Raw genomic sequence first — 52,129 nt, 5'->3', positions numbered from 1 at the left:
CTCCAGTCTCACCGATCGTGCGCCGGAAAACGCCCTCGATTGCGCCTCCGCCACAGTTCGATTGCGCGCCGCTACACATAGACGAGGTTGTCACGGATGGTGCCGGGGAACAGGACCGGATCGCGGCCGGCGTAACCGATGCGCCGCGCTCGTGCGGCACGCCCGGCCGTTACAAGGTTGAGGGCGCCGATGGAGACCGCCCCGGCCACAGGTGATTGCAGCCCGGCAAGTGCGCGTGCGAACTGGTGCGCGAGGCCGGTCCCGGGCGAGTGAAGCCCGACTTGCGCCGGCAGGGCGATGTGCAGGTCCGCGATCGTCACCGACCGACCCTCCTTCGGGTCACGCAGGACGAGCCCATCCGACGTCACGGCGCGGGTTTGGTCCTGCGGCAGATCCGATCGAGTCGCATCGGCCAGCCGCAGGCGCTGTGCACCAAAATGTGCGGCGATCGCCTCGTACTTCACCTCAACGTCCAGGCGCTGCTGGTCCCAGTCGATCAGTCCCTTCAGGGGAGGAGGCAAATCGCGGTAAGCTGCCAAAACCGCGACCAGCTGGCCGATGCTGAGCTCGCCCTTAAGGGCGAGCAGGCCGCCGACGGCATAGAACAGGAACGGTGTCACCTGTGCGAGCAGGTTGTTGAGGTACTTGATCGCAAACTTGCGCCGATAGATCTGCAGGCGCAGGTCATAGAGCCCATGGAGCCGGCCGCTGATCTCGGCTCTCTCCCAGCGGACGCTGTCATTGACCGTCACGGCATCGAGCCCGTCCAGCACCTCCGCGACACGGCCGGCGAGGTTGCGAGACTCGATCTGACGCTGACGACTGAGGCGTAGGATCGCGTGCCTGAGCCGAGGAATGACGGCTATCTGCACGCCGGCTATCGCGCCGGCGGCCAGTCCGAGCCACACGTTCTGCATCAGAATGAAGGCCAGCGCAGTCGCGGCGTGCGTGCCGAGTTGGGCGGGCACCACGATCGCGTCGCCGATGAAGGAGCCGATCGGCTCGACCTCGTCGCGGATGATGGTCGCGGTCTCAGAGGATTTCACCTCGCGCTGGGTTTCAGGGGTAAAGCGCAACATCAGCGAGAACAGCTGGAAGCGTAGGCGGCGCAGCATCCGCTCACCCAAAACCCCCTTCTGCAGGTTGATCCGGAACTTGAAGGCACCGTTGATCAGGACGAGGATGAGGAACAGCCCGGACAACCAGAGCAACAGTCCCTGGCGGTCGGCGTGGAAGCCATTGAAAATCTCGGTCCAACCGCCACCGAGGAAGGCAGGCCACGCGATCTCGAAATTCAGGAACGGCGCGGTCGCCTCGCCGTGGGCGAACGCCTTGCCGATGATCGCGTCGTTGACGATGCGCTTGGGCAGGTCGAGGGAGGCGAAGTAGAACGGCACCGAGGCCAGGACGACCATGCAGATGGCAAGTTGGTCGCGCTTCGAGTGGCGCCAGATGTACGGGAACAGCCGCGGCTCCAGGCCTGGTGTCGGGGCGTCCCTGTCTCGGTCGGGGGACCACTCACCACCCGGCGGACGAGCATTCGTCTTCTCCTGTGCCACCGTAGCACCGCCGCGGCAATGCGGACGATCCTGTTCGGTGACCGGGGGCAAAAACGCGTCTTGGATCAAGGGGGGCTCCACTCTGGCGTTCTCCACCATCGTCGAGCTTGAAAGTTCGATCCAACGGAACCTCTCGATGTTTCCGTTCTGTAAAAACGATCGGTCTTCTGGGAGGCGCTTCCTCGTCGATGTCGCCCGTGAAAGTCGCCGTGCGGGGCGCTCTGAAGCATGGCACGATTACTGAACTGTCAAGTCTTAGCTGTAAGAACCGCCGTGGCCTTGCTGTCGAGCATAAGGAGGCTTCGCCGGGATGCACTCTGTATAAGACCCTGCGGCTAATGTCTCGCTGTGCTCGGCGGATCGACGAAGAACATTGTATTGACCGCGCGCACGGCGACAGCGGCACGGTTCAACTCGGGTTCCACGGCAGTGCAGAAGCCATCGGCCTTGGCGATCCTGCGTTGGTTCGACGAACGGAGCGCAGCTTCGCGAAGCCGCATCCCCTTGGCTTGGAGGCGTTCAATTTCGGCCGATACCGCGGTACTCCATGCCGCGACCTCCGCAGGCGTGCTGAGTGTCGCGGCAGCATCCGTAAGGCGCGCGAGGTGATGGGCGGGATTGGTGGAGGGCATCGTTAATCGGCCTGAGATCTACAAGTGCGTGCTCCCGGAAATCAAGACGCCAGCCTTTACGCTCCGGGGACACCGCACGCCAGCCAATGCCGGGCAAAGCACGAACAAATTCCACTCGCGAGAGATCCTTGCCGAGCGTACGACAGGGCCGCATCCCGGAATATATGCTCGAGCCAAACCGTGTGCCGGAACCATGTCCGCATCTCGACAAACAAGGAGCGGGTCGGGCGGAATTTGAAACAATGTCATTTCTTTCAGGAAAACTCGTAAGCGTTTCTATTCTTGAACAAACATCATCCTCGCACGGGTCTGACCGACTCACCGATGACATTCGGGGGCCCATATTCGTTTTGTCGATTTAAAAAGGCTCTCAGCGGATCATCTCGACGACAACATCGGCGGCCTCGGCGATCGTCGTCCAACGCCGTTCGGCGGTAAGGGCAGGCCGATCTTCCTGCTTGGCAAGGGCCAGACAATATCGGTCCCCGAGTGACAGACCACCCTCGACAGTGAGAGGGCGCAGCATGCCGGCCTCGTACGACAGCGCGGCATCGACGGTGACCCACCGGATCGGCAAGGGGCGTAACAACGCGTCGATCTCCGCGCGCGCCGCGCCGAGCTTGGCGTAGTGGCTGACGACTTCGGCCAGATTGACGGTCGTCATGACCGAGCCGTCGAGCGCGGCTTTCACCCGATCCGCTCCCGGCTCCCCTAGCAAGAGCGCGAGTAGTGCGGACGCGTCGAGGACGACGCCCGTCATTCGGCTTCAGCCTCACGAGCGCGATCCGCGAGGAAATCCGCCACGGTCGCGCCTGCCGTGTCACCGACCAGTCTACGGCTCAAGGCCTGCGCCCGGGCGACGACCTGATCGAGGGTCCGGAGCACGATGGCGTCGCCCATATCCTCGACGATGACCTCACCGCCACGAGCAAGACCATGCCGCTTGCGTAAATCGGCCGGCAAGCTCACGCGCCCGTCAGGCATCACCCTCGCTTTCATGGGACGTCTCCATCGTGTGCCATGGGCATAAGCATACGCCATAAGCCTCGATCCATGCCAGGACGAACTTTGAATGTCAGTTACGCAAGAAGCTGGCTCCCCTGAGCTGCATCGTGGTTCCCCCTTTGTGTCCGCAAGGGGATCGGTCAGCGGACGCTCGGGTGATCCACGCACAAAGGCTCGATATGCCTGCGCGGGCCGCGTCTCAATCGATTGGTACGATAAAAATTGCGGTGAGGGGACCTTATACGTTACAGCCCCACGCATGACGCACGTGCTGATCGGCTACGCTCGCTGCTCGACCGACAAGCAGGACCTCGCCGCCCAGCGCCACGCGCTGGTCCAGCTCGGGGTGGCGGCCGATCGCATCTACACCGACAAGGGCTTCACCGGGACGAACCGGGCCCGCCCGGGTCTCGACCAGGCGCTGGCTGCGGTCCGGAGTGGCGACACCCTGGTAGTGCCCAAGCTCGACCGGCTCGCCCGTTCCGTGCCAGACGCGCGCGCGATCGGCGACGCGCTCGCGGCACGGGGCGTGAAGCTGCAGCTCGGCGCCAGCGTGCACGATCCGCTCGATCCGATGGGCAAGCTGTTCTTCAACATCCTGGCCACCTTCGCCGAGTTCGAGGCCGACCTGATCCGGCTGCGCACGCGCGAGGGCATGGCGATGGCCCGCGCCAAGGGGAAGCTGCGGGGCAAGAAGCCCAAGCTCTCAGATCGCCAGCAGAAGGAGCTGCGCCGGATGTACGACACAGGCGACTACGCGATCAGCGACTTGGCCGAGCTGTTTTCGATCTCACGGCCAACCGTTTACCGTACCCTGGAGCGCCAATCTACCATGCCTGCTGTCGTGGCGACCTAAGTAGACGCGGCACGGCGCCCGGGACTAGGTTCACGTATCACCGGTTTCTCTCAATCCAGACCGATAGAGATCGCCAAGGATTAATGCAAAATAACAATCAAGATAACACCAGATGACTTCCCGATGGGTCCCGATTACATTTATGCGCTCGCAAATATCTTAACCATTGCAGGCATAGAGCTCTCTAAATATTGAATAATATGCAAGGCGAGAGGCGACGCGCATCTAAAGATTATATATTGATTAATATTTGGATCTCTTCAAAGATTATGTGAACTGAGTAAATCATATCAATTTTACCGATTTGCCCGCCGTTTCAGAAACACGATCCTTTTATTGCGACTGTCATCGTTCATGCAGATAGGGTGCAAGGATCGTTATGCCTCCCATGGACAAAGGCGCACTGCTGAGAGCGCTGTTCAAGGACTTACTTATCGTCAACACGGAGATCCACCCCGACGTGCGGCAGGCCGAGGTCCGCTGGGCGTCAGAACTTGGTCTCGTGCGCCAGAACTATAACGTGGTGTCGGCACGTCCCGGCCAGGATCTGAGCGGCTTTGGGGCCATCTGGACAGAGGCCGACGAAATGCTCTTTCGGACGCGGGGCGTGGTTGTGCTCAAGCCGCAGGTGCAGGGTCATGCCTGAACAGACAATGCCAGCAAAGACCGGGCGCGACATCATCCTCATCGACGACGCACGCCATCCTCAGTGGGTCGCTGCGGCGAACGCTTTCGCCCGGCGGATGGGCTCGACGACCTATATCATACTCCAGGTCCACCAGCCCGACACGCGCTGGTTCGAGAGCAACCGGCTCGCGATGCCGCAACCTGAGCAACTGGAGTCTTTCGCAAGAGACGGGATAGTGCTGCTGCCCACATGGCATCAGGTTCAGATGTTGGCCTACAATCCGAATTCTTTCGCCAGCATCGCAGTCACGACATGTATCAACGAGGCGGTGTCACGCTACGCGGGTCGTCAGGTCCGCCTCGCGAAGTTGGGAGGATCCGAGACGGATCTCATCGAGCAGCGCCTGTTGGCCACACGCGTGCTCCACGCATTCGACGCCCTTGATGCTGATGGTCTTGCTGCACTGTGCGAAGCGGCCTTTCTGAACGATCCGGAGGTCGCATCGATGCACCTAAGATTTGATGATCTCAGGACTCATCATCGTCCCTTGTGGCTAGAAAAACTCAATGCTGCTTGGCTGAAAGAAAAAATAAATCTCGAAAAATTAGCATCTCTAAATTATAGATAATCTATTCTAAGCGTTTTGCTTTGCAATGATATGCCGTTATCGATCCCAAAGGGCAAGATGTGCTTGTAACGATGCTGTCTACTTTTCTCGTGACTGACCCGCAATGCGCATAATCTTCTCAGCCTTTCTCGCGACCGTGCTCCTGGCCTACCCAGTCGCGGGTTTGATCCAGAACGGGCTCGACCCAGCGTATTGGCCCGCAGAGGTGACGCGCCCCGGGGCCTGGTTCGAGGCCCTATTCTCCGTGCGTGCCGGTGACGCGCTCGCGATGCCGTACCTCATGCTGATCGGTCGTGCGCCCGAATTCGCCAACAACGGCTGGTCGCTAGCCCCACTCCTCGCCTTCTTCCCCCTCTTGATCCTGTTCGGAGCCGAGCTGCTGCGGCGCGCCAAACCCAAACAGAAGCGGGACACCTCCGACTTGTTCGGCTCGGCCCGCTTCGCCACTGCAACCGAGCGCGGTCGGCTCCGCAACGGGCTCGAACTCGGCCGTGATCCGGAGACCGGCCGTGCCGTCCGCATCGCCGTGCAAGGCACGCTTGTCACCATCGCGCCGCCGCGCAAGGGCAAGACGTCGGGCTTGCTCATCCCCAATCTCGCTTTTCCCGAGCCGCAGGGTTGGGGTGGCCCCGCTGTCGTGTTCGATCCGAAGGGCGAGGTCTACCGCTCCGTGGCCGCACGACGCCGCTCGCTCGGGCGCCGCGTCGTCTGCCTCGATCCCATGGGCTTGGCCGGCGGCACCGACCACTGGAACCCGCTCCAGGGCCGCGACCCGGACGACGTCCTCTACCTCCAGAGTACCGCGCTGGCGCTCCTGCCCGAGGCCTCCGGTGACGGCGAGGCCTCCGCCTACTTCCGCAACCGGGCCGTCGATCTGATCACCGGTGCGCTGTTGGTCGCCCTGCGTCAGCCGCAGGCGTGCACGGTCGTGGAGGTTCAGGACTTGCTAACCGACGAGGCCCGCTTCCGCGGCCTCCTGCAGCAGTACGTCACGCACTGGCCCGAGCCCGCGGCCTACGCGGCGATCGAGATCCTAGAGGCCGATCCCAAGACCAAGGACCCGATCAAATCCACCGCCCTGCAGGCCTTCCAGTGGCTCGCCGACCGGCGCCTGCGCGACCTCGTCGGCGACTCGACCTTCCAGCTGTCCGAGCTGTCCACCGGCGCCGTCGACTTGTTCGTGGCGGTGCCGACCGAGTACAAGACTGTGCTCGCCCCGTTGCTGCGCTGGCTGTTGTCCGACCTGTTCGCCTCGGTGCGTCGCCACCGTCCGGCTGAGCGGTTGATGATCTTCGTCGACGAGGCCGCGGTACTCGGCCGGTTCGATGCGCTTCTCACCGCGGCGGGCGAGCTGCCGGGCTACGGCGCCAGCCTTTGGACGATGTGGCAGGACCGCGCCCAACTCGTCGGGCTCTACGGCGAGGCCGGAGCGGACGTGCTGCTTAACACCGCGGAGGTTGTCACCGTCTTCGACGTCCCGGCCGTCGATCCGGATGAGGCCGAGCGCTGGTCGCGGTCGATCGGCGACTACACCGCCTTCGTCGAGACCCGGACGGCCCCGACCGGCGATGCCAAGGGCACGCCGTCCACGGCCCGTGCGTCGCAGGGCGCGCGCCTGATGACCAAGGAGGCGCTGATCGCGATGCCGGGCGACGAACTCCTGGTGTTTCCCAACAGCGGCGGCCACGCGCGCCATCCGTTGCGCCTGAAGAAGACGGTCGCGCACACCGATCCGCGCTTCCGCAAGCTGATCACCTCCGTACCGCCGGTCGGCCGGACGCGGTGAACCGCATCGGATCGAGAGATCCGGACCTCAGCGTGATGGTCCGGAGCGGGTCCGCAGCCAATCCGAAGGCACGCGGGTCGTGGCATAGCCGTCGCTCGGGTGCCAGTCGCGCAGCTCAACCACGCCGTCGGCGTCCCGCATCAACGCATAGGCGCGCCCCGCCACGAGGCGGTCCCCGCCGGATCGCCCGTCCGGCATGACCCAGGCGGCGGTCACATCCCGGTCGCCCCGCACCTCGACCCAGGAGATCGGCGTGCGGCGGTAGGCCAGGACCAGCCCGAGCAAGAGGCAGAGCGCGAGCAAGGCGTCACGGGTGAGCCGGTGCATGTGGAACGGCAGGCGCCCGCGCCAGACCGCGATGCGGCTCGCGTGGCGCGGCGCGGACCGGACGCTAGGCTCCGCCTCGTCGGAGCGGTCGCGGATCGAGAGCAGGAGCTCGCGCCGATGTTCGGGCAGGAGCTGTGCTGCGCCCTCCTCCAAGGCCGCGAACCGCTCGTGGATCGGGCGCGTCTTCAGCCGGGTGAGCGCGGCGCGGCTGTCCCGCTCGAACCCGGCCGCGGCCTCACGCGCGGCGCGGTCGGCCCGCGCGAGGCGGGCTTTCACGTCCTCAGGCGTTGCGGGCACGCTTGGCTCCCCCTGCCGGCGTCCCGGCCCGACCTGCGACCGGCGCCTCCTCGACCAGCCACAGGGCCGCCGGCTTGACCGCCTCCATCACGGCGAGGCGGAACGCGGTGAGATCGCGCAGGATCCGCCCGGCCTTGGCCTGCGAGGTCTGCTTGACCAGGCCCGCCCGGTCGAGCCGTCCGACGCCGCGCAGCTGACCGGCCGCCAACACCCCGCGCGTCTCATCCTCCAGCTCGAAGGCGCGCAGGTGCGTGACCCCCGCGTCGCCGACCACGCGCTCCAGGATCGTCGGGTCGATCGCGCCGCGCACGCCGTTGGCCACGACGAACCGGGCACCGGTCCAGTCCCGCGCGGCCTGCAGCAGCTTGCCCGCATCCGCGAGCGAGCCGGCCTCGGCGGCCACCACCACCACGAGCCCGAGTTCGATCCCGGCCTTGCCCAGCTCCGGCGCCTCGTCCCTCAGCACCCCGAGCAGGCTCGCCGAGGTGTTGGCGCCGATGTCGACGAGGGTGGGGGCCGCGACCGCGTAGAGCGCGTTGATCACCTCGTCGAGCTCGGACCGCGCGGCCTTGCCGCCGCTGGCCTCGATCGCCTCGCGCGTGGCGCGCATCTCGAAGTAGCGCACGCCGCCGGGTTCGTTGGCGGCCGTCGCGGTCTTGAACTCGGTCAGGCGATGCACCGACTCGATCTCCAGGATCGGCGCGTCCGGCACGGCCTCCGCCAGGCCGCGGGTCACGGTCGACTTGCCGACGCCGCCGGTTTCCTGGGCGACGAGGAGGACGCGAGGCATGGGTGTCAGTCCTTCTTGAACAGGTGGCTGTGCTTCTCGGCCTGCAGGTGCTGGATCTCCGCCTCGGTGAGCGGCGCATCCGCGGCCGATGGGGTTGGCCTCTCGCGATCCGGACGGAGCTCCGGTGCGAGCCGTGACGCCCGGGGGGTCGAGCCGGTCGGGGGCGGTACGGGATGCGATGAGGTCGGCCGATCTGGCCGGGCCGCCCGCGCCTCCGCCCTGGCTGCGCGGGCGGCGGCCTGCCGCCGAACGCTGGAGATGATGCCGGTGAGATTGCGCCCGGTGATCGGCTGGCCGTCGGCGGTGGTGAACCCCTGCGCCGTGAGGCCGGCCGCGACCGCATCCCAGGTCAATCCGCCGGCCTGGAGGGCGACCAGGGCGTCGAGGTGGCCGCGCACGATGTCCATCAAGCCCGTGGCGGCCCGACCGCCCGGAGCACCGGCGGTGCGGCGGCTGCCGGGGGTCGCGGCGGCGTCCCGGGCGAGGCGGCGTAGGTCGAGGCGGGGGCGCTGGGCCATGGCAATGCCCTAGCAGAGCGGGGATTGCCAGGGCGTGCAGCCGATCGCTCGAATGCCGAGGGCGACGGCAAGCTCACGTTAGGATCCGGCCGAGGACGGCAGACTACGGCTGCAAACGGCAACCATACGGTAACGGTACGGTAACGTGTACGGCAAGGAGAAGGCTATCACACCACACGCACTGAAGTGACCCGGCGTTAACCGAGCGGGTTCACAAGCCTCGCCGATCGAGCCCGAGGGTGTCAGGCTGCCCAGCCCGAACCACCCCTATCAGGTGCGCCAATGGCCGACGAGGTCTCCTTCACCATTATCCTGGCGGCCCCCCTCGCCTCCCGCCTGACTGCCGCCGCGGCCGAGCATGGCTGGTCCAGCGAAAGCCTCGCGGCCGAGTGCGTGGCCCAACGCCTGGAGGTGGCGATCCGCCACCGCGTTCTGATCGAGCGCGCCGAACGGATCGACGCCGCCCTGCTCGATATGGCCCAGGCCGTGGGCGAACTCGGTGCGCCCTCCGGCGCCATCGACCTCACCAAGGTCTGTCGTTTTCGAGCCAAAGACGGTACCGGGGCCCCGGCGGCGTGACCGCCTCGCTGCACCGGCTCGGGGCCGGCTCGGCGGCCGGGCTGTATTACACCAACGACGGCCAGCGTGAGGCGCGCCCGGACCGACGCGACGACTATTATGCCAAGGATGGCGATGGCATGTGGTGGAGTTCTGGTGGGACGGTCGTGCGCCACGGCGCGCCGATCGCCGCCAGCTCGTTCCGCGACCTGTGTGCCGGATATCATCCCGGCACCGGCAAGCCGCTAGTGCGTGGCGCTGGCCCGGGCCACTGGGCCGGTCAGGACCTCACCCTAACCCCCGGGAAATCCGTTTCCGTGCTGTGGATGGCGGGCACGCCCGAGCAGCGCGCCGCGATCGAGGCGGCGCACCGCGCCGCGGTCGAGCGGGCGCTCACCTTTGTCGCGGCGGAGGTATTGGTCACCGTCCGGACCGGTGCGGGGGGCGTCGAACGACACCGGCCGAGCGATCTGATCGTCGGCCGCTTCGATCATTACACGACGCGTGAAGGTGATCCAAACATTCATACGCATTGTGTATTTATCAATGTTGCCGGTGCGCCGAAACATTCCGGATCCGGTCGATACAAATCTCAGACGCACCTGACCATCGAGGTCGAGCAACTCTACGCCTACCAGATCGCCGTCGGTGCCGCCTATCGTGCCGCCCTGGCGGAGAACCTGCGGGAGCGGTTCGGCCTGCGCTACCGCGAGGCCGGGCGCGGGCAATGGGAGGTCGCCGGGCCGCCTGAGGCGCTGCTGGCGGCCTTCTCCAAGCGCTCGGAGCAGATCCTCGACTATGCCGGCGCCGGGGCCACATCCGCCCAGCGCGAGGTCGCCGCGCTCGCCACCCGCCGGGGCAAGCACGAGCTGCCGACCGGTGCGGAGCTGGAGGCGCGCTGGCGCGAAGAACTCGCCGCCTGCGCGCTCGATCCGTGGGACGCCGCGCGCCATCCCGAGGACACGCGCGCGGCCGCGCGCGATGCGGAACGCGAACCCCCGTTCGACCCGCCCGAGATCCCCGGCGACGGCCCGGTCGCGCGCGCCGCCTCGGCCCTGTTCCGGCACGAGAGCGTCGTGACGCGCAAGGATCTGCTCCAGCGCGCCCTGGAACTCGCGGGGGTGCAGGGGCTCGGGGTCGAGGTGGTGGAGGCGGAACTCGCCGACTTGGAGCGGGACGGCACGCTGCTGCCGCTGGCGGCCGCCGAGATGGTGCCGGGGGCGAGCGCGTGCTGGACCAGCCCGGGCATCGCAACCTGCGAGGCAGCGATGCTGCGCGCCGCCGATCGCCCGTTGGACCGGCGCTGGATCGCCCCCGAGGCGGTGACGACGGCTCTGGCCCGGGACGGCCGCCTCAGCGCGGAACAGGCCGAAGCCGTGCGCCATGCCGCCGGCCCGGATGGGGTATCGCTGCTCCAGGCCGGTGCGGGCACCGGGAAAACGACGACGGCCGCGGTCCTGGTCGCGGCCGCGCACGACTCCGGGATGCGCGTGATCGGCCTGGCGCCCTCCTGGGTCGCGGCCGACGAACTCGGACGCTCGACCGGGATCCCCACACAGGCGATCGCCCGCTGGCGCCACGACCGCGCCCGGGCGACCCGCTCGGATGCCGAGTCCCAAACCAACCCCGCGGCGCTCGACCGCGACACCCTGGTCCTGGTCGACGAGGCCGGCATGGTGTCGAGCCGCGACCTGGAGGCGGTGCTGAGCGCGGCGCAGGCGGCCGGTGCGAAGGTCGTGCTGATCGGCGATCGACGGCAACTCGCCTCGGTCGGGGGCGCGAGTGCGCTGCGGGCGGTGGCCGAGGTGGTTGGGCGCTCCGCGGTGCTCGGCGAGGTCCGCCGTCAGACGGTGGCGTGGCAGCGCGCCGCCTCGGTGGTGATGGCGCGCGGCGATGCCGAGGCAGGTCTGCGCGCCTACGCGGCGGAGGGACAGGTCGAGCTGGTCGCGGGGGCCGAGGCGGCGCAGGCGCGCGTGATCGCGACTTGGACCGAGCAGCGCGTGAGCTACGGCGACGACGTGCTGATCGTCACCCGGCGCAACGCCGACGCGGCGACGCTGAACGCCCGGGCGCGGGCTGCGCTGCGGGCCGAGGGCCGGCTCGGGCCGGACCTGATCGCTCCGCCGGCGCGCGACCGCGAGGATCGGCTAGTGCCACTCGCGCTCGCGCTCGGCGATACTCTCCGGTTCGGCGAGAGCCTGCCGCACCTCGGCCTGCGCAACGGTACCCGCGCCCGGATCGAGGCGCTGGTCACGGACTCGGATGGCGGTGCGCGCCTGCATCTGGCGCTGGAGGACGGGCGGGTGATCGAGGCGGCGTGGGACGAGCTCCGGCGCGTCCCCCGGTTCGGCCGTCGGCCGGCCCATCCCAAGGTCGTCCACGCCTACGCCGGCACATCTTACGCGGCGCAGGGCCGGACCTGTTCCGCGGCGGTGGTGTACCTCGGGGCCGGCACCGACGCGCGCGAGGTCTATGTCGGCCTGACCCGGCACCGGCACGCGGCGCGGGTGGTGGTCGAGCGTGACCGGCTCGACGCCCTGTGTCGGCAACGCCAAGCGGATCCACGCATGCCGGCCAACGACACGATGGTCCTGGAGCGACTGTTCCGGGAAGCGCGTGGCTACCGCGAGAAGGCCAACGTGGTCGACTACGCCGCCGACCGGGTGGCGTTCGTGCGCGACGGGGTGCTCGGGCTGCCCGAGCGTGTCGCCCCGGTGATCGACGTCGGCCGGGCGGTACGCGCGGCCCGGGCGCTGCGCGAGGCGGCAGCGTGGCTCGGGGTCGGCCATATGATCGTGCCGGCCTTTCGCCTGATCGACGCCTTTGGGCGCCGGCTCGGCCGCGCGCCGGCCCCGGCGGTTCGACGCCTAGTGGCGCAGCTCGCGCGCCATCTCGGTCGCCCCGATCCGGAACGCGGTCGCGAGCCCGGGATCGAGCGGTGATCGTCAGCCCGCGGGCATGACCGATCGCCTCACGGGCGTGCTGATCTCAGCCGCCTGGGATCACCCGTAGGGCCCGCGGAACAGGTCACCCAGCGCTTTGCGTCGGAACAGAGTGGTCCAGCGGCGGCGACGGTGCTCGGGCCGATCGTGGATCATGTGGCAGCGCTGACAGAACGCGGCGAGATTGGCGTTCGCGTTGTTGGCGGTGTCGTGGTCGCGGTGGGCCGCGGCCAGCACCACCCGGGTCCGACGCACGCTCCCGAGGATGTCGACCGCCCCGGGCGCGACGCGCACCCGCCGCCCTCGCCCGTCACGCCAGGCGGCGACCGCCTCGTCCCACCAGCGGCCATCGCCGAGGTGGACCACGGTTCGCCCGTGCGGTCGCCTACAACCCTCGCAAGCGCCCCGGGCACGCCCGAACCGGATCGCGGCCGAGAGCTGCGGCCAGTCGATCGGGTAGAAGAAGCGGTGCTCGCGCCGGATCGGCATGGTGCGGTTCGACGCTCGGATCGGATGCGTGAGCGTAGAGCGAAATGGATCGTCCTCCCAGGGCCTGCGCGGGGATGGCGTTCGGTCAGTAGAAAGCTGATGGGCTTCTGGTCGAAGAAGCCCAAGCCTCCTCCCGAGGAGAGAGGGGCGTTCGTCAGACCGTACGAGCTCAGACCCTCAGCGCATGGCTCGGCCCGTGCCACGACCCACGCGGATTCGCGTTCGGTCTGATCGGTCGAGGTCACTCGCTGCCCGTCGGCAGCATTTTGACGGGTCCGTTTCCCCCGATTCTGACAGGATTAGAACTTCAGTACTCGTGCGCTTCGCGGATTTGCACCCTCCCCCACTGCTCAGCGTGGCCCGGTGAACCTCAGCACCCGAGAGTTCTCTGCCCGGCTTACGCGCCAGCCGCATCCAGGCCTGCCACTCGGGTGAGACGATGCGCACGACGTTGGTGTCGTTCCTGAAGCCCGTCACCCGCCGCTCCTCGACGGTGACTAGCCCGAGCTTCTTAGCCTCGCGCAGGGCGTTGCGGACGGTGGTCTCGGCCACGCCCGCGATCGCCGCGAGCTGCCCCACGGCCAGTCGGCAATCGCCTCGTTTTGAGGTTTCCGTGGCGACCAGGGCCAGCACCGCCTGCTCGGCCACGGTGAACTGCGCCGCGAGCCCCGGCGGAAGCCGCCCCGAGGCGGCCCAGCGGCGGCGGCGCTTCAGAGAGGAGTCCGTGCGAGGGCGCGAGCCGATATCTCTCTTGGGAGGTTTTGCTCTGTCCTGGGTCGGGGATGAGATTGCAGCGTCGGTGCTGGGTCGCGAGCTCGCCGGTAGCCTGCGAGCCGCAGGCGCGTCCGTGCGCGCCTCGATCAGCCCAGACAGCGCTTCGGCCTCAGCTTCCGTGACCTTCCCCTCCCCGAAGGCGCGCCACAGCAGCGCCGTCACTTGCGGCAGGGTGATTCGGCTCGACGCCTCAATGGCGCGGCGGATCTCGTCTACAAACACGTCTCTCGGCCCTCATCGGGCCGCAACAGGTCGTTCCGGGCCACCGCAGGGGCGTCCGGTCCACAGGGCAAAGCCTCATCGTCGCGAGAATTGGCGTTCCCGCTTGACGCCCGGGGGCGTCTCATGGCTTGTGGGGAGTGCGTTGTGGCCCCACAGGCCCTTTTCGATTTCGACGGCCCTCCAGTTTGGCGACTGGGGGGCCGTTGGCTTTTCAGAGGTCGACTTGCGGCGGCGTGGTCTCCTGATGCTCCCGACGACTCGCACAGAGAGCGCGTCAGCCGGACATGGCATGTCGGCTGGGTCGCACGGCTAAGTCAATGTTGCCGGTTCACTCACTGCGCTTGATACGCATTCCATGCAACCACATTTCCACACAAGCTAGCTTGTGTTTTTTCATTCATGTTGACGTTCCGGCAGTTTGGATGGTGTAGATGTAGGATTGTCGGTAGCTGTGCCGGACAACCTGTGTGGGGTCACACTGATGAAGGTGGTTGCGTTGCTAGCCTGGAAGGGTGGGGTCGGCAAAAGCACCCTAACGATCAACCTTGCCGCCGCAGCGATTGAGGACGGTCATAAGGTCGGCATTATCGATCTCGACCCGCAGTCGTCGTTGTCTGAGTGGTCAGACCGGCGGGAAGCCGAGCAGCCGTTCGTATCTGACGCCAAGCCCCGCGCGGTGGCGCAGATTGTTGAGGCCGGGCGCGGGCTCGGCCTAGATCTAATGTTGATCGACACCCCGCCCAACGCGACAGATGAGGTGGAAGCCGCCCTGGCGGTAGCAGATGCTGTCGTGATACCGACCGGCGTCGCCCTGTTCGATCTGAAGGCCGTCACCCGCACGGTGCGTGCTGCCACACAGGCCAACAAGCCAACTTGCGTGGTGCTCAACAGGGTCGGAAATCGCAGTGACCGCGAGGCGGCCCGGATCCGCCGCGAGCTGAATCACATCGGTATGCCGATTTTGCGATCTGTAATCCACGATCTGAAGGTGTTCCCGCGGTCAGCCGACGCCGGCCAGACCGCGATTGAGGTCGAGCCGGAAGGGAAGGGGGCCCTCGACGTACGAGCTGTGTGGAAGCATGTTTCAAAACAAGCTAGCCTGCGTGCTAAGACACGGACACGCAAGAATGCGAGTGAGATTGTGTGATGGCTAAGCCGAACCCCCTGTCGATGGCTGCGCAGGTGGCCGAGTCGTTGAAAGCCCCAGAAAAGGCAAAGGCTGTACCGCCGGTCGTACCGGCAGTAGCGGAGCCGGTTCCGGCCAAGACTACGCGCGAGGGAAAGCGGTTCCTCGGCTACTATGTTGAGCCGCAGCGACACGATGAAATCAAGCAGGCTGCGTTAGATGAAGGCATTCAAATCCAGGAGCTTCTCCGCCAAGCTGTAGATGCCTGGATGGAGGCAAATGGCACTGAAGCCGTAGCGACTGTAGAACGGCGACGCGCACGGCGGGCCGGGAAGCAGTAAGGGAAAAGAATAGTCGACCTTTCTCCCACCCGTCACGATAACCCGACCGCTTGAATAGAACCGTTTTTGAGCGGCTTTTCGGCCACCCGCTAAGCCATTGCGAAATTTAAGGCTGGATCGCGCGAAAACGTGCGCTTATAATTTAAGCATGAAAACCGGCTATGCCCGTGTCTCCACCGACGAGCAGACTCTAGCCTTGCAGCATGACGCGTTGCAGGCGAACGGGTGCGATGTCGTCTATGACGACCAGGGCGTTTCCGGCACCGCCATGAAGCGGCCCGGCCTCGCCGCCGCCCTGGCAGCGGCCAAGGCCGGTGACATGCTGACCGTCTGGCGGATCGACCGCCTCGGCCGCACCACGGCCGGGCTTGCCCTGCTTCTGGACGAGCTGCACGGGCGCGGCGTCGAGTTTCACTCGATCATGGACGGGATGGATACCCGCACGGCCGCAGGCAAGGCGCTGTATGGCATCATGAGCGTCCTGGCCCAGCTAGAGCGCGACCTGATTTCCGAACGCACCAAGGCTGGGCTGAAAGCCGCCAAGCGGCGCGGCAAGCGGGCAGGGCGTCCGCCTTCCTTCACACTGGAGAAGCGAGAGCTTGCCGTCCGTCTGATTGAGGATGGCAAGGGCAGGGCGGAGATTGCCCGCTTGGTCGGCGTCGCGCCTGCGACGCTACGTCGGCACATCAACGCCACTGGCGCGAGGCTATAGCCAGCCATGGAGAGAGCCGAGAACATCAACCCGAGTATCCTGGCATGGGCGCGGCAGTCGGCTGGCCTGTCCCTTGAGGACGCGGCCAGCAAGATCGGCATCCAGCCGAGCGCGGTCAGCTCCGCCGCCGAGAAGTTGCAGGCCCTTGAAAGCGGCGAGCGGTTTCCGACCCGCAACCAGCTCGCCAAGATCGCGAGTGTCTATCGCCGCCCGGTTGTGACCTTCTATCTCAAACAGCCCCCGGCCCAGGCTTCGCGGGGCGAGGACTTCCGCACCCTGCCTTTCGACGTGCCGCCGCGCGAGAGCGCCAAGCTGGACGCGCTGCTCCGGGACATCCGGGCGCGGCAGGAGATGGTCAAAAGCATCCTCGAAGATGAGGACGAGGCCGCACCGCTTGATTTCGTCGGCTCCGCCACCGTCCAGCAGGGCGTTCAGGCTGTCATCGACAGCATCGCCGCAAAGCTGGAAATCCGGCTTGATACGCTGAGCCGCCGCAACGGCTCGGCCGACGACCTGTTCAAGGATCTTCGTAGCCGGTCCGAACACATCGGCGTGTTTGTCCTCCTAGTCGGGGACCTAGGATCGCATCACCACACGATCAGCGAGCGCGTGTTCCGAGGCTTCGCCATTGCGGATCGCGTTGCGCCGTTCGTGGTCATCAACGATCAGGACGCCAAAGCCGCTCGTGCCTTCACGCTCCTGCATGAGCTGGCGCATATCTGGTTGGGCCAAACCGGCGTCAGCGGCATGGTCGGAGAAGGCGAGGCCAAGACGCCCCAAGGTGCCATCGAGCTGTTCTGCAACGATGTCGCCGGGCGGTTCCTGCTGCCCGACCAGGCGTTCGCCGCCGGACCGGACTTCACCCCGGCCGATCTGCCGCGCGCCATGGCTGCCATCGCCAGAATGGCAGAGGCTTGGCGCGTCAGTGAGCCTATGGTTGCCTATCGCATGCACCGCATGAAGTGGATCAGCGGTCCGGCCTATCGCGACCTTGCCAGCCAGTACGCCGCTCGCTGGCAAGGCCAGAAGGCGCGTGCCAAGGACGACGCCAAGGAGTCCGAAGGCGGCCCCAGCTACTACACCGTCAAGCAGTTCAAGCTAGGTGCTGCGCTTGTCGGGCTGGTGCAGCGGTCCGTCCGCGATAACCTCCTGTCACACACTAAGGCCGCGAAAGTCTTGGGTGTCAGTCCAGGCGTCGTCGAGCCACTTATCAAACGATACGAATATGCCAGGGGTGCCATGGTGCCCGGCATCGGGAGGGACTGATTGCTCTACCTCCTTGATGCGAACGTGTTGATCCGAGCGGATGAAGAATATTACGGCTTCGACCTCGTACCGCAGTTCTGGGATTGGCTGCTTGGCCAATGCCAGGCGGGGCATGTCAAAATGCCACTCGAAATCTGGCAGGAAGTCTGTGGCTCGCGGACCCAGCTCGGCCAGTGGATCAACGACAAGGACGTAAAGGCCGCACTGATCCTGGATGAGGAAGCCGACCCCGCGATACTGAACGACGTTCTTGATAGCGGCTATGGCCCGAACCTCACCGACACCGAAATTGAGAAGATCGGTCAGGATATGTTTTTGGTCGCCTACGGCCTTGCCGCGCCCAATCGCACGATCGTGACAAAGGAAGTTTCTGCTCCCTCTAAGAAGCGGGCCAACCGCAAGGTGCCGGATGTCTGCAACTCGTTCGGCCAGGTTTGGATCAAAGACTTCGACCTCTATCGCACCCTCGGCTTTAAGGCGTAATTCGCACCGGCAATCTGCACCGAAGAAGCCCAACGACTTCAACGTGTGCGGCATGGTGCGGAAGTCTTGAGTTTAGCATCGGCCCTGTTGCGCGCTCTGCCGAACAGCGAAACAATGGCATAAGATAGCTCGGTCGATTAGTCGTTCTTTCGCCAGATCTCTTCGGCGAGCAGCGTCGCGAACGATACCCAGGCCACCAGTGGAATGCCAAGCTGGCCTGCGGTCTTATCGACCTGACCGGCCGTTGCCACGTAACCGACTGCGCTTGCGCCTAGGGCGGCCGATGTGACGGTGGCCCATCCCGTCGATCGCTGACCAAAGAAGACTTCGCTCCAGCCGGCGATACCGATTTGGTTCGCGGCCCAGAACGCCAAAGCCGTCGTCCGCTCAGGCGATCCCTCAGCGCGAAGCAGTCGATAACCGCCATAGGCGAGCGACGCCTGGATGCCCGTCCAGGCAACCGGGTAGACCGGCGACGGCGGTGTGTAGTCTGGCTTTGAAAGGTGTCGATACCAGCGCCTTGTCCGGGGGTGGTCAGGCGTCGGGCTAGCGCGCCGCCCGATGAGTAGGGCTGCCGTGACAGCGCCGACCGCCAGGGCCGCAGCCTGGAGTGGCGATAGGCCTCCCGTTCGAGCGTGTGATGCCATGCGGGTACTCCTCAACGGGTGTCGATCATCCATGTGGGACGAGCGCGGGCATCCACCCAGGGCATCGACTGGGCAGTGACGAGTTTTTGTTCGGAAAGGTCGGCGGCTCGCTATCAACCAGTTCCGCCGAACAAATCGCCTATCGCCTTACGGGCACGAAGGGTCACCCGCCTGCACCGCTGATGCTCCGGCCGATCGTGGTTCATGTGACACCGTTGGCAGAACGCCACGAGGTTGGCGTCTGTGTTGTCGGCTGTATCGTGGTTGCGATGTGCCGTCGCCAGCACTACGCGCGTCACCTTCACCAGTCCCGGCTCCATGCTCTCGGGAAGGGATAAGGCGCGACGCACGAAGCGACCTCGATCATCACGCCACCGCTCTGCTTCGGCATCCCACCATCTGCCGTCGCCTAGGTGCTGCACATCCTCCATGTGCGGCCGGCCGCATCCCTCGCACCGACCCTCTGCCCGCACGAAGCGGATCATGGCCGAGAGTTGCTTCCAGTCGATCGGGTAGAAGTAGCGATGCTCGCGACGGATCGGCATCAGTGACCCGCGTCCTGCATCAGGCCAGCCTTCACCCGCTTGGCGATCCGGGCAAGGGTCGAGCGGCTGCATCCGGTGGCGGCCTGGATCTGGCTCCAGGGCGAACCGGCTTTCAGCATGGCCGCGATGCCCTCATTCCGCTTCGTATCCTCCTGGCGGCCTCTGTATAGGCCCGCAGCCTTTGCCCGGGCCTGCCCTTGCGCCTGGCGACGGCGCCGATCGTCGTAATCCTTGCGGGCGACCGCCGCGAGGACATCGAGTAGCATGCCATTGATTGCCTGAAAGACCCGACCCGTGAACTCGTCGGCCGGCGTCGCCAGGCTCCAAGAGGTCGGCAGGTCGAGCGCCACGATCCGCACGCGCTTGGCGTCGATCTCCGCCCGGAGCTTCGTCCAATCGTCTGAGGTTAGGCGGGACAGGCGGTCGACCTGCTCGATCAGCAGCACGTCCCCCGGTCGGCAGTCCTTCAGAAGGCGGAAAAGTTCCGGCCGGGCCAGCGTCGCCCCGCTCTCGTTCTCGACATAGGCCGCCGCGATCGCCAGGCCGCGCTCATGCGCGAAGGCGTCGAGCTGCGCCCGCGCCCGGGTCGCGTCCTGTTCGGAGGTGGAAGCGCGCAAATAGGCGCGGACGAACATGAAACCCGCCAACCGGTTCGATTAGAATAGGTATCATGATAGTGGTTCGATTTGAATGGTCAAGCTGATTATATGAGACTGCTAATCGTCCAGTTCGATTGAGGCATACCCAAATCGAACCATGAGGATCGACTGCCTCGGGTGGGCAGCAGCTATGTTCGGTTGGGTTGGTCGCTATGATTCCGAGCAGCAGCGCGCAGGTTGTCCGCTCTCACGGGCCTCTTGGATCGGCGGACAGGGTACGTCGCCGAAGGAACAGAAGACGCAGCAGTCGCCTGCATTCGGGCGCAGGAGCGCACCGCATCCGGTGCACTCGTAGAAGAACTGGCATGCGTCGGTCGGCATCGTTTCCGTCGCCTGATGGCCGCAGCGGGGGCATGTGAGAGTGGACTGAAGCTGCATCCGCTTCACCGCATGGCCCTGAGCACCGCGGGCTCAAGGTAGGGTTCCCATACAAGCGCCAAGGCAACCAGCGCCGTCCCCATCCCGAGCAAGACAGCCGTGCGCCGTGATGGTCCGGTGCTGGCATATGGACCAGCCATGGCGCAGGCCGTTGCCCGGCGGCGGAAGAACAGCGCCCAGCCCACAAGGAGGGCCAGAGCGGCCCCGCCGAGCAGGAGCGGCCGTATGCTCGCCAACATCGTCAACCCGCCGAACACAGCCCCCGTCGCGCCGAGACCGGCGAGCGCCATCGGCAGGGCGCAGCAGGATGATGCCGCAAGCGCCCCCAGCCCGGCGACCGTGCCCAGCCCGGCAAACCAGCTCCCCGCAGGAACCGGCAGGCTGTCCCGCGGACGTGGGGCGGATCTCGCAGAGGCCGCTATGGATGGTGTGTCGGTCATGATCGTGCCACTCTGCATCCCGTAGCCACTACGGGATCAAGAGGAAAATGGTCACGGGTCCGCGCGGCCTCTCCATCGGGCAGCTTGCGGCGGCAGCCGGGGTCAATCTGGAGACGGTCCGCTACTACGAGCGCATCGGGCTCATGCCACCGCCTGCCCGCACCGGAGGCGGTCACCGGGCCTACGATTCGGCCCACGTCCAGCGCTTGGCGTTCATCCGTCACGCTCGCGCGTTGGGTTTCGGGATCGAGGATATCCGGGCCTTGCTGACGTTGGCCGCGCCCGGTCACCGATCCTGTGCCGAGGTCCGGGACATTGCCAGTGCGCACCTATCCGAGGTCCGCACCAAACTCGCCCATCTCGCACGGCTTGAGAGCATCCTGAGCAACACGATCGACCAGTGCAGCGGTACGCCGACGCCTGCCTGCCCGGTCCTCGATATGCTCGATGCTCCGATGTGATAGCCCAACCCTTTTGAAGGTCCGAATTAGGTTAGAGCAGCCGAGAATAGCGGTCCGTTAAAGGCGCATCCATAACGAACCGATGGTGCGAGTTGCGATCCGCATACCCTAATCGAGCCGTTTTGAGCGCACCCTTCTGCGCGATCGGGACTGTGTTCTGTCAAAGGCTTGTCGGGCAGGCTGCAACCGCGCGAAACCGTACCATTTTGCGCGATCAATATGTTGTGCTGGTCGCATAACGGATGCAGCGGACCGTAAGAGCCAGGACTAGAAGCGTTATGCGGCCTCAACCGGTAGCCCAGCAGCCTTCCACTCCGGAAAACCGTCCTCCAGCCGGTGCACCGTGAAGCCGCGCGCGCGGAGGACCGCGACCGTCTCGAACGACAGAACGCAGTACGGCCCCCGGCAGTAGGCAACCACCTCACGATCCGGCGGCAGCTCGTTTAATCGCTGCTCCAGTTCCGGCCAGGGGATGTTGAGCGCGCGCGGCAAATGCCCCAACCGGAACTCGCTTTCCGGGCGCACATCCAGCACCGTTACCAGCTCGCTTTCCAGGCGCTCGGTCAACTCGGACCGGGAGACCGGCTCCATCGCATCGCGGGCGCGGAAGTAGGCGGTCATCACCCGCTCGACCTCCGCCATATTGCGCTCGCCAACCTGGCTGAGAGCTTTCAGCAACGCGATCACCTCACCTTCCCCAGCCAGGCGGTAGAGCACACGCTTGCCGTCGCGGCGCGTCGCGACCAGGGAGGCCCGCCGCAGGATTTGCAGGTGCCGAGAGGCGTTGGCGAACGTCAGCGAGGCCCTTGCGGCCAACTCCTCCACGCTGCGCTCGCCCTGGCCCAGGTGCTCTAGGAGTTCCAATCGGTTCGCGTGACCGAGCGCCTGCGCGATTTCGGCCAGGCTGGCGAAGATCGCCTGTTTCGGTCCCACACTTGACACGACACCTCTCAACGTCAGAACATTCAGCAGAACGATTGAATGAGTTTGAGCCTCTCAAGGGAGGAGGACAAGTCTATGAGGAAGCAACGCATTTTGCGAGCCGGATGGTAGCCGCCATGGACGCGGAGGACCGTCGCACTCATTGGCAACGCACCTACACCGCCAAGGGCGAGCGCGAGGTGAGCTGGTTTCAGGACAGCCCCCAGCCGTCTCTCGACCTTATCACGCAGGCTGCTGCCTCTCCGGAAGCCGCCATCGTGGACCTGGGCGGGGGGGCGTCATGCCTCGCGGACGCCCTCTTGGAGCGCGGCTTTCAAAACATCACCGTAGTTGACCTGTCCGAAGCAGCCCTGACCGCTGCAAAGGCGCGAATGGGCGAGGCGGCCGGGCGTATCTGCTGGATCGCCGCCGACGTGACCACTTGGGAGCCACCGCAGACCTATGACGTGTGGCACGACCGGGCGACGTTCCATTTTCTAGTCGAGGAGGTCGACCGGGTGGCGTACCTGTCCCGCCTGCGGCGCTTTCTCAAACCCGGAGGGCACGCCGTTATGGCGACTTTCGTGCCGGACGGACCGGAGCGGTGCAGCGGCCTGCCGGTAGCGCGCTACGACGCCGACAGCCTCGCCCGAACCCTGGGCCCCGCGTTCGTGCCCGTAAGCGCTCAGCAGCACACCCACACCACCCCTTGGGGTGCGCTGCAGCAGTTCCAGTTCAGCGTGTTCCGGCACGTCTCCGCATGAATGGCATGAGCAATCACAACCTCCGCGCCCTCCCGCCGATCCTGCGCGACAAGCACCCCAAGGCCGCGTCCGCATTCACGCCGCAAAACCTCCTACGCGAGGCGCGCCGCCAGAAAGACCTTCCCGATACCCCCGTACCCGAGGTCTGCATCCTCGACCCGGACGGCGATATGGTCCGCTACCTGCGCGCCACCGGCCGCGCCCGGCCCGTTGATGGGTGGGCCTGCTATCATAGCGAGATGGACTGCTTCGAGCAGGGCGGGCGCGAGTACGGCATCATCGGCTGTGCCGTTGGCGCGTCCTATGCTGTTCTGGTGGCGGAGCAGATGTTCGCCTCAGGCTGCCGCCTGCTCGTCAGCATCACCTCGTCCGGGCAGATCACCGCCTTGCGGCCCCCGCCGTATTTCATCCTGATCGAGCGGGCGTTGCGCGACGAGGGCACCAGCTACCACTACTTGCCGGCCGATGATTACGCCGAAGCCGATCCGACCCTGATGGCGGCGATCAGTCCAGCCTTGGCAAACGTAGGGGAGCCGGTCGAGCGCGGGGCGACCTGGACCACCGATGCGCCCTACCGCGAGACCGCCGAGGCGATCACCGCTGCGCGAGCGGCGGGCATCCTGGCGGTCGAAATGGAGGCGGCAGCGCTCTACGCCTTCGCCCAGGCGCGTGCGAAGGCCGTGCTGTGCTTCGCGCACGTCACCAACCAGATGGGCCAGGCCGGGGATTTCGAGAAAGGCGAGGCTAACGGAGCCACCGCTTCCCTCGCCCTGGTTCATGCCGTCGCGGACGCTTGGCTGTACGCCGAGCGATAGCGCGCCGGTTCCTCACATCCGGAGGCTACCATGAGCAGTATCCAGCCCCACAACGAGAAGCCGGCCGGCGTCTGGAACTCCGGCGGCGGACGTTATGACGAGATCAGCCGGGGCATCGCCGACAGCATCGAGCATTGCGTGCTGCGTCTCGACCCCAAGCCCGGTGAAAAGATCCTTGACCTGGCGACCGGCACCGGCTGGACCTCGCGCCTGGTCGCCAAGCGCGGGGCTCAGGTGATCGGCGCGGACATCAGCGCCGACCTGATCGCGTTTGCGACCCAGCGTGCCACAGAGGAAGGGCTATCCATCACCTATCAGACCGGCGACGCTGAGAAGCTGCCTTTTGCGGACGGCGAGTTCGATGCGGTGATTTCCACCTGTGGTGTGATGTTCGCCAGCCGCCCGGAGGCCGCAGCAGCTGAGCTGGCACGGGTCTGCCGCAAGGGCGGGCGCATCGCGCTTACCACCTGGCTCTCGGACAGCAACCTGTTCAAGATGTTCATGGTGATGAAGCCCTACATGTCACCGCCGCCCACTCCGGCCCCGCCCTCGCCATTCGAGTGGGGCCGCACGGAGCGGATCGAGAAGCTGTTAGGCAGGGATTTCGACCTCGCTTTCGAAAAGGGCGTGTCGTTCTACCGGGAACCGAACGCCGAGGCGGCGTGGGAGACGTTCTCCAACGGCTACGGCCCGACCAAGGCCCTCGCCGTCAGCCTGGACGAGAGTCGCCGCGCGGAACTGCGCCGAGATTTCATCGCCTTCCATGAGGGGTTCTCAACTCCGCTTGGAATTTGCGTGCCCCGTGAATATTGGGTCACGCGCGGCATCCGGCGCTAAGGAGAACCAGGTGCCTTGACTTGCTCCGCAAGAGTGGAGAGCTCTTTTCCTGGAGGAGGAGGAGGGTTCCGATGGCAGACCGGAAGCAAACCTTTACCCCTGAGTTTCGTGCTGAGGCGGTGCGATTGGCGCAGACGAGCGTGCGGTCCTGCGCGGCGAGCGTACCGACGTCTTCCAGGTCCGACAAAGCTCGCTCGACGCCTATCTGCCTTGGCTCGATGCCCAGTGGGAGGCTGGCAGCCGCAACGCGACGGAGCTTTGGCGCAGGGCGAAAGAACAGGGCTTCCGAGGATCGCTGCGCGTGGTTGGGAAATGGGCGACGCGGCGTCGACGCGCCGAGCAGGCCAAGATCGAACGGCTGCAGCGCGTGCCGTCGGCACGAACCCTGGCGCGATGGCTGACGACGGGTCGCGACCGCTTGACCAGGGCGGAGACGCTGACCGTGGCCCCCGTCGAGGGCAGTGTGCCGGCGCTGGTGGAGGCGCGCGAGATGGTGAGCGCTTTCCAGACGATGGTCCGACCGATGGCACCGGATAGGCTCGAAGGGTGGCTCACGCGTGCTGGCACAGGCCTCGTCGCATCGTTCGCCCGCGGCGTGGGTCAGGACAAACCTGCGGTTCTGGCGGCGATCACGTTGCCATGGTCAAACGGCCAGACTGAAGGGCAGATCACCAAACTCAAGCTGGTGAAGCGTCAGATGTACGGCCGCGGCAAGATTGACCTGCTGCAAGCTCGCCTGATCGGCCTCACGCCTCCATGATCAGCGAGATTGCGTCAGAGCCCTTATTCCACGCCTAATCACATTGTTGTCGACATAAATGCGAGAGGGACGGTTCGAATGACAGTGCTAAGCGTGTATTTTATAAATTTAATTTTGTTCATGTTAGATCGCGTTGTGTGGCGATGTAAGGAACCTATGCGTCGTCAAGTGTTTGGTCTAACAGTGTAATATGCTTAAAATGATCTATAAAATAGATTGATCGGATCGTTCGCAAGAATGGTACGGTGCATACCGTTGCCTGGTGCTAGTGGACCTTGCGGCATGTACTTGGCTGCGGAGTCATCCTTTGTCCGATCCCGACCTGCTAGCCATAAGCTCTGGCCTGAAGCCTCTATCACGGCTCCAGCATCCGCACGACGTGATCCGGCAGTTCACGCCGAACTGGTTCACGGTGGTGATGGGCACGGGAGTTGTGGCGCTCGCGCTCGATCGGTTGTCGGCCATGCATGCGGTGCTTGCCGCCGTTTCGTTCGGCCTCTGGGTCGCGGCGGGTGCCATCTTTGCGGCCTGCTGTCTACTCTACGCGGCGCGCTGGATCTTCTTCTTCAAGGAGGCAAGCCGGATCTTCGGCGACTCGACTGTGTCGATGTTCTTCGGCGCTATTCCAATGTCGTTGGCAACGTTGCTCAACGGCCTCCTGAACTTCGGGCCGAACTGTCTCGGTCTCGCGCCGGCGGACATCGTGCTGCCACTGTGGTGGCTTGACGTTGCGCTCTCGGTGATCTGCGCGGTGGCGATCCCCTACCTGATGTTCACGCGTCAAGAGCATCGCATCGACCAGATGACAGCCGTGTGGCTGCTACCGGTCGTCGCCGCGGAGGTCGTCGCGGTCACCGGCGGATTGCTCGCGCCAGTGCTGTCCGATCCTAGCCAACAGCTCGCGGTAATCGTCACGAGCTTCGTGCTTTGGGGCGTCTCGGTGCCGCTCGCTTTGAGCATTTTGGCGATCCTAGTGCTGCGCATGGCGCTGCACAACCTACCGCCACGCGAGATGGCCGCATCCAGCTGGCTGTCGCTCGGCCCGCTCGGAACGGGTGCGCTCGGCCTGCTGGTGCTTGGACAAACTGGAGGAAATATCCTCGCCGGCCACGGCCTTCCCGCTGCGCCCGACACGCTACGGCTCGTCGGCCTGATCGGCGCATTGATCCTGTGGGGCTACGGCGCATGGTGGCTGCAGCTCTCACTTGCGGTGACTGTGCAGTATGTCCGTGCCGGCGTGCCGTTCAATCTAGGCTGGTGGGGCTACATCTTCCCGCTCGGCGTCTACAGCCTCGCAACTTTGCAGCTCGGCGACACGGTAGGCGTGAGCGGCTTCGCATGGCTCGGTGCACTCCTTGTCATGCTGCTCGGTCTGATCTGGGTCGTCGTGGCCGCTCTGACCCTGCGCGGCGCCTACCGGGGCGAGCTCTTCGTCGCGCCCTGCCTCGCCGCAAAGTCGCCTCACTGAGCGGCGCGCGCGTCGCCGTCAGACGTTAATGATCCAAACCCAGGCCGCACCGACACCCGCGATCGTCAGAATCATCGTCGCGAGCAGCACCCAGCGCATGCGATTGGACGTCTCGCCTTGCCGTGCCTGATCGACGGTCTCGACGATGCGCTTCTCGGTCATTCAATGGCCCCGCTGCGTAACGCTCTCTGTTTAATGTCCGGGGCGCCGGTGGGTTGCGCCGACCTTCGACTAACGGCACTTACTTCCATGAAAGCGCGCTCGAGGCGAGCGAACGCGGTTTGATCTGCAGCCAGATTTGCCGGGCTTGGATGCGGTGCCATAAAGACGATCGGCACGCGTTCTTGCACCCGATCGGCCAGGGTGCTTGCTTCAGCTCCCAGAAGGACCACCGCCTCCAGTCGAGGCAATAGTTCGAGCAGATCGGGAAGAACTGCACGAGCCGCCGCCCTATCGTGTGCGGAAGGCACGCCGAGGGTCCGCCCCCTGCGCAGGAGGATCCATGGTACCGCGTTCCAGAGCACGCTTTCACGGCGCGGAATTCCTGCGGCCGCAAAAAGCCGTCTTAAAGTTCTCGCTGTGCCCGTCGGATTGTCTCGCGAGGTAAATCGAATCGGTGCCAAGCTCGGCCCCGGGGTTGCAAGGAGAAACAGCAGCCGGGCGTCGACCCCACCGTCGAACGGATCGAAGTGTGGGACCTCTCCGTGCGACGCGCGCAAAGTTTCTGCATAAGCTTCTAACCGCGTGATATGTGCCGAGCCGAGCGCTGCGATGCGCTCAGCGATCGCGGAGGAGCTGTCCAGTAGTCGCTCGGTCATGCACTTGGATACCGATGTGATTACGCAAGCATGAGAAGGACCCTTTACGGCGTTCCGGCGAAGGCACGAAGAAAGAGGGCAACGCTCGCAACGCCGCCGGGCGAGAGCAGCATGAACCAGCAGAACCGGATGGCCAAGCCTGGGGTCTGTTCGAGCTTATACCGATGTTGCATCGTGTTCCACTAATCCTCCCTCGGCATCGTGGTTCTCCCGCACTTTGCATGGAACGGTCGCGGTGAGGGGGATGGCACGGGCTGATTCACTAGGGGGATGATCCTGTCCTCTTCCCTGCCGGGCTGCACCATCGAGTGCGTCATCCGGAACGACGGTCGTCTTGTTGTCTTCGCCCAGGCGCGACGTGTGCATGGGCGTTGCTCAACCTGTGGCACGACCAGCTCTGCCGTTCACAGCCGCTATGAACGCTGCCCGGCCGATCTACCGAGCGTCGGTCAGCCCATGACGCTGCGTCTGCGCATCCGACGCTTCTACTGCCATTATCGTGCCTGCCGCCGTCGCACCTTCGCTGAGTCACTCCCGCAGCTGATGCCGCCGCGAGCATGCCGGACGCGCCGCCTTGCACAGGCCCAGACTCGCATCGGGCTTACCGCCGAGGGCGAGCCCGTGGACTACAAGCGGGGTCAACTCCAACATGGCGCGAAGCCATACCTCACGGAGGACCACTTCCCAGGGGGCAGGCCACGCGAGGGGGCGGCCAGCGGAAGAAAAAAACGCTTGCGAGGCACTGCACAATTTGAGGCCTACATCGTAGCAATAATTGCTCGCTACAATTATTGTAAGCCAAAAGATTACTATTTGGATTGATCCGACCATTGACATGTCAGAAATAATTCGCTGGGTTCTCGGTGCCATTTCTTATCTTACCTCCATCGGAACCGTTGCCGGATTGAGGCGAACTCGAACACGAAAGAGTATCCATCGAATCAAACGAACAGAATAATCTCATTAATGAGTTGGACTGATTGCTCGTCGGGATGTGAGGTAGGCCGCAGACGAAAGGCCAAAATTCATGTCCGCCGCCCCATCACTCGTCTCGTCGAAAGTTCACAACTCCTCTGTCGGACAGCAATTCGTGGGATGGATCCGCCGTGTGGGACCTGGCCTGCTGCTCTGTCTCGTCGTCACGGGCATCGCGATCGGGCTCGAGTATGTCGAGACCGATCTGCTTGGCCGGGCTTGGCTCGAGGCTTTGGTGCTGGCTATCCTCCTCGGTACGGCTATCCGCACCATTTGGACGCCCTCGTCACGTTGGCGATACGGCATCGCCTTCTCGGCCAAGACGCTCCTCGAAATCGCCGTCGTGCTCCTCGGCGCGTCCTTGAGCGTTGGCACCATCGTCGCGGCCGGCCCGGCCCTACTAATCGGCATCGCTGCCGTTGTGGCGATAGCGATTGCAGTCAGCTACGGCCTCGGTAGAGCTTTCGGCCTTCCGCGTCGCATGGCGGTGCTGGTGGCCTGTGGTAACTCGATCTGCGGCAACTCAGCCATCGCCGCCGTCGCCCCTGTAGTTGGTGCGGACAGCGAAGATGTGGCGGCCTCGATCGCCTTTACCGCCGTGCTCGGCGTACTCGTGGTGCTTGGCCTGCCCATCCTCGTTCCACTCCTGCACTTAACGAACATGCAGTACGGCGTGCTCGCCGGCCTGACAGTCTATGCGGTGCCGCAGGTGCTGGCCGCCACTGCTTCTGTGGCTGCGCTCAGCGTGCAGATCGGCACGCTCGTCAAGCTTGTGCGTGTGCTGATGCTCGGCCCCGTAGTTCTCATGCTGTCCATGCTGGCAAGCCGGCTGCGCGAGGAGACCGATGAACCTGCCCCCGATGTCACGGCGGGCGACCGGCCGGCGCCGGGCCGCGTCGCGATCCACCGTTTGGTTCCCTGGTTCATCCTCGCCTTCCTAGGCATGGCAGGCCTACGCTCTCTTGGCCTGATCCCGCAGGTCATGCTCGTCCCGATCGCCACAGTGGCCACCATGCTTACCATCGTCTCGATGGCGGCGCTGGGCCTCGGTGTCGACGTGAGGGTCGTGGCCCAGGCCGGTGGGCGGGTCACAGCTGCAGTCACGCTCTCCCTGTTGGCTTTGGCCGCGATCAGCCTCTGCCTGATCCATCTGATAGGTATCACGTGAGCCAGACCGTTAGATCCGATGCCCGTAGTGCCCGGGGGCAATCGCATCCTCGAACCGCTTCAGGTATCCCTTTCCCTCACCGCCGCCGCGGTGGCCATCACAGGCGGCAGTCTGTTGTTCGAGCACGGCCTGGGCTACCTGCCCAGCTAGCTATGCCTGATCGAGCGCCAGCTCTACTAGACGGCAATGCTCGTGGCAGCTGGAGCAACGATCCTGCCCCGCATACGCCTCTAGCTGCCGAGCGCGGCACTACTCGTGTTCCTGCTAAAGACATGTCTCGGTATCTACCACGCACGCGCGGAACAGGGGCATGGCCCGATGCCGCCGATTGCATTGGATCTGGCGACCCTGTCGCAAGGCCAGTAGACGTACTCCTACAATATCGATCGAATGCCAATCGTCAGCTTCACCGAGGCAGCGTGGCTTTTTCTCGACTTTTCAATGGCTGGCTGAAACGCTGTGCTTTTACTAGGCTTTTAGCATAACTCGCCTCGTATGATCTGCGCATGACAGCCGATAGCGCTATTAAAATCTGTGACAACAACCATCGCTATTCTAGAAAGATGATTATGATGAAAATCTTTGGGGATTCTATGATGATGTCTCGACGGGATGCCATGCGGATCGGCGGTTTTGCCCTGAGTGCGACGGTGACGCTGCCTCAGCTGGCAGGCCTCGCTCAAGCTGCGACCCCCTCCATACCATTGGCAGACCTGATGCGACCGGGGCCGCTTAACGACCTATGGCTCGGTCCTGAAACTGCAAAGTGCACCATCATCGAGTATGCCTCGCTGACGTGTTCCCACTGCGCCCAATTCCATACCGAGACCTGGCCGAAGCTCAAGGAGGAGTACGTCGACAAAGGCCTCGTGCGTTTCACCTTACGCGACTTTCCGCTTGATCCACTTGCAACTGCAGGCTCCATGCTGGCACGAGCCGATAATGGAGTCAGATACTATCCAGTTAGCAATCTGCTCTTTGAGCATCAGCGTGACTGGGCCTTTGTAGACAAGCCACTCGACGCGTTACAGGTTATGATGCGCCAAGCCGGCTTTTCACAAGCGAAGTTCGAAGCGACACTGAAAGATCAGAGCCTTTACGAGGCAATCAACACCGCGAAAGACCGAGCTTACAAAACTTTCAAAGTCGACTCGACGCCATTTTTTTTCATCAACGGCGCCCCACTGCCGGGTGCTCTTTCGTTTGCTGATTTGGAAAAGATCATCAAACCAATTATCGGCTCCTGAGACGAGCGCATGCCGAGTGATAAATGATCGAATGCTTGATTGAGATATTCACTGTCAGCCCTCGTAAAAGGGACTAGCAGGAATTTGGGTGAATGGTCCCGCCCTCCGTTCGGCCGGGCTGATCCCGCAGGCGGCGCTCCATCCGATCGCCGCGACCGCCGACGTGCTCACCATCGTCTCGATGGCGGCGCTCGGGTTGGGCGTCGATGTGCGCAGCGTCGCGGGTGCCGGCGCCCGGGTGACGCTGGCGGTGGTCGCCTCGCTCGTCGCGCTGACCGCGGTCAGCCTCGGCCTGATCCGCATCCTCGGCATCGCCTGACCCGAGTTATCGAAAATACAGAACGAAACGTGCTGAACAAACCGTTTTTCAGAACGGCAAGGGAAGTCCATCTTGAACCCAAGGCGGTCGATCGAAGGAGCCGGGACCGCCGATCCGGAGGAGGGGGCCATGACCGAGCCGGCCATCATCGAGACCGCCGAGCAGGCCCGCGAGGGCGAGACCAGCGGGCACATGCGCTGGGTCTTCCTGTGGAGCCTCGCCCTGTCCATCGCGGCCATCGCCATCGCCGGCCTCGCCATCGTCGGCTGACCGCCGACGCCCCGATCCCGATCCAGCAGGAGGATACAACATGACGTTCAAGACCGGACGGCGCGGAGCGCTGCAGATTCTCGGCCTCGGCCTCGCCGCGGGAGCGGCGGGCGGCACGGCCCTCACGCCGGCGGCGGCCCGGGCCGCGAGCCCCGACAAGCCCCCCCTGGTCGAGGCCGGGGCGGGCGACCTGCGCGCCTTGATGGAGCGCCTCGCCAAGGCGCCGCGGCGGCGCGACTTCAAGACCGTGCCGATGATTCTCACCAAGACCGAGGAGTGGGACCACGAGGCGCTCACGGAGGTGATGGCCTACAGACCCAAACCGAAGCAGGTCTGGGACAACACCGACATCGCCAGCCCCTGGCTCAACCTGATGCGCAACGCGCTGAACGCGCAGGTCTGGTCGTTCCGCCACCCGGACTTCCTCGCGGTCTCGGCGACCCACGGCACGGCCCACCTCGCGCTCTACGACCAGGAGACCTGGGACAAATACAAGCTCGCCGACCTCGCCGGGCCGAAGTTCAAGTCGAACACCCTGATCGTCGAGGGCAAGGCGGCCTCGGCCGACCCGAAGAACTTCGAGGATCCGGCCGGCGTGTTCTCGCCCGAGGACAACGCGATCCCGGTTCTGATGCGGCGCGGCGTGGTGTTCACCTCCTGTCACAACGCGATCTGGGAGGAGGCCGGCGGCCTGATCGCCAAGGGCGTCAACCCGGACAAGCTCAGCCACGAGGCGCTCGCGGCCGAGCTGACCAACCATCTCATCCCCGGCGTGATCCTCACGCCCGGCGCCGTCGGCACGCTGCCCGAGCTGCAGCAGGCCGGTTTTCACTACGCGAAGTGAGGAGGGCTCGATGCACCATTTCCACAAAGCGATGCTCGCCGGCTGCGCCGTCGCCCTCGCGCTGTCCTCCGCCGCGCGGGCCGAGGACGCGAAGGGCCCACCCGGCCCGTTCCCACCTTGGCAGCACGGCGACAACAACGACGCCACGCCCCGCGGTCTGCCGTTCACCGTGCCCGAGGTCGACGTGCTCGCCGACTTCCACGGCAGCCTGGACGATCCGAAGCTCGTGCTGTTCGTGGGCGGCAACTACTTCTTCGCGATGGCGCCGCTGGTGAAGGCGTTCGAGGCGAGCCACCCGGAGTACAAGGGTCGGATCTTCTGGGAGACGATCCCGCCGGGCCTGCTCGTCAAGCAGATCGAGGCGGGCGGTACCGTCACGGTCGGCAACATGACCTTCACGGTCAAGCCCGACGCCTATTTCGCCGGGCTCAAGAAGGTCGAGGCGCTGATCCACGAGGGTAAGCTCGTCGGGCCGGCGGTGCCCTACGTGACCAACACGCTGACCATCATGGTGCCCAAGGACAACCCGGCGGGCGTGAAGGGTCTGTCTGATCTCGGCAAACCGGGCATCCGGCTCGCGATGCCCAACCCCGAGTTCGAGGGCATCGCGCGGCAGATCAAGATGTCGCTGGCCAAGGCGGGCGGGAAGGATCTGGAGACAGCGGTCTACGACACCAAGGTCAAGGACGGCTCGACGATCCTCACGCATATCCACCATCGCCAGACGCCGCTGTTCCTGATGCAGGGCCGGGCACAGGCCGGCGTGACGTGGCAGTCCGAGGCGCTGTTCCAGCAGCAGGTCGGCAATCCCATCGGCCACGTCGACATCCCGGACGCGGACAACGCCACGGCCGTCTACGCCGGCGCCGAGGTGAAGGGAGCGGCCCATCCCGAAGCGGCCAAGGCGTGGCTCGCCTTCATCCGGTCTCCCGACGCCCTGCAGATTTTCGAGCGGTACGGCTTCAAGCCGTACCTCGGCGGTTGAGGAGGCGGCGATGGGAGGCAGGATCATGACCCTGCACCAGCTTCGCGTCTTCGTGGCGGTGGCCGAGCGGGAGCACCTGACGCAGGCCGCGGCGGCGCTGCACGCGGCACCCTCCGCCGTCAGCGCCTCGATCGCCGCGTTGGAGACCGAGTACGGGCTGTCGCTGTTCGACCGAGCCGGGCGCGGCCTGCGCCTGACGCCGCACGGCACGGTGATGCTGGAGGAAGCCCGCGGGGTTCTGACGCGGGCCGACGCCGCTCGGGCGCGACTCGCGACGCTGCGGGCCGGGTCGGGCACAGGGGAGGCGTCGCCGTGAGCGGCACGCCGCGCCCGAGCCGACCCGGCGGATCGGCGGCCGTGCGGTCAACCACAGGTGTACGGCCAGCCCAGACACTACCGGTGTCACGCGGCGATCACGTTCAGACAGGACCGACAGCTTATGATCGGCACACCGTGCTCGTTCCACCGTGTGCGACGGACCTTATGGTTGTCGCTCGCGACCTCGGCGCTCGCTGTCCCGGCACCGACGATGGCGGCACCGGCCTGCTCCCCGGGTTATCGGACGGTGGGGGCGGCCTGCCGGTCGATCCACGCCAGAGCCGACCTGGATCGCCGGACGGAAACCCACGGTCCTACGGGCCCTCAGGGGGAGTGCCCGCCGGGCCTGAAGCAGGTGGCCGGGACATGCCTTCAAGCGTGTCCGGGGGGCTACGAGGACCGCGGGGCGACTTGTCTTTATCGCAACCAGTCGAACTGACGCGCGATGGGTCGTCGCCACCGCTGGCGGCGGGTTGCAGCGTTCGGATCAAACGAATGGACCGCAACACGGCGAAAGCTCACACACACGTGATGACAGGCTGCTCGAATACGTCTGCGTGGTGGGGCTTCGTGGGCATTCGCGGCTGGATGTCTCGCGCAGGCCTCGCCCTGACGCTCGCGCTCCTCGCCCCTGCGCCAGTCTTCGCGGGGGACGATCCGGCTACCGGCGCGACCGTCGCGATGCAGCCCGGTTCTTCCGGACGGCCGGCCTGCGCCGCCTGCCACGGCGCCGACGGCGCCGGACAGGCGGACGTGGGCATCCCACGGCTGGCCGGACTCCACGCCTCCTACATCGCCGACCAACTCGGCCACTTCGCCACGGGGGTACGCGCCAACGCGATCATGGCCCCCTACGCCGCCTCGCTCTCGGCCGATGAGCGCCGGGCCGTCGCTGAGTATTTTGCGGCCCTGCCCATCCCCGCACCGGTCGATCCGATCCCGGAGCCGGTCGCCAAGCTCGATCGCGGCATGGCCCTGTTCCAGCGCGGGGACGCGCGCACAGGCCTGATCGCTTGTACCCAGTGCCACGGCCCGAACGGCGTCGGCGTCGGCAGCTTCACGCCGCGGCTGGCCGGCCAGTCCGGCCCCTACATCGCCGAGCAACTCCATCGCTGGCGCGCTGGCGACATCCGCGATCCGCGCGGCGCATACATGCGGGCGATCGCCGCGCGCCTGTCCCCGGCCGACATCGAGGCGGTGGCCGCCTACGCAGCCGGCCTGAAAACGGGCGAGACGATCGAAAACACGGCGGGAGGGAAGCCATGAGGTTCATGCAAGCGGCCGCGACCGCCTGCGCCGTCTCGGCCCTGGCCGTGGCGGGGCTGGCCGCGGAGACGGCGTGGTTCCCGCGTGCGGCCGGGGCAACGGAGACGCCGGCGCCCTTCACGCCGCCGGCCGAGGACGCGATTCCCGCCGGCAAGTTCGGCGACGAAGTCCGGCTGGGCGAGCAGATCTTCCGCGAGCCGGGGGAACACGCGGCCGCCTATGTCGGCAACGACCTGCGCTGCTCGAACTGCCACCTCGACGCCGGGCGGCTGGCCGGCTCGGCGCCGATGTGGGCGGCCTACGTCTCCTATCCCGCCTACCGGTCCAAGAACGGTCATGTGAACTCGTTCCAGGAGCGCCTGCAGGGTTGCTTCCGTTACAGCATGAACGGGAAAGTGCCCCCGCTCGGCGACCCGGTGCTCGTCGCCCTGGAAAGCTACTCCTTCTTCCTCGCCAAAGGCCTGCCGACCGGCGAGAAGCCCGAAGGCCGCGGTTTCCCCGCGCTCCCTAAGCCCGCGCTGGCGCCGGACTACGCCCGCGGCGCGCAGGTCTATGCCGAGAACTGCGCCGCCTGCCACGGAGCCGACGGGCTCGGCCAGTCGGCCGACGGCAAGGTTGTGTTCCCGCCGCTCTGGGGTCCGCGCTCGTTCAACTGGGGCGCCGGCATGGGCTCGATCAAGAACGCCGCCGAGTTCATCCACGCCAACATGCCGCTGGGCATGGGCGGGACGTTGACGCCGCAGCAATCCTGGGACGTGGCGACCTACATCGACAGCCAGGTCCGCCCGCAGGATCCGCGCTTCACCGGCGACGTGGCCGAGACGCGTGCCAAGTTCCACGACAACCCGAACTCCATGTACGGCCGCACGGTCGACGGCGCCGTGCTCGGCGATCCGAAGGTGACGCCCCCGGCTGGCACCGTCCCGGCCTCCAAGGCGGAGCACAAGTGATGAGCGGAGAGGGTATTCCTCCGTCGCCCGCGGAGGAGTCCGCCCCGACCGAACCCGTGCGGCCGGTCGGCACCTGGGTTGTGGCGGCCTTCCTGGTCGCCTCGATCGTCGTCGTCTGGTGCCTGGCGGCGCTGGTCTTCCATACCCGGAGCTGAGAACCCGCGATGAGCGAGACCGGCGCGTCGTCCGCCTTCGAGGACGCTTTTCACAAAGCCGCGGAGCGCCACGAGCGCGCTTGGGTTTTCCTGGCCGTCACGATGCTGACCCTGCTGCTCGCCGGCACGATGTTCCTCGTCGTCTACGCCTACGGAATCGTCGTGCGTACCGACGGCTTCCGCCGCGATCCGGCCGCGCTCGATACCCCCGAGGGCAGCATCGTGAAGACCGGTCCGAACGCCTACACCGTCACCGTGGTCGCCCACCTCTGGCGCTGGAGCCCGAGCCCGCTGCGCATCCCCAAGGGCGCGACCGTCACCTTCCGCGTGACCAGCGCCGACGTGCTGCACGGGTTCGCCATCCAGGGTACCACCGTCAACGTCACGGCGGTGCCGGGCATCACCGGCAGCGTCACCTACACCTTCAACCGGCCCGGCACCTTCAACATCGTCTGCAACGAGTATTGCGGGCTGGAGCATCAGGGCATGCTCGGGCGCATCGTCGTCACGGGAGATCCGGCATGACCGCCACCGCGATCCCCGGCACGCTGCCGGCTTCCGTCGCCGCACCCGCTGACGTCTTGGCGCCGCAGCGGCGCACGATGCTGGCCTTCCTGGTCTGGGGCTTCTCGGCCCTGATGATCGGGGCGATGATCGGCCCGCTCCAGGCGCTCAACTACGGCGGCATCAACGCCTACCCGGCCCTCACGCCGATCCTGAAGTCCTACTACCAGGGCCTGACCATCCACGGCGTGCTCAACGCCTACATCTTCACGTTCTTCGTGACCTGCGGCCTGCTGGTCTATCTGCCGGCGCGCGAACTCGGGCTCGCGCCGAGCATGGCGCTGTGGCGCGGCTGCTTCGCGACGATGGCGCTCGGCACGCTGATGCTGCTGCTCGCCATGTTCGACAACTCGTCGAGCGTGCTGTGGACGTTCTATCCGCCGCTCAAGGGCAGCGCGTGGTTCTACCTCGGCATGACGCTGGTCGTCCTCGGCAGCCTGATGCCGCTGCCGATCCTCCTAGACCTACGTGCCCGCTGGAAGGCGCGCCGGCCCGGCGAGGTCACGCCGCTCGTCACCTACATGAGCCTGACGACCATGCTGATGTGGGCGCTGGCCGGGGGCGGCGCGCTGATCGAGCTCGTCGTCCAGCTCAACCCGTGGGCGCTGGGGCTGACCGATACGGTCGACCCGATCGTGGCCCGCACCCTGTTCTGGTGGACCGGACACCCGATCGTCTACTTTTGGCTGATGCCCGCCTACGTGAGCTGGTACGGGCTGCTCTCGAAGCAGATCGGCGGCAAGCTCGTGTCCGACCCGATGGCGCGGCTGACCTTCGCGCTGCTGCTCGTGTTCTCCCTGCCAGTCGGCAGCCACCATCAGTTCACCGATCCCGGCTTCTCGCCGGTCTGGCGCGGCATCCTCACCGCGCTCACCCTGTCGGTGGCGCTGCCGAGCTTGGTCACCGCCTTCACCATCGGGCTCAGCCTCGAATACGCCGGGCGACTGCGCGGCGGCCGGGGCTGGCTCGGCTGGTTCACCGCTCTGCCCTGGCGCGACCCCAGTGTCGCCGCGCAGGTGCTGGCGATGCTCACCTTCATCTTCGGCGGGGCCGGCGGCATCGTGAACGGCAGCTGGGAGCTCAACAACATCGTCCACAACACCACGTGGGTGCCGGGCCACTTCCACATCACGGTCGGGACCGCCTCGGCGCTGACCTTCATGGGCGTGGCATTCTGGATGCTGCCGCATCTCACCGGCCGCGCGCTCCTCAGCCGGCGGCTGGCGCTCGCGGCCGCGTGGCTGTGGTTTACCGGGATGTCGGTGTTCGCCCTCGGCATGCACTGGGCGGGCCTCTTCGGCGTGCCGCGCCGGGCCTGGGTGTCGATGCTGCCGCGCTCGGTCTACGACCGGGTCTACGGCGACGCCCATCTCGCCCTGATCCTCGTGGCGGTGGGCGGCTGCATCCTGTGGCTCGCGACGATCGCCTTCTACACGGTCTTCCTCGGCAGCCTCGGCACGCGCCGCCTCGACCGGCGCCCGGCGATCCCCTTCGCCCAGGCCTTCGGCGGCCGCGAGAGCTACGCCCTCGACGGCGGCGAGCCGGTCGGCATCGTCGCCCATCAGGAAGCCTCGAAGCTCGCCCGCGCCCTGGAGCATCTCGGGCTCATCACCGCCTTCACCGCGCTCGCCACCGCCGCGGCCTATGTGCCGATCTTCTGGCCATTCCTCCGGAACGTCACCGCCGCCCGCGGGTGGGTCGTCTGGTGAGAGGTGCCGGCATCACGCGACGGGCCGTCCTGAGCGCGCTGCCGCCTGTCGCGCTCATCACGCTGTCGCCCGTCGCGCTGCGGTGGGGACGCTCCGGCGGTGCGCTCATCGGTACGCCGGTCCCCGCCGGTCCGACGCCGCCGCTCGCCTTATCGAAGACCGATGGCCGGCCGTTCGACCTCGCCGCCGAGCACGGTCGCCTGGTCCTGGTCTATTTCGGCTACACGCGCTGCCCGGACGTGTGCCCGACGACGCTGGCCGACGTGGCGGCCGCGCTCGCCCACCTGAGCGCCGGAGAGGCCGCAAGGGTGCGTGTAGCCTTCGTGAGCCTCGACCCCGCGGCGGATCCAGCCCCGGCGTTGCAAGGCTACCTCGGAAGCTTCGGTCCCAGCCCGCCCTTCGTCGGCTTGACCGGCTCGCCCACGGCGGTCGCGCGGGCCGCCGCTGCATGGGGCGTCACGTGGCGGAAGGCGGAAGGTGGCTTCTTCGACCATAGCTCATTCGTGACGGTGGTCGATCCGGGCGGAATTCGCCGCCTCCGCTACGGATACGCGCAAACCCAGGATCCGATCGCGCTCGCTCACGATCTCAGCGTCCTTCTACACGATGCCTGAGCGAGCGCTTCCTTCCCTCCGCCGCGCGGCCGGTGCCACGGGCATCGTCGTGACGGTGGTGGCCAGCCTCGGTCTACGCGACCCGCTGGCCTCGATGGCGAGCTACACCGCCGCTCTGATGGCGCTCAACCAGATCGCTCCCCCACTCCTTCTCCTCGCCCTCGACCGCCCGGGACCGCGCGCGGCGAGATTCCTCGCCGCGACGCTGGATCCAATCCTGGCGTTTACGGCCTTCTGCACCCTGAGCGTCGCGGTCAGCCTGCCCGGCATCTTCGAACCGACGCTGGCCAACGCGCTGTACGCGGCCCCGCTCGGGCTGCTCGAACTCGGGACCGGCCTCATGATGTGGGCGCAGGCGATGCCGGCGACGCGTCAGGTCCACTCGGCCTGGCGGGTGGCTCTGCTCCTCTGGATCGCGAGCGTCCCGATGACCGCGGTCGCCGTCGTGTGGATGCTCAGCCCCGACGTCCTCTACACGCCCTATCTCGACGTCATCTGTCGATGGAACGTGCCGCCGCTCGTCGACCAGAAATGGGCGGGGTTCGTGATGTTCGCAGCCGGCATGCCGATGCAACTCGCGGCCGTCTGGCTTTTGCTGGGCCTGTCAGGGGCGCAACGCGATGCCGCCTGAGCCCGCATCCGAGTCACTCCCCACCTTGCGTGGCATCGACTGGCTCGCCGCCCTGCTGGCCGGCATCGCCGGCGCGACGGATGCCACCGGCATCCTCGCCTTCGGCCGCTACACGGCGCACATGTCGGGCACGACCTCGCAGACCGTCGCGCACGCCCTCTCGAACATGGGCCCGGTGGCACTCGGCATCCTCGCGATCCTGTGCTTCGTCGCCGGCGCCGCGCTGTGCGGCTTCGTGGCCGAGGCGTTCGCCGCGCGGGCGGCCCGGCGGACTCTGGCGGGCCTGCTCGCGGTCGAAGGGCTGCTGCTCGCCCTGGCCGCGACGCTGCTGACCGCCGCACCGGAACCGATCCTCGCTCTGGCGCCGATGGCCTTCGCGATGGGCCTCCAGAACGCGACGAGCTCACGCCTGCTCGGACCGACGATCCGCACCACCCACGTCACCGGGACGCTGACCGACCTCGGCGACGCGCTCGGCGCCTTGGCACGGCGCGGCCTCGGGCGGCGCGCGGCGCTCACGGACGTGGCGGTGCGCAAGGGCCTGCTGTTCTGCGCCTTCGCGGGCGGCGGGGCGTTGGGCGGAGGCGGATACGTCTGGGTCGGCTTGTACAGCCTCTTCGCCTCTGCGGCCCTTCTCGGCCTCGCTGCTGTCGCCCTCGCGCGGTCCGGCCGCGCAGGGATGGCGACGCGGCCCTGACCGATCCTGCTTCGTCAGGCCGATCCCGCCGAAGCGGGATTACTGGCGCTCTCGATCGCCTCGCGGATCATCCGGCGGGCGGCCGCCGGGCCGTCCCAGCCCAGGATCCGCGCCCACTTGCCGGGCTCCAGGTCCTTGTAGTGCTCGAAGAAGTGCTGGATCTGCTGGCGCGTGATCTCCGGCAGGTCGGTGTGGTCGCGCACGGCATCGTAGCGGCGGGTCAGGCGCGCGGCCGGCACGGCGACGATCTTCTCGTCCGTCCCGTGCTCGTCCTGCATCAGCAGGACGCCGACCGGCCGCGCGCGCAGCACTGCGCCCGGCACGATGGCGCGCGTATTGGCCACGAGCACCTCGCAGGGGTCGCCGTCTGGTACCTCACCAGCTGCCAGGGTGGGAGCTGCCATCATGGCGAACAGCGACAGGGCCACGGTGAACGTCCGGTGTCTCATGGGCATCTTCCTTCCGATGTTCGTGGTGCGGTGGCGGATCAGGCGGCGGCTTTCGGCTTGGCCATCCATTCCCGGCCCTTGAGCATCCCGCTCCAGTAGATGGGCGGAAGCATGCGTTCCTTGAGGAACCAAGCCATAGCACTCGGTTTCGTGCCGTCGATGAACCAAGACGGAAAGCTTGGGAGGAGCTTGCCGCCGTAGCCGAACTCGGCGAGCAGGATCTTGCCCCGCTCGACCGTCAACGGACATGAGCCGTAGCCGTCATAGACGGCCTCGGGCTCCTTCACGAAGCCCATCTCATGCAGGAGGTTGTGCGCCACGATGGGTGCCTGCTTGCGCGCGGCCGCGGCGGTCTTGGCGTTGGGGGCGCTGCAAGCGTCCCCCAGGGCGTAGACATCAGGGAAGCGCGCGTGACGGAGGGTGGCGTGATCGACCTCGATCCACCCGGCGGCGTCGGCCAAGGGCGAAGCCCGCACGAAGTCCGGGGCCTGCTGCGGCGGCACGACATGCAGCATATCGAAGTCCGTCTCGACCTCGGAGGTCGCGCCGTCCACGCCGGTCCGGGTGAACCAGGCCCGACGGCCGGGCCCATCAATTCGCGTGAGGTTGTGCCTCAGGTGCAGGCCGGCCCGGTAGCGTTCGATGTATTCCATCAGGGGCGGCACGTACTCCTTGACCCCGAACAGAGTGGGCGTGGCTGTGAAGAAATCGATCGTTACGTCGCCCAGCAGGCTGGCCCGCTGCCAATGGTCGGCCGAGAGGTACATCGCCTTCTGGGGGGCACCGGCGCACTTGATCGGCATCGGCGGCTGCGTGAACACGGCACGCCCCTTCCGCAGGCCCTGCACGAGTTCCCAAGTGTAGGGCGCGAGGTCGTAGCGGTAGTTCGACGTGACGCCATTCCGCCCAAGCGTACCCGCGAGCCCGTTGATCCCATCCCAATTCAACTTCAGGCCCGGGGCCGCGACGAGCCGGTCGTAGCGGACGACGCGGCCGTCCTCCAGGACGACCGCCTTACGGTCAGGCTCGAAGGCCGCCACGCCGGCCTTGATCCAATGCACTCCCTCGGGAATCAGCGACCCCATCGTGCGGGCGGTCTCGTCGGCCGTGAACACGCCGCATCCGACCAGGGTCCAACCAGGCTGGTAGTAGTGCACGTCCGCCGGGTCGATGATCGCGACCGTGAGGTCGGGCTTGCGCACCTTCAGGCTCGCGGCGACAGCGATGCCGGCCGCCCCGGCCCCTACGATGACCACGGTATAGCTCGTCCCGCCATCGTCGCTCGGCGAGCGCCTCCCGGCCGCGATGCGCCGGGCGGAGCCGGCCATGTCATACCCAGCGGCCTTCGTCGCCGCGAGGATGTCCGGAAGCGGACGACCACGCCGGCCTTCGGCGAGCGACCACAACGTCGCCGAACGGGTGCCGGTCCGGCAGTAGGCCAACACGGGCTTCGGCGAGGTGCGCATCGCCTCGGTGAAGGCGGCGACATCGTTCTCGGTGATGCCGCCTGACACGGCAGGCAGGTAGGTCATTTCCAGCCCAGCCTTGCGAGCCTGAGTGGCGACCTCCTCATAGGCCGGCTGGTCGGCGGCCTCGCCGTCAGGACGGTTGCAGATGATCGAGCGGAAGCCGGCCTCGACGATGGCACCGACCTCGCTCGGCGCAAGCTGCCCCGAGACGGAGAGGTCCTGCGTGATCCGTTTCGCGTCCATGGATACCTCCGGGCGGGCAGTGATCGATCCGATCAATATATATTAATATATATCGACTTCTAAGTCACAAGACGAACATATATTGACAGGGCGCGCAAGGGCCTGCACTGTCATGTCATCGATGGATCTGTGCCGTGGATACGTCATTTCATGAATTTAGAAAGCGACATCGTCCGACCTGACGTGGTCAATGCCGCGGGCCCGCCCGTCCTGTGTGACGTGGCGCCTCCCTTCCGCGCGAGGACGACGATGGGCGAGCGCTCGCTCGACATGTACCGAGGGCGCTGGCTGGTGTTCTTTTCGCATCCGGCCGACTTCACGCCGGTCTGCACCAGCGAGTTCGTGGCCTTCGCGAAGGCATCGGACCGCTTCCGGGAGCTCGGGTGCGACCTGCTCGCCCTGTCGGTCGACAGCCTGTCCTCCCACCTCGCTTGGAAGCACAGCATCGAGCATCGCTTCGGCGTGCGCGTGCCGTTCCCCATCGTGGAGGACCCGGCGATGGGCATCGCCAGGGCCTACGGCATGCTCCCGGCGAACGCGACGTCGAGCGCCACGGTGCGGACGACCTTCGTGATCGATACGCAGGGCGTCGTCCGGGCGACGGTGTCCTACCCGATGACCGTGGGCCGCAGCGTCGACGAGGTCCTGCGCCTGGTGGCGGCCCTCCAGGCGACCGACGCGGCCGACGTCTCGACCCCCGAGGGCTGGATGCCGGGCGACCCCGTCATCGTCGCACCGCCCCTCACCTTCGACGAGATCACGGCCCAGCCCGAGACCGGGGCGTCGGACTGGTACTACCGACTGGGGAGCGCATGACCATGGCCGGCCCCGATCCCAGACCCGTCGTGCAGGGCTTCCACGAGGCCACCAGCGGCAGCGTCCAGTACGTCGTGTCGTGCCCGGTGACGCGCCGCTGCGCCATCATCGATCCTGTGCTGGACTTCGACGAGAAGGCGGGGACCACCTCGACGCGATCGGCCGATGCGATCCTCGCCTATGTCCATGGCGAGGGATTGCGGGTCGAGTGGATCGTCGACACCCACCCCCATGCCGACCACCTCTCGGCGGCACGGTACCTGAAGGAGGCCACCGACGCCCCGACGGCGACGGGCGAGCACGTCGTCGACGTCCAGGCGCTGTGGAAGGGCATCTACAATCTGCCCGCCGATTTCCCCACGGACGGCTCGCAGTGGGACAGGATTTTCGCCGACGGAGAGACCTTCCAGATCGGCGAACTCGACGCCCGCGTGATGCATTCGCCGGGACATACGCTCGCCTCCATCACGGTCGTGGTCGGAGACGCCGCCTTCGTCCACGACACGCTGTTCATGCCGGACTCCGGGACGGCGCGCTGCGACTTCCCCGGCGGCGACGCCGCGAGGCTCTGGCGCTCGATCCAACGCATCCTCGCGCTTCCGGACGGGACCCGTGTCTTCACCGGCCACGACTACGGCCAAGGTGGCCGGGAGCCACGTTGGGAGAGTACGGTCGCGGAGCAGCGGGCGACCAACACGCACATGGTCGCCGCGGGCACGGAGGACGAGTTCGTGGCCGTCCGGAAGGCCCGCGACGCGACCCTCCCGATGCCGAAGCTGATCCTGCACGCCCTGCAGGTGAACATTCGCGGCGGTCGGCTCCCCGAGCCGGAGGCGAACGGCAAGCGCTACCTCAAGATCCCCCTCGACGCCTTCGGGAGGACCGCCCCTTGACGGAGGAGCTCACGCTTCGGATCGGCGACGCGCTCAAGGTCCTGGCGAACCCCAACCGGCTGCGCATCGCCTTCCTCCTGCTGGAGGGCGAACGCTCGGTCACCGACATCGAGCGCGAACTCGGCATTCGGCAGCCGACCCTGTCGCAACAACTCGGCGAGTTCCGAGAGGCCGGGTTCGTCTCGACCAGGCGGGAGCACAAGTCCGTCTTCTATCGCGTCACGGAACCGAGGGTCGTGGCGGTGCTGAACGAGCTTCGCCGGATCTACTCGGCCGCGCCGGACAGCCTGCCCGCGATGCGGGCGGCACCTGCCGGACGCCCCCGCCCTCAGCAGGCCGCGATGTTCGGGCTGGTCGGAAGTCGGGCGTGAGCGCCTTCCTGTCGCCGCTCGTGGGTGGCCTCCTCATCGGCGCGTCCGCCGTCGTCCTGCTCCTGGGCAATGGGAGGATCGCAGGCATCAGCGGCATCGCTGGCGGTCTGCTTGGACCATCCAGACGCGACACCCTTTGGCGCGGTGCCTTCCTCGTCGGCCTGCTTCTCGGCCCGATCCTTTATCGGATGCAGGCCGGGCATTGGCCCGAAGTCCGGATGGAGGCGTCCTGGCCGATGTTGATCGCGGCCGGCCTCCTCGTCGGCTACGGCACCCGCCTCGGGTCGGGCTGCACAAGCGGGCACGGGGTGTGCGGAATAGCCCGGCTATCGCCGCGCTCGATTACGGCGGTGGCCGTCTTCATGGTCGTGGCCGCAGTGACGGTGTTCATTGTCCGTCATGGGATCGGCACATGACCGGCGCCCTTCGTCTGGCGGTCGCCCTCTTAGCCGGCCTCCTCTTCGGCCTCGGTCTCGCCATCTCAGGCATGATGGACCCGGCCAAGGTTCTCGGGTTCCTCGACGTGGCGGGGCCATGGGACCCGAGCCTCGCCTTCGTCCTCGGCGGTGCGGTCGGCGTCTCCGCCCTCGGCTACGTGATGGCGGCCTGGATGGGGAAACCGGCGACGGCCCCGCGGTTCGACATCCCGACGACACGCACCGTCGACGCCCGGCTGGTCGGCGGCGCAACGCTGTTCGGGATCGGATGGGGCCTAGTGGGCCTGTGTCCCGGTCCGGCACTGGCGGCGCTTACCCTCGGCCTGCCTTCGATCGGCGTGTTCGTCGTCGCGATGCTCGCGGGCATGGTTCTGTTTCGTCTCACGCCGGGCATGACGCCACGAACCGGCGAGGTCCGACGGTGAGCGCGCTTCCCGCCCTGCTGTCTGGGGGTGGCGTCGGCTTTACGCTCGGGCTGATCGGCGGCGGCGGGTCGATCCTGGCGACGCCCCTTCTGCTCTACGTCGTCGGGATGTCCCAACCTCACCTGGCCATCGGGACCGGGGCGCTGGCGGTGTCGGCGAACGCCTTCATGACCCTCGGTGGCCATGCCAAGGCCGGCAACGTCCGATGGGGCTGCGCGGCGGGTTTTGCGCTTGTCGGGGTGCTCGGGGCCCTCGTCGGATCGACCCTTGGCAAGGCGTTCGACGGAGAGAGGTTGCTGTTCCTGTTCGCCGTGCTGATGGTCGTGGTCGGCGGCCTGATGCTGCGTCCGGCAAGTGACGGTGGCCCTGCCGACGAGCATGCGCCGGTGTCGGTGCCGAAGGTCGTGGCCTCGGCCCTGGCCGTCGGGATGCTGTCGGGGTTTTTCGGCATCGGCGGCGGCTTCCTGATCGTGCCGGGGCTCCTGTTCGCCACCGGCATGCCGATGATCAACGCGGTCGGCTCGTCGCTCCTCGCCGTGGGGGCCTTCGGATTGGCCACGGCGGCGTCCTACGCGCTGTCGGGCCTGGTGGACTGGGTCGTGGCCGCGGAGTTCATCGCGGGGGGCCTCATCGGAGGCTTCATCGGCATGCGGCTGGCCTGCCGGCTGGCCAACCAAAAGAGGCTCCTGAATCGGATCTTTGCCGGGGTCATCTTCGCGGTAGCGGGGTACATGCTCTACCGGAACGCCAGCGCGTGGGGACTCTAGCCCAGCTAAGCATGAGCGGCTTTGCCTTGCCTAGCTGACGCCCACCCGAACGCGGTGCCGAGCGGCACGCAGCCTCCGTGGTTTCAACCATAGACCTCCGCGAAGATCTGGCCGGTATCTCGAAGGTAAGACTTCCGATCTCCTAGCTTTTACTGACTCTACGTTTATATGATGCGGATTTTTAAGTCAGATATCGATAGATGTTCGCCATAACTGCGAATAATAGCAGATTAACTATGCTGGCAATCCTAGTTACAGAGTTGGCAGCGAGTGCCAAAGCACCTCTTAAGAGGTTACCGATACTGGCTGCGTCGTGGCATGTAGCGACCAGCGGAGCGTTGAAGGGAAGCACACTGTGCCCAGTACCAGCCCGTAGATGCTCCTCGATCGACGAGAATAATGATCTATAAAATCGATTAAAAATATAAGAATATTCTATTGGAAGACACGCTGTAGAGAAGATATCCCTTGCACATCGTGGTGCGGGTGCTCAGTGCGCCGCGCCCGCAAGGCGGAGAACACCCTTGAACCACCACGCCCTGTCACGTCGTGTAGTCCTCGCCGGTCTCGGCTTCGGCAGCCTCGGTGCCGCCGCGCCTGCCTGGGCCACTGGCTCAGTCAGGCTACCGCTGCCCGGCGGCCCCGACGCGCGCGACCTCACCACGGGGTTTCCCGGTAAGGGGTCGATGATCCTGCAGCGCACCCGCCCACCCTTGTTGGAGACGCCGTTCGAGGTGTTCGACCAGGGTGTATTCACCCCCAACGACCGCTTCTACGTGCGTTGGCACTGGGCCTCGATCCCCACCGAAGTCGATGCCCCGAGCTTCCGCCTCAAGATCCACGGCCATGTCGAGAAGGAACTCTCCCTCTCGCTCGACGAGATCGCCCGCCTGCCGCAGTTCGAGATCGCCGCGGTCAACCAATGCTCGGGCAACTCGCGCGGTCTGTTCGAGCCGCGTGTCTCCGGCGCGCAATGGGCTAACGGCGCCATGGGTAACGCGCTCTGGACCGGCGTGCGGCTCAAGGACGTGCTCGACCGGGCCGGCGTGAAGGCTGGCGCCGTGCAGGTGCGTTTCAATGGCCTCGACGAGCCTGTGGTCGCCGACGCGCCCGACTTTAAGAAGTCTCTGGATCTCGATCACGCCCGCGATGGCGAGGTGATGATTGCCTACGCGATGAACGGCGAGCAGCTGCCACTGCTCAACGGCTTCCCGCTCCGGCTCGTCGTGCCAGGCTGGTACTCGACCTACTGGGTCAAGATGCTGTCCGACATCGAGGTGCTCGATCATGCTGACGAGCAGTTCTGGACGAAGACCGCCTACCGTATCCCCGCCACTCCTGGCGCGAATGTCCGGCCCGGAGAGACCGGCTACGCCACCGTGCCGATCAACCGGATGGTGCCGCGTTCCCTGCTGACCAACGTCAAGGCTGACGCCTTGGTGAAGGCCGAGGCTCCGCTCAATCTGCGGGGCATCGCTTTTGGGGGCGATTGTGGGGTGAGGACCGTCGAGGTCTCCTCTGATGGCGGGCAGAGCTGGCTTGCCGCTGCTCTCGGCAAAGACGAGGGCAGCTACAGCTTCCGTCGCTTCGAGGCGAGCCTTCCTGCCCTAATCGCTGGCCGGCACGAACTGAAGGTCCGCTGCACCAATACGAAGGGCGTGGCCCAGCCACTGGAGCCGACCTGGAATCCGAATGGCTTCATGCGCAGCGTGGCCGAAACCACGCCCGTCGTGGCATCCTGAGGCGAGGAGCAGAGCATGTCCCCGATGATCCTGCCCCGCCTCGCGCTCGCCGCGCTGTTCGCCGTCTCGCTCGTCGGAGGAGCCGCCCTGGCTGGCGAGGCGATGCGGTTCAAGTCTGTCTCGGTCCAGCTGCCGCAGAGCGACCGGACCTTCCCGGGCGGCCACGAGGCAGAGGCAATCAACAACAACTGTCTGGCCTGCCACTCGGCCGCGATGGTGCTGACTCAACCCAAGCGCTCCAGGACTGAATGGAGTGAGACGGTTAACAAGATGATCCACACCTACAAAGCACCGATCGACGATACGGACGTGCCCGCTATCGTCGATTACCTCGCCAGCATGAAACCACAGCCTTAGCAGTCAGGCCGTTCTCGCAGGAGCGGCCTTGATCAGGTCGAGGAGCGCGTCGGCGGCCCGGCTGCGGTAGCGCTCCTTGTGACGCAGCATCCGGTACGCCCGCTTCGGCAGGTCGAACGGTACATGACAGAGCGTCTCGGCCTTGAGGCTTGCCGCAGCCACACAGGCCGAGAGCACGGTCGCGCCACCGCCCGCCTCGACCGCGGACCGCACCGCCTCGTTCGAGGGCAGTTCAAGCATCACCGTCAGACGTGTCGGGTTGAAACCGCGCTGGGCCAGTGTCTCCTCGAAGGCCGAGCGCGTGCCAGAGCCCGGCTCGCGCAACACCCAGCTGCCCTCCGCAAGCTCGTCCAGCGACAGCTCACTGCGCCTTGCCCAGGGGTGGTCAGGGGCGACGAGGAGCATGAGCTGATCCTCGGCCACCGTCGTGCTGGTCAGCGCCGGATCGTCGAGCGCGCCTTCGACGAAGCCCAGTTCGGCCCCACCCTCGCGCACAGCGGCCGCGGCCTGAGTGGTGTTGCCGACCGTCAGATTGAGGGTAATCTCCGGATAGGCACGGCGAAAGGCGACCAGGTAGCGGGGCAGCCAGTCACTCGCGATCGTCTGGCTGGCCTGGATGCTCAGCGTGCCCCGTCGAAGTCCGCTGAGTTCAGCCAGCACCAGCTCGGCACACTCTGAGCGGGCGAGCACGGCCCGCGCCTCCCCGAGGAAAAGGCGACCTGCTTCGGTGAGCTCGATGCCGCGCCCAACCCGGTGGAAGAGCTTGACGGCGTGCCGCCCCTCGATGGCGCTGACAGCCGAGCTGACGGCGGATTGAACCAGATTGAGCGCTTCAGCGGCACGCGTGACATGCTCGCGTTCGGCGACCGCCACGAAAATCCGGAGTTGGTCGAGGGTCATGTAGCCACCTCGGGTGGGATCCTGGCTCGCGTCCTCGACTTGAGCACTGAGACGTTCGGCTTAGCAGAACCGAAGGTCCACATCGCTGAACCGAGCGGCCTAGAGATAATCGAATTTTCAGATCAGAGTCAGCGTAAAAATGCGTTGGATCGAACCATTTCCGGGTGAGATCCTTGGTCCGAACCACGAGGCTCCTATGACAAACCGCAGTCCCAGTTTGATTGCTCAGGTCAACGGCTATCCGCCTGGACTGACGCTGTGGGTAGCGGTTGCTGCCGCGGCGACCTAGTTCCGGGGGTAGAAGAGCGGATGTTCGACCGGGCTTAACTCGAAGCTCTGGTTCGCACCAACCTGATCAACACCCACGTGCGCATCGTCTGGACGCCCGCGACCGGCGCTTCTTTCCTGGCATTGCGCTCGGGGCGCCCGCAGCATGCCGCTTTTCTTCCGGGGCGGTATGATTGCGAAGCTACACAGGACAGGCCCTGATCATGACTAGGATCCAGGCGAACGATCAAGCTGCCGAATGGACGGCACGATTGACGAAGGGCTGCGCGATCTCGGCGATACCCAAGCCGACATATGCGCAACTGGAGGAGTTGCGTCATGACCTCTACACGGTCACGGACCGTCTTCTGGTGCTGGATGTACCCGCGGAAAGCTGGCCGGATTCACTCAATCTGACGATCGAGGATTGGGAAGCGCGGCAAAGCCTAACCTGTCACCGGGTGGTCGCTGTTCAGGTCAACTCCGGATATTTTAAGATGTCGCCAAAATGTTCTTAGATAGATAATAGTAAGTTCGATTTATAGTTGCATCTGACGCGCGCACTCACGGCCCGGAACGACAAATACTTAGGTCAATCTGCCTTCAATCCATCACCTTCTGAACGGGCAATGTCGCTTGCAAGACGTAGCCGCTGGCGGGGCTCAAGCTGGAGGATTGAACTGGGTGCGTCGGGATAAAGGTTTGGTGGATTGGGTGGGACGAACATCTCGATGCCCGATGGCGGCGCATGAGCGGCCTGGATGCCTCCTGCTCGCTGACGCGGATCCGGTCAGCCGAGAGCAACGAGGGCGGGAGTTGGCCGAACTGGACTACCACGTCTGGGTGGCCTCATCTCTCGGTGAGGCATCCGCGATCATCGCGGCTGAACAGCCACACTTCGCCATCATCGATTACAAGCTGTCGGACGGCAGCGGAGTCAGCCTGATCCCGAGGCTCGTCACAGCAGATCCCGCTGCCCGCATCGTCGTCCTATCGTTCTATGCCACCTTCCAAGGTGCAGTTACCGCCTTACGCATGGGCGCGACCGATTTCCTGGCTCGGCCAGCGGCAACCGCCGAGATCGATGCGATCCTGCGCAAACTACCGGACGGATGTAGGCTCAGCGGTGCGCCGGACAGCTCGCTGGAAGCTGTCACCCGACGCCACGCTCAGGAAATCTTGCGCGTCATGGCCGATGACATCTGCGCCACAGCGCGTGTGCTGGGCATCGACACCCGTACGCTACGAAAACTGCTCGTGCGTGCCTAGCCGTCGATACTTCAAAACGTGACCGGGCCTTTGATCTGTAAGGTTCGCCGGCTCTTCGGCTGGATACCGATAGGGCTGGTACCGATGGCGAAGTCTGGACAAAGGAGCGGCGGCTGCAATATCCCTCCGCCTCGGCAGTTCGGATGTCATCGCCGACGACGTCGCACGATGGCCCACCCTGCTTGTCCTGGCCACGCCAAGCGACGCGAAGGCCTGCTCTTCCAGCCATACGCGTCAGGCCAGTACCACAGGAGAGGATGCTTGCGCGATGTGCACAGCACCGGATCGTTCTACCGTGACCTGGACCGGCAATAGAGCCGCTTCCTCGGCTGTGTCCGTCACGACCAGAAGACTCTCAGGCGCGAGCGGGCCCGACGTGAGCGCCTCGATCACGCCTGCACAGTCCTCAAGGTGCCGCAGCGTGCCGTCCAGAACGAGGAGATCTGGCTGGCGCAGGACGGCACGGGCAAGCTCGATCGACGCTTGCTGCCGCACCGTGAGGAGCCGGCCACGGTTTCCGACGCCGTAGTCGAGCCCGCGGACCCGCACGTCGCCTTCAAGCCCGAAGTGCCGCACGGCGGCTCGGACGTGCTCTTGGATGTCGACTTCGGCGTTCATCTGCGTCGTGTCGATGCGTCCGAACAGGAGATTGTCCAGCATCGAGCTGCGCATATTGATGCGGCCCGGATCGAACGGCGCGATATCGGGCTTGCCTCCCGAATGCAGCCGCGTCTGGAGCGGTCCGCGTGCACCCACGATCCGCCGGCACAACGGTCTGTCCAGCAGCCCGAGCCGGTGGGACGGCTCGATATAGGACAGTGCGAGGGTGAGGAAGACGTCGTCGCCGGGCCTATCGGGAAGCGCGCGATCTCCGAGAACGGCGAGACGTCGCTCGATCTCGGGTAGAGCCTCTTGGTCGATCACTGGGAGGCAACGGAACAGGGCATGTCCCGGCGGAAGGCCCCGGGAGATCTCGACGAGCGTGCGAGCGACCGCTACGCCAAGACGGTCGAGGTCTCTGAGCAGGCCATGTTCCGCCAGCACAGCGCGGAAGCGCGGCTCCGACGCGAGGCGTTGGCCAACGAGGGCTGGATCTGTAGGCACGCCGAACAGGAGGTTCTCCGCAACTGTCGCGCGCTGGTTGTATTCCTCCAGGTCGAACGGCAGGACGAGATCAGTCTTGCCGGTGGCGACGAGCCGGCGGTGCAGGTGCCGGCGCGCCGCAATCATGCGCTCGCCCAAAGGCGTACCCTCGCAGCGCGAGGTCGCGGTCAGGCCGAACCGGTAGAGATCCTCATCCATGCCGAGTCGGGAAAGCAGATCCAGCATCCGCAGGTCGAGCGCGCGGGTGTCAGACGCACCGAGCGCGGCAAGGTCGACCCATTGCGTGTCCACTGGGTCTGGGGAGTTGCCCGCGCGATGCGCCTCGAACAGGGGCCGAGTGTCCTCCAGGTCCGACTGTGGGGCTGTGCGCAGTCCATAGATGTAGCGGCGCGCAATCGAACTGTGGCGGAGGCGCAATCGAGGGCGTTTTCCGGCGCACGATCGGTGAGACTGGAG

Annotated in this window: 60 protein-coding genes and 4 pseudogenes; 43 read left to right on the top strand and 21 right to left on the bottom strand. The window is 65.8% G+C overall.

Annotation, left to right across the window (positions count from 1 at the left end; all coding sequences use genetic code 11):
• Positions 1-71: 71 nt before the first annotated feature.
• The 4 genes from LGR69_RS30265 to LGR69_RS30250 form a co-directional block, all read right to left on the bottom strand.
• Positions 72-1,478, bottom strand: coding sequence for an ABC transporter transmembrane domain-containing protein (locus tag LGR69_RS30265; protein ID WP_442412716.1), 1,407 nt, complete (start codon positions 1,476-1,478; stop codon positions 72-74).
• A gap of 416 nt (positions 1,479-1,894) precedes the next feature.
• Positions 1,895-2,191 carry a hypothetical protein gene (locus LGR69_RS30260; RefSeq protein WP_128755108.1) on the bottom strand — a complete coding sequence of 99 codons (297 nt, stop codon included), beginning with the start codon at positions 2,189-2,191 and terminating at the stop codon, positions 1,895-1,897.
• 370 nt (positions 2,192-2,561) lie between these two features.
• A complete protein-coding gene (locus LGR69_RS30255) occupies positions 2,562-2,951 on the bottom strand; it encodes a type II toxin-antitoxin system VapC family toxin (RefSeq protein WP_007568961.1) in 390 nt (129 codons plus the stop codon).
• Positions 2,948-3,190 carry an AbrB/MazE/SpoVT family DNA-binding domain-containing protein gene (locus LGR69_RS30250; RefSeq protein ID WP_043075148.1) on the bottom strand — a complete coding sequence of 81 codons (243 nt, stop codon included), beginning with the start codon at positions 3,188-3,190 and terminating at the stop codon, positions 2,948-2,950. Before LGR69_RS30250 ends, LGR69_RS30255 begins: the two co-directional genes overlap by 4 nt.
• Before the next feature lie 265 nt (positions 3,191-3,455).
• On the opposite strand from LGR69_RS30250, the gene LGR69_RS30245 reads away from it, so the two are divergent.
• The 4 genes from LGR69_RS30245 (at position 3,456) to LGR69_RS30230 (ending at position 7,094) form a co-directional block, all read left to right on the top strand.
• The gene (locus tag LGR69_RS30245) at positions 3,456-4,052 is read left to right on the top strand and encodes a recombinase family protein (protein WP_007568958.1); all 597 of its coding nucleotides are present in this window, start codon (positions 3,456-3,458) and stop codon (positions 4,050-4,052) included.
• A 388-nt stretch (positions 4,053-4,440) separates the two neighbouring features.
• Positions 4,441-4,698: a hypothetical protein gene (locus LGR69_RS30240; protein ID WP_039904500.1), complete on the top strand. Its 258-nt coding sequence runs from the start codon at positions 4,441-4,443 to the stop codon at positions 4,696-4,698.
• Entirely contained in the window at positions 4,691-5,308 is a 618-nt protein-coding gene (locus LGR69_RS30235) for a hypothetical protein (RefSeq protein ID WP_007568954.1), read from the top strand. Before LGR69_RS30240 ends, LGR69_RS30235 begins: the two co-directional genes overlap by 8 nt.
• 103 nt (positions 5,309-5,411) lie before the next feature.
• On the top strand, positions 5,412-7,094 hold the full coding sequence (locus LGR69_RS30230; RefSeq protein WP_007568952.1) for a type IV secretory system conjugative DNA transfer family protein: 1,683 nt from the start codon (positions 5,412-5,414) through the stop codon (positions 7,092-7,094).
• Positions 7,095-7,121: 27 nt separating this feature from the next.
• Here the strand turns inward: LGR69_RS30230 and LGR69_RS30225 are convergent, their stop codons facing one another.
• Genes LGR69_RS30225 through LGR69_RS30215 form a run of 3 tightly spaced genes read right to left on the bottom strand, consistent with a single transcriptional unit; the run spans position 7,122 to position 9,026 of the window.
• A complete protein-coding gene (locus LGR69_RS30225) occupies positions 7,122-7,718 on the bottom strand; it encodes a hypothetical protein (RefSeq protein WP_230368352.1) in 597 nt (198 codons plus the stop codon).
• The gene (locus tag LGR69_RS30220) at positions 7,702-8,508 is read right to left on the bottom strand and encodes a chromosome partitioning protein (RefSeq protein WP_230368351.1); all 807 of its coding nucleotides are present in this window, start codon (positions 8,506-8,508) and stop codon (positions 7,702-7,704) included. The genes LGR69_RS30225 and LGR69_RS30220 overlap by 17 nt, the downstream gene beginning before the upstream one ends.
• A 5-nt stretch (positions 8,509-8,513) precedes the next feature.
• Complete coding sequence (locus tag LGR69_RS30215) at positions 8,514-9,026, bottom strand: hypothetical protein (protein WP_007568946.1); 513 nt, start codon at positions 9,024-9,026, stop codon at positions 8,514-8,516.
• A 282-nt stretch (positions 9,027-9,308) separates the two neighbouring features.
• Between LGR69_RS30215 and LGR69_RS30210 the strand changes: the two genes are divergently transcribed.
• Positions 9,309-9,605 (top strand): hypothetical protein, encoded by a 297-nt coding sequence (locus tag LGR69_RS30210; protein WP_053610978.1) that lies wholly within the window; start codon positions 9,309-9,311, stop codon positions 9,603-9,605.
• Positions 9,602-12,526, top strand: a complete 2,925-nt coding sequence (gene mobF, locus LGR69_RS30205) for a MobF family relaxase (protein WP_230368350.1) — start codon at positions 9,602-9,604, stop codon at positions 12,524-12,526. Before LGR69_RS30210 ends, mobF begins: the two co-directional genes overlap by 4 nt.
• A gap of 60 nt (positions 12,527-12,586) precedes the next feature.
• Here the strand turns inward: mobF and LGR69_RS30200 are convergent, their stop codons facing one another.
• The gene (locus LGR69_RS30200; protein ID WP_007568940.1) at positions 12,587-13,015 is read right to left on the bottom strand and encodes a hypothetical protein; all 429 of its coding nucleotides are present in this window, start codon (positions 13,013-13,015) and stop codon (positions 12,587-12,589) included.
• A gap of 177 nt (positions 13,016-13,192) precedes the next feature.
• Entirely contained in the window at positions 13,193-14,011 is an 819-nt protein-coding gene (locus tag LGR69_RS30195; protein ID WP_007568938.1) for a GntR family transcriptional regulator, read from the bottom strand.
• 451 nt (positions 14,012-14,462) lie between these two features.
• On the opposite strand from LGR69_RS30195, the gene LGR69_RS30190 reads away from it, so the two are divergent.
• The 5 genes from LGR69_RS30190 to LGR69_RS30170 all read left to right on the top strand — a co-directional run bounded on the left by LGR69_RS30190 (position 14,463) and on the right by LGR69_RS30170 (position 17,939).
• Positions 14,463-15,158 carry a ParA family protein gene (locus LGR69_RS30190; protein WP_007568936.1) on the top strand — a complete coding sequence of 232 codons (696 nt, stop codon included), beginning with the start codon at positions 14,463-14,465 and terminating at the stop codon, positions 15,156-15,158.
• Positions 15,158-15,478: a ribbon-helix-helix domain-containing protein gene (locus tag LGR69_RS30185; protein ID WP_078947311.1), complete on the top strand. Its 321-nt coding sequence runs from the start codon at positions 15,158-15,160 to the stop codon at positions 15,476-15,478. The genes LGR69_RS30190 and LGR69_RS30185 overlap by 1 nt, the downstream gene beginning before the upstream one ends.
• A gap of 148 nt (positions 15,479-15,626) precedes the next feature.
• Complete coding sequence (locus LGR69_RS30180; protein ID WP_007568934.1) at positions 15,627-16,190, top strand: recombinase family protein; 564 nt, start codon at positions 15,627-15,629, stop codon at positions 16,188-16,190.
• Positions 16,191-16,196: 6 nt separating this feature from the next.
• Positions 16,197-17,456, top strand: coding sequence for an ImmA/IrrE family metallo-endopeptidase (locus tag LGR69_RS30175; protein WP_007568932.1), 1,260 nt, complete (start codon positions 16,197-16,199; stop codon positions 17,454-17,456).
• Positions 17,457-17,939, top strand: a complete 483-nt coding sequence (locus LGR69_RS30170) for a DUF4411 family protein (protein WP_007568929.1) — start codon at positions 17,457-17,459, stop codon at positions 17,937-17,939.
• A gap of 137 nt (positions 17,940-18,076) precedes the next feature.
• On the opposite strand, the gene LGR69_RS30165 is transcribed toward LGR69_RS30170, so the two are convergent.
• The 5 genes from LGR69_RS30165 to LGR69_RS32270 form a co-directional block, all read right to left on the bottom strand.
• Positions 18,077-18,586, bottom strand: a complete 510-nt coding sequence (locus tag LGR69_RS30165; protein WP_165486585.1) for a TspO/MBR family protein — start codon at positions 18,584-18,586, stop codon at positions 18,077-18,079.
• A gap of 113 nt (positions 18,587-18,699) precedes the next feature.
• A complete protein-coding gene (locus tag LGR69_RS30160; protein ID WP_007568927.1) occupies positions 18,700-19,131 on the bottom strand; it encodes a hypothetical protein in 432 nt (143 codons plus the stop codon).
• Positions 19,131-19,766: a recombinase family protein gene (locus LGR69_RS30155; protein WP_007568925.1), complete on the bottom strand. Its 636-nt coding sequence runs from the start codon at positions 19,764-19,766 to the stop codon at positions 19,131-19,133. Before LGR69_RS30155 ends, LGR69_RS30160 begins: the two co-directional genes overlap by 1 nt.
• 174 nt (positions 19,767-19,940) lie before the next feature.
• Positions 19,941-20,168 carry a GDCCVxC domain-containing (seleno)protein gene (locus tag LGR69_RS30150; RefSeq protein WP_081497060.1) on the bottom strand — a complete coding sequence of 76 codons (228 nt, stop codon included), beginning with the start codon at positions 20,166-20,168 and terminating at the stop codon, positions 19,941-19,943.
• Positions 20,169-20,173: 5 nt separating this feature from the next.
• Entirely contained in the window at positions 20,174-20,608 is a 435-nt protein-coding gene (locus tag LGR69_RS32270; RefSeq protein ID WP_081497064.1) for a mercuric transporter MerT family protein, read from the bottom strand.
• A gap of 47 nt (positions 20,609-20,655) precedes the next feature.
• Here LGR69_RS32270 and LGR69_RS30145 point away from each other — a divergent pair, with 47 nt between their 5' ends.
• The gene (locus LGR69_RS30145; protein ID WP_007568921.1) at positions 20,656-21,069 is read left to right on the top strand and encodes a MerR family transcriptional regulator; all 414 of its coding nucleotides are present in this window, start codon (positions 20,656-20,658) and stop codon (positions 21,067-21,069) included.
• 276 nt (positions 21,070-21,345) lie between these two features.
• Here the strand turns inward: LGR69_RS30145 and LGR69_RS30140 are convergent, their stop codons facing one another.
• Entirely contained in the window at positions 21,346-22,011 is a 666-nt protein-coding gene (locus LGR69_RS30140; RefSeq protein WP_007568919.1) for an ArsR/SmtB family transcription factor, read from the bottom strand.
• A gap of 116 nt (positions 22,012-22,127) precedes the next feature.
• Between LGR69_RS30140 and LGR69_RS30135 the strand changes: the two genes are divergently transcribed.
• From LGR69_RS30135 to LGR69_RS30115, 5 genes and pseudogenes are all read left to right on the top strand, one after another.
• Positions 22,128-22,754, top strand: coding sequence for a class I SAM-dependent methyltransferase (locus tag LGR69_RS30135; protein ID WP_007568917.1), 627 nt, complete (start codon positions 22,128-22,130; stop codon positions 22,752-22,754).
• Positions 22,751-23,569 (top strand): nucleoside phosphorylase, encoded by an 819-nt coding sequence (locus tag LGR69_RS30130; RefSeq protein WP_007568916.1) that lies wholly within the window; start codon positions 22,751-22,753, stop codon positions 23,567-23,569. Before LGR69_RS30135 ends, LGR69_RS30130 begins: the two co-directional genes overlap by 4 nt.
• Before the next feature lie 30 nt (positions 23,570-23,599).
• Positions 23,600-24,406, top strand: a complete 807-nt coding sequence (locus tag LGR69_RS30125) for a class I SAM-dependent methyltransferase (RefSeq protein WP_007568914.1) — start codon at positions 23,600-23,602, stop codon at positions 24,404-24,406.
• 139 nt (positions 24,407-24,545) lie between these two features.
• Positions 24,546-25,166: pseudogene (locus LGR69_RS30120) on the top strand (transposase); the annotation flags it as partial.
• A gap of 307 nt (positions 25,167-25,473) precedes the next feature.
• Positions 25,474-26,634, top strand: coding sequence for a TDT family transporter (locus tag LGR69_RS30115; protein WP_007568910.1), 1,161 nt, complete (start codon positions 25,474-25,476; stop codon positions 26,632-26,634).
• 18 nt (positions 26,635-26,652) lie between these two features.
• Here the strand turns inward: LGR69_RS30115 and LGR69_RS30110 are convergent, their stop codons facing one another.
• Both LGR69_RS30110 and LGR69_RS32265 read right to left on the bottom strand, forming a co-directional pair.
• A complete protein-coding gene (locus LGR69_RS30110; protein ID WP_165486584.1) occupies positions 26,653-26,796 on the bottom strand; it encodes a hypothetical protein in 144 nt (47 codons plus the stop codon).
• Positions 26,793-27,452 carry a uracil-DNA glycosylase gene (locus tag LGR69_RS32265; protein ID WP_081497059.1) on the bottom strand — a complete coding sequence of 220 codons (660 nt, stop codon included), beginning with the start codon at positions 27,450-27,452 and terminating at the stop codon, positions 26,793-26,795. Before LGR69_RS32265 ends, LGR69_RS30110 begins: the two co-directional genes overlap by 4 nt.
• A gap of 270 nt (positions 27,453-27,722) precedes the next feature.
• Between LGR69_RS32265 and LGR69_RS30105 the strand changes: the two are divergent.
• The 16 genes and pseudogenes from LGR69_RS30105 to LGR69_RS30030 form a co-directional block, all read left to right on the top strand.
• Positions 27,723-28,070 (top strand): annotated as a pseudogene (locus LGR69_RS30105) (transposase family protein); the annotation flags it as partial.
• 409 nt (positions 28,071-28,479) lie between these two features.
• A complete protein-coding gene (locus tag LGR69_RS30100; protein ID WP_007568908.1) occupies positions 28,480-29,595 on the top strand; it encodes a YeiH family protein in 1,116 nt (371 codons plus the stop codon).
• A gap of 596 nt (positions 29,596-30,191) precedes the next feature.
• Positions 30,192-30,842, top strand: a complete 651-nt coding sequence (locus LGR69_RS30095; protein ID WP_230368354.1) for a thioredoxin domain-containing protein — start codon at positions 30,192-30,194, stop codon at positions 30,840-30,842.
• A 103-nt stretch (positions 30,843-30,945) separates the two neighbouring features.
• A pseudogene (locus LGR69_RS30090) lies at positions 30,946-31,161 on the top strand (hypothetical protein); the annotation flags it as partial.
• A gap of 129 nt (positions 31,162-31,290) precedes the next feature.
• Positions 31,291-31,431 carry a hypothetical protein gene (locus LGR69_RS30085; RefSeq protein WP_007569004.1) on the top strand — a complete coding sequence of 47 codons (141 nt, stop codon included), beginning with the start codon at positions 31,291-31,293 and terminating at the stop codon, positions 31,429-31,431.
• Positions 31,432-31,471: 40 nt separating this feature from the next.
• Positions 31,472-32,275 (top strand): thiosulfate dehydrogenase, encoded by an 804-nt coding sequence (gene tetH, locus LGR69_RS30080; RefSeq protein ID WP_007569003.1) that lies wholly within the window; start codon positions 31,472-31,474, stop codon positions 32,273-32,275.
• A 10-nt stretch (positions 32,276-32,285) separates the two neighbouring features.
• On the top strand, positions 32,286-33,260 hold the full coding sequence (locus LGR69_RS30075; protein WP_007569002.1) for a molybdate ABC transporter substrate-binding protein: 975 nt from the start codon (positions 32,286-32,288) through the stop codon (positions 33,258-33,260).
• Between the two features lie 10 nt (positions 33,261-33,270).
• A complete protein-coding gene (locus LGR69_RS30070) occupies positions 33,271-33,576 on the top strand; it encodes a LysR family transcriptional regulator (RefSeq protein WP_007569001.1) in 306 nt (101 codons plus the stop codon).
• Between the two features lie 497 nt (positions 33,577-34,073).
• Positions 34,074-34,844 (top strand): c-type cytochrome, encoded by a 771-nt coding sequence (locus tag LGR69_RS30065; protein ID WP_007569000.1) that lies wholly within the window; start codon positions 34,074-34,076, stop codon positions 34,842-34,844.
• Positions 34,841-35,794 carry a c-type cytochrome gene (locus tag LGR69_RS30060; RefSeq protein ID WP_007568999.1) on the top strand — a complete coding sequence of 318 codons (954 nt, stop codon included), beginning with the start codon at positions 34,841-34,843 and terminating at the stop codon, positions 35,792-35,794. The genes LGR69_RS30065 and LGR69_RS30060 overlap by 4 nt, the downstream gene beginning before the upstream one ends.
• Positions 35,794-35,949, top strand: coding sequence for a hypothetical protein (locus LGR69_RS30055; RefSeq protein ID WP_007568998.1), 156 nt, complete (start codon positions 35,794-35,796; stop codon positions 35,947-35,949). The genes LGR69_RS30060 and LGR69_RS30055 overlap by 1 nt, the downstream gene beginning before the upstream one ends.
• A gap of 9 nt (positions 35,950-35,958) precedes the next feature.
• Positions 35,959-36,474, top strand: coding sequence for a cytochrome c oxidase subunit II (locus LGR69_RS30050; RefSeq protein ID WP_007568996.1), 516 nt, complete (start codon positions 35,959-35,961; stop codon positions 36,472-36,474).
• Positions 36,471-38,222, top strand: a complete 1,752-nt coding sequence (locus LGR69_RS30045) for a cbb3-type cytochrome c oxidase subunit I (RefSeq protein ID WP_007568994.1) — start codon at positions 36,471-36,473, stop codon at positions 38,220-38,222. Before LGR69_RS30050 ends, LGR69_RS30045 begins: the two co-directional genes overlap by 4 nt.
• Positions 38,219-38,836, top strand: a complete 618-nt coding sequence (locus LGR69_RS30040; RefSeq protein ID WP_007568992.1) for an SCO family protein — start codon at positions 38,219-38,221, stop codon at positions 38,834-38,836. The genes LGR69_RS30045 and LGR69_RS30040 overlap by 4 nt, the downstream gene beginning before the upstream one ends.
• Positions 38,829-39,467, top strand: coding sequence for a cytochrome c oxidase assembly protein (locus tag LGR69_RS30035; protein WP_007568989.1), 639 nt, complete (start codon positions 38,829-38,831; stop codon positions 39,465-39,467). Before LGR69_RS30040 ends, LGR69_RS30035 begins: the two co-directional genes overlap by 8 nt.
• A gap of 25 nt (positions 39,468-39,492) precedes the next feature.
• Entirely contained in the window at positions 39,493-40,164 is a 672-nt protein-coding gene (locus LGR69_RS30030) for a YoaK family protein (protein ID WP_052311458.1), read from the top strand.
• A 14-nt stretch (positions 40,165-40,178) separates the two neighbouring features.
• Here the strand turns inward: LGR69_RS30030 and LGR69_RS30025 are convergent, their stop codons facing one another.
• Both LGR69_RS30025 and LGR69_RS30020 read right to left on the bottom strand, forming a co-directional pair.
• Positions 40,179-40,745, bottom strand: a complete 567-nt coding sequence (locus LGR69_RS30025) for an inorganic diphosphatase (protein ID WP_370881423.1) — start codon at positions 40,743-40,745, stop codon at positions 40,179-40,181.
• Positions 40,652-42,325 carry a bifunctional protein tyrosine phosphatase family protein/NAD(P)/FAD-dependent oxidoreductase gene (locus tag LGR69_RS30020; protein WP_007568984.1) on the bottom strand — a complete coding sequence of 558 codons (1,674 nt, stop codon included), beginning with the start codon at positions 42,323-42,325 and terminating at the stop codon, positions 40,652-40,654. Before LGR69_RS30020 ends, LGR69_RS30025 begins: the two co-directional genes overlap by 94 nt.
• A gap of 150 nt (positions 42,326-42,475) precedes the next feature.
• On the opposite strand from LGR69_RS30020, the gene LGR69_RS30015 reads away from it, so the two are divergent.
• The 8 genes from LGR69_RS30015 (at position 42,476) to LGR69_RS29980 (ending at position 48,133) form a co-directional block, all read left to right on the top strand.
• Entirely contained in the window at positions 42,476-43,141 is a 666-nt protein-coding gene (locus LGR69_RS30015; RefSeq protein ID WP_043075144.1) for a peroxiredoxin, read from the top strand.
• A complete protein-coding gene (locus tag LGR69_RS30010) occupies positions 43,138-44,034 on the top strand; it encodes an MBL fold metallo-hydrolase (protein ID WP_085985826.1) in 897 nt (298 codons plus the stop codon). The genes LGR69_RS30015 and LGR69_RS30010 overlap by 4 nt, the downstream gene beginning before the upstream one ends.
• Positions 44,031-44,405 carry an ArsR/SmtB family transcription factor gene (locus tag LGR69_RS30005; RefSeq protein WP_007568978.1) on the top strand — a complete coding sequence of 125 codons (375 nt, stop codon included), beginning with the start codon at positions 44,031-44,033 and terminating at the stop codon, positions 44,403-44,405. Before LGR69_RS30010 ends, LGR69_RS30005 begins: the two co-directional genes overlap by 4 nt.
• The gene (locus tag LGR69_RS30000) at positions 44,402-44,821 is read left to right on the top strand and encodes a YeeE/YedE family protein (RefSeq protein ID WP_007568976.1); all 420 of its coding nucleotides are present in this window, start codon (positions 44,402-44,404) and stop codon (positions 44,819-44,821) included. Before LGR69_RS30005 ends, LGR69_RS30000 begins: the two co-directional genes overlap by 4 nt.
• Entirely contained in the window at positions 44,818-45,267 is a 450-nt protein-coding gene (locus LGR69_RS29995; protein WP_007568975.1) for a YeeE/YedE family protein, read from the top strand. Before LGR69_RS30000 ends, LGR69_RS29995 begins: the two co-directional genes overlap by 4 nt.
• Positions 45,264-46,034, top strand: coding sequence for a sulfite exporter TauE/SafE family protein (locus LGR69_RS29990; RefSeq protein ID WP_007568973.1), 771 nt, complete (start codon positions 45,264-45,266; stop codon positions 46,032-46,034). The genes LGR69_RS29995 and LGR69_RS29990 overlap by 4 nt, the downstream gene beginning before the upstream one ends.
• A 524-nt stretch (positions 46,035-46,558) precedes the next feature.
• Positions 46,559-47,776 carry a molybdopterin-dependent oxidoreductase gene (locus tag LGR69_RS29985; RefSeq protein WP_007568971.1) on the top strand — a complete coding sequence of 406 codons (1,218 nt, stop codon included), beginning with the start codon at positions 46,559-46,561 and terminating at the stop codon, positions 47,774-47,776.
• Positions 47,777-47,791: 15 nt separating this feature from the next.
• On the top strand, positions 47,792-48,133 hold the full coding sequence (locus tag LGR69_RS29980; protein ID WP_007568969.1) for a hypothetical protein: 342 nt from the start codon (positions 47,792-47,794) through the stop codon (positions 48,131-48,133).
• A gap of 3 nt (positions 48,134-48,136) precedes the next feature.
• Here the strand turns inward: LGR69_RS29980 and LGR69_RS29975 are convergent, their stop codons facing one another.
• Positions 48,137-49,033 (bottom strand): LysR family transcriptional regulator, encoded by an 897-nt coding sequence (locus LGR69_RS29975; RefSeq protein WP_007568968.1) that lies wholly within the window; start codon positions 49,031-49,033, stop codon positions 48,137-48,139.
• A 491-nt stretch (positions 49,034-49,524) separates the two neighbouring features.
• On the opposite strand from LGR69_RS29975, the gene LGR69_RS29970 reads away from it, so the two are divergent.
• Both LGR69_RS29970 and LGR69_RS29965 read left to right on the top strand, forming a co-directional pair.
• Entirely contained in the window at positions 49,525-49,818 is a 294-nt protein-coding gene (locus LGR69_RS29970; protein ID WP_128755109.1) for a hypothetical protein, read from the top strand.
• Positions 49,819-50,038: 220 nt separating this feature from the next.
• Positions 50,039-50,569 (top strand): response regulator transcription factor, encoded by a 531-nt coding sequence (locus LGR69_RS29965; protein WP_039904502.1) that lies wholly within the window; start codon positions 50,039-50,041, stop codon positions 50,567-50,569.
• 234 nt (positions 50,570-50,803) lie between these two features.
• Here the strand turns inward: LGR69_RS29965 and LGR69_RS29960 are convergent.
• Positions 50,804-52,129: pseudogene (locus tag LGR69_RS29960) on the bottom strand (ABC transporter ATP-binding protein); the annotation flags it as partial.

The organism is Methylobacterium brachiatum (assembly GCF_020523825.1).
Taxonomy (GTDB): Bacteria; Pseudomonadota; Alphaproteobacteria; order Rhizobiales; family Beijerinckiaceae; genus Methylobacterium; species Methylobacterium brachiatum.
This window is presented reverse-complemented; position numbering and strand designations above follow the sequence as displayed.

What these genes read in the sequence shown, in the direction of transcription:
- LGR69_RS30260 (WP_128755108.1), bottom strand. Translation starts at nt 2,191, where the DNA reads ATGCCCTCCACCAATCCCGCCCATCACCTCGCGCGCCTTACGGATGCT.
- LGR69_RS30255 (WP_007568961.1), bottom strand. Translation starts at nt 2,951, where the DNA reads ATGACGGGCGTCGTCCTCGACGCGTCCGCACTACTCGCGCTCTTGCTA.
- LGR69_RS30250 (WP_043075148.1), bottom strand. Translation starts at nt 3,190, where the DNA reads ATGAAAGCGAGGGTGATGCCTGACGGGCGCGTGAGCTTGCCGGCCGAT.
- LGR69_RS30245 (WP_007568958.1), top strand. Translation starts at nt 3,456, where the DNA reads ATGACGCACGTGCTGATCGGCTACGCTCGCTGCTCGACCGACAAGCAG.
- LGR69_RS30240 (WP_039904500.1), top strand. Translation starts at nt 4,441, where the DNA reads ATGGACAAAGGCGCACTGCTGAGAGCGCTGTTCAAGGACTTACTTATC.
- LGR69_RS30235 (WP_007568954.1), top strand. Translation starts at nt 4,691, where the DNA reads ATGCCTGAACAGACAATGCCAGCAAAGACCGGGCGCGACATCATCCTC.
- LGR69_RS30230 (WP_007568952.1), top strand. Translation starts at nt 5,412, where the DNA reads ATGCGCATAATCTTCTCAGCCTTTCTCGCGACCGTGCTCCTGGCCTAC.
- LGR69_RS30220 (WP_230368351.1), bottom strand. Translation starts at nt 8,508, where the DNA reads ATGCCTCGCGTCCTCCTCGTCGCCCAGGAAACCGGCGGCGTCGGCAAG.
- LGR69_RS30215 (WP_007568946.1), bottom strand. Translation starts at nt 9,026, where the DNA reads ATGGCCCAGCGCCCCCGCCTCGACCTACGCCGCCTCGCCCGGGACGCC.
- LGR69_RS30210 (WP_053610978.1), top strand. Translation starts at nt 9,309, where the DNA reads ATGGCCGACGAGGTCTCCTTCACCATTATCCTGGCGGCCCCCCTCGCC.
- LGR69_RS30200 (WP_007568940.1), bottom strand. Translation starts at nt 13,015, where the DNA reads ATGCCGATCCGGCGCGAGCACCGCTTCTTCTACCCGATCGACTGGCCG.
- LGR69_RS30185 (WP_078947311.1), top strand. Translation starts at nt 15,158, where the DNA reads ATGGCTAAGCCGAACCCCCTGTCGATGGCTGCGCAGGTGGCCGAGTCG.
- LGR69_RS30180 (WP_007568934.1), top strand. Translation starts at nt 15,627, where the DNA reads ATGAAAACCGGCTATGCCCGTGTCTCCACCGACGAGCAGACTCTAGCC.
- LGR69_RS30175 (WP_007568932.1), top strand. Translation starts at nt 16,197, where the DNA reads ATGGAGAGAGCCGAGAACATCAACCCGAGTATCCTGGCATGGGCGCGG.
- LGR69_RS30165 (WP_165486585.1), bottom strand. Translation starts at nt 18,586, where the DNA reads ATGGCATCACACGCTCGAACGGGAGGCCTATCGCCACTCCAGGCTGCG.
- LGR69_RS30160 (WP_007568927.1), bottom strand. Translation starts at nt 19,131, where the DNA reads ATGCCGATCCGTCGCGAGCATCGCTACTTCTACCCGATCGACTGGAAG.
- LGR69_RS30155 (WP_007568925.1), bottom strand. Translation starts at nt 19,766, where the DNA reads ATGTTCGTCCGCGCCTATTTGCGCGCTTCCACCTCCGAACAGGACGCG.
- LGR69_RS30150 (WP_081497060.1), bottom strand. Translation starts at nt 20,168, where the DNA reads ATGCAGCTTCAGTCCACTCTCACATGCCCCCGCTGCGGCCATCAGGCG.
- LGR69_RS32270 (WP_081497064.1), bottom strand. Translation starts at nt 20,608, where the DNA reads ATGACCGACACACCATCCATAGCGGCCTCTGCGAGATCCGCCCCACGT.
- LGR69_RS30145 (WP_007568921.1), top strand. Translation starts at nt 20,656, where the DNA reads ATGGTCACGGGTCCGCGCGGCCTCTCCATCGGGCAGCTTGCGGCGGCA.
- LGR69_RS30135 (WP_007568917.1), top strand. Translation starts at nt 22,128, where the DNA reads ATGGACGCGGAGGACCGTCGCACTCATTGGCAACGCACCTACACCGCC.
- LGR69_RS30130 (WP_007568916.1), top strand. Translation starts at nt 22,751, where the DNA reads ATGAATGGCATGAGCAATCACAACCTCCGCGCCCTCCCGCCGATCCTG.
- LGR69_RS30125 (WP_007568914.1), top strand. Translation starts at nt 23,600, where the DNA reads ATGAGCAGTATCCAGCCCCACAACGAGAAGCCGGCCGGCGTCTGGAAC.
- LGR69_RS30110 (WP_165486584.1), bottom strand. Translation starts at nt 26,796, where the DNA reads ATGACCGAGAAGCGCATCGTCGAGACCGTCGATCAGGCACGGCAAGGC.
- LGR69_RS32265 (WP_081497059.1), bottom strand. Translation starts at nt 27,452, where the DNA reads ATGACCGAGCGACTACTGGACAGCTCCTCCGCGATCGCTGAGCGCATC.
- LGR69_RS30100 (WP_007568908.1), top strand. Translation starts at nt 28,480, where the DNA reads ATGTCCGCCGCCCCATCACTCGTCTCGTCGAAAGTTCACAACTCCTCT.
- LGR69_RS30095 (WP_230368354.1), top strand. Translation starts at nt 30,192, where the DNA reads ATGATGTCTCGACGGGATGCCATGCGGATCGGCGGTTTTGCCCTGAGT.
- LGR69_RS30085 (WP_007569004.1), top strand. Translation starts at nt 31,291, where the DNA reads ATGACCGAGCCGGCCATCATCGAGACCGCCGAGCAGGCCCGCGAGGGC.
- tetH (WP_007569003.1), top strand. Translation starts at nt 31,472, where the DNA reads ATGACGTTCAAGACCGGACGGCGCGGAGCGCTGCAGATTCTCGGCCTC.
- LGR69_RS30075 (WP_007569002.1), top strand. Translation starts at nt 32,286, where the DNA reads ATGCACCATTTCCACAAAGCGATGCTCGCCGGCTGCGCCGTCGCCCTC.
- LGR69_RS30070 (WP_007569001.1), top strand. Translation starts at nt 33,271, where the DNA reads ATGGGAGGCAGGATCATGACCCTGCACCAGCTTCGCGTCTTCGTGGCG.
- LGR69_RS30065 (WP_007569000.1), top strand. Translation starts at nt 34,074, where the DNA reads ATGGACCGCAACACGGCGAAAGCTCACACACACGTGATGACAGGCTGC.
- LGR69_RS30060 (WP_007568999.1), top strand. Translation starts at nt 34,841, where the DNA reads ATGAGGTTCATGCAAGCGGCCGCGACCGCCTGCGCCGTCTCGGCCCTG.
- LGR69_RS30055 (WP_007568998.1), top strand. Translation starts at nt 35,794, where the DNA reads ATGAGCGGAGAGGGTATTCCTCCGTCGCCCGCGGAGGAGTCCGCCCCG.
- LGR69_RS30050 (WP_007568996.1), top strand. Translation starts at nt 35,959, where the DNA reads ATGAGCGAGACCGGCGCGTCGTCCGCCTTCGAGGACGCTTTTCACAAA.
- LGR69_RS30045 (WP_007568994.1), top strand. Translation starts at nt 36,471, where the DNA reads ATGACCGCCACCGCGATCCCCGGCACGCTGCCGGCTTCCGTCGCCGCA.
- LGR69_RS30035 (WP_007568989.1), top strand. Translation starts at nt 38,829, where the DNA reads ATGCCTGAGCGAGCGCTTCCTTCCCTCCGCCGCGCGGCCGGTGCCACG.
- LGR69_RS30020 (WP_007568984.1), bottom strand. Translation starts at nt 42,325, where the DNA reads ATGGACGCGAAACGGATCACGCAGGACCTCTCCGTCTCGGGGCAGCTT.
- LGR69_RS30015 (WP_043075144.1), top strand. Translation starts at nt 42,476, where the DNA reads ATGAATTTAGAAAGCGACATCGTCCGACCTGACGTGGTCAATGCCGCG.
- LGR69_RS30010 (WP_085985826.1), top strand. Translation starts at nt 43,138, where the DNA reads ATGACCATGGCCGGCCCCGATCCCAGACCCGTCGTGCAGGGCTTCCAC.
- LGR69_RS29995 (WP_007568975.1), top strand. Translation starts at nt 44,818, where the DNA reads ATGACCGGCGCCCTTCGTCTGGCGGTCGCCCTCTTAGCCGGCCTCCTC.
- LGR69_RS29980 (WP_007568969.1), top strand. Translation starts at nt 47,792, where the DNA reads ATGTCCCCGATGATCCTGCCCCGCCTCGCGCTCGCCGCGCTGTTCGCC.
- LGR69_RS29975 (WP_007568968.1), bottom strand. Translation starts at nt 49,033, where the DNA reads ATGACCCTCGACCAACTCCGGATTTTCGTGGCGGTCGCCGAACGCGAG.
- LGR69_RS29970 (WP_128755109.1), top strand. Translation starts at nt 49,525, where the DNA reads ATGACTAGGATCCAGGCGAACGATCAAGCTGCCGAATGGACGGCACGA.
- LGR69_RS29965 (WP_039904502.1), top strand. Translation starts at nt 50,039, where the DNA reads ATGGCGGCGCATGAGCGGCCTGGATGCCTCCTGCTCGCTGACGCGGAT.